Origin of the sequence: Streptococcus sp. 'caviae', assembly GCF_001937065.1 — a bacterium.
Taxonomy (GTDB): domain Bacteria; phylum Bacillota; class Bacilli; order Lactobacillales; family Streptococcaceae; genus Streptococcus.
On record NZ_MOWR01000003.1, the window covers coordinates 171,977 to 229,647 of the forward strand.

The 57,671-nt window shown below is 42.3% G+C and carries 54 protein-coding genes (1 of these 54 cut by a window edge); 47 read left to right on the forward strand and 7 right to left on the reverse strand.

All coding sequences use genetic code 11. The features are described from left to right. Window positions 1-26 carry the final stretch of an acyl-CoA dehydrogenase family protein gene (locus tag BMI76_RS04505; RefSeq protein ID WP_075346404.1) on the forward strand. It extends 1,039 nt beyond the left edge of the window, so the window shows 26 of its 1,065 coding nt (coding positions 1,040-1,065); its start codon lies beyond the left edge, outside the window; it ends in the stop codon at window positions 24-26. 58 nt (window positions 27-84) lie between these two features. On the opposite strand, the gene BMI76_RS04510 is transcribed toward BMI76_RS04505, so the two are convergent. After that, window positions 85-969 carry a polysaccharide deacetylase family protein gene (locus BMI76_RS04510; protein WP_075346405.1) on the reverse strand — a complete coding sequence of 295 codons (885 nt, stop codon included), beginning with the start codon at window positions 967-969 and terminating at the stop codon, window positions 85-87. 105 nt (window positions 970-1,074) lie between these two features. Between BMI76_RS04510 and BMI76_RS04515 the strand changes: the two genes are divergently transcribed. The 16 genes from BMI76_RS04515 to BMI76_RS04590 all read left to right on the forward strand — a co-directional run bounded on the left by BMI76_RS04515 (window position 1,075) and on the right by BMI76_RS04590 (window position 17,797). Next, window positions 1,075-2,361, forward strand: a complete 1,287-nt coding sequence (locus tag BMI76_RS04515) for a homoserine dehydrogenase (protein WP_075346406.1) — start codon at window positions 1,075-1,077, stop codon at window positions 2,359-2,361. Between the two features lies 1 nt (window position 2,362). Further along, window positions 2,363-3,229: a homoserine kinase gene (gene thrB / locus BMI76_RS04520; RefSeq protein ID WP_075346407.1), complete on the forward strand. Its 867-nt coding sequence runs from the start codon at window positions 2,363-2,365 to the stop codon at window positions 3,227-3,229. Further along, window positions 3,216-4,100, forward strand: a complete 885-nt coding sequence (rarD, locus tag BMI76_RS04525; protein ID WP_075346408.1) for an EamA family transporter RarD — start codon at window positions 3,216-3,218, stop codon at window positions 4,098-4,100. The genes thrB and rarD overlap by 14 nt, the downstream gene beginning before the upstream one ends. A gap of 82 nt (window positions 4,101-4,182) precedes the next feature. Beyond that, on the forward strand, window positions 4,183-5,460 hold the full coding sequence (locus BMI76_RS04530; protein WP_075346409.1) for a folylpolyglutamate synthase/dihydrofolate synthase family protein: 1,278 nt from the start codon (window positions 4,183-4,185) through the stop codon (window positions 5,458-5,460). Window positions 5,461-5,479: 19 nt separating this feature from the next. Further along, window positions 5,480-6,040, forward strand: coding sequence for a GTP cyclohydrolase I FolE (folE, locus tag BMI76_RS04535; protein ID WP_075346410.1), 561 nt, complete (start codon window positions 5,480-5,482; stop codon window positions 6,038-6,040). Between the two features lie 9 nt (window positions 6,041-6,049). Continuing rightward, entirely contained in the window at window positions 6,050-6,850 is an 801-nt protein-coding gene (gene folP, locus BMI76_RS04540) for a dihydropteroate synthase (RefSeq protein WP_075346411.1), read from the forward strand. A 6-nt stretch (window positions 6,851-6,856) separates the two neighbouring features. Then, complete coding sequence (gene folB / locus BMI76_RS04545; RefSeq protein ID WP_075346412.1) at window positions 6,857-7,219, forward strand: dihydroneopterin aldolase; 363 nt, start codon at window positions 6,857-6,859, stop codon at window positions 7,217-7,219. Then, window positions 7,216-7,701 carry a 2-amino-4-hydroxy-6-hydroxymethyldihydropteridine diphosphokinase gene (gene folK, locus BMI76_RS04550; protein ID WP_075346413.1) on the forward strand — a complete coding sequence of 162 codons (486 nt, stop codon included), beginning with the start codon at window positions 7,216-7,218 and terminating at the stop codon, window positions 7,699-7,701. Before folB ends, folK begins: the two co-directional genes overlap by 4 nt. 168 nt (window positions 7,702-7,869) lie before the next feature. Further along, window positions 7,870-8,787: a UDP-N-acetylmuramate dehydrogenase gene (murB, locus tag BMI76_RS04555; protein WP_075346414.1), complete on the forward strand. Its 918-nt coding sequence runs from the start codon at window positions 7,870-7,872 to the stop codon at window positions 8,785-8,787. Between the two features lie 3 nt (window positions 8,788-8,790). Then, window positions 8,791-9,945, forward strand: a complete 1,155-nt coding sequence (locus BMI76_RS04560; protein ID WP_075346415.1) for an ABC transporter ATP-binding protein — start codon at window positions 8,791-8,793, stop codon at window positions 9,943-9,945. Further along, window positions 9,929-10,723 (forward strand): ABC transporter permease, encoded by a 795-nt coding sequence (locus BMI76_RS04565; RefSeq protein ID WP_075346416.1) that lies wholly within the window; start codon window positions 9,929-9,931, stop codon window positions 10,721-10,723. The genes BMI76_RS04560 and BMI76_RS04565 overlap by 17 nt, the downstream gene beginning before the upstream one ends. Next, window positions 10,720-11,496 carry an ABC transporter permease gene (locus tag BMI76_RS04570; protein WP_027976137.1) on the forward strand — a complete coding sequence of 259 codons (777 nt, stop codon included), beginning with the start codon at window positions 10,720-10,722 and terminating at the stop codon, window positions 11,494-11,496. Before BMI76_RS04565 ends, BMI76_RS04570 begins: the two co-directional genes overlap by 4 nt. Beyond that, the gene (locus BMI76_RS04575) at window positions 11,489-12,562 is read left to right on the forward strand and encodes an ABC transporter substrate-binding protein (RefSeq protein ID WP_075346417.1); all 1,074 of its coding nucleotides are present in this window, start codon (window positions 11,489-11,491) and stop codon (window positions 12,560-12,562) included. The genes BMI76_RS04570 and BMI76_RS04575 overlap by 8 nt, the downstream gene beginning before the upstream one ends. Window positions 12,563-12,797: 235 nt before the next feature. After that, window positions 12,798-13,634: a BglG family transcription antiterminator LicT gene (gene licT / locus BMI76_RS04580; RefSeq protein ID WP_075346418.1), complete on the forward strand. Its 837-nt coding sequence runs from the start codon at window positions 12,798-12,800 to the stop codon at window positions 13,632-13,634. Between the two features lie 441 nt (window positions 13,635-14,075). Next, the gene (locus tag BMI76_RS04585) at window positions 14,076-16,010 is read left to right on the forward strand and encodes a beta-glucoside-specific PTS transporter subunit IIABC (RefSeq protein ID WP_075346419.1); all 1,935 of its coding nucleotides are present in this window, start codon (window positions 14,076-14,078) and stop codon (window positions 16,008-16,010) included. 335 nt (window positions 16,011-16,345) lie between these two features. Beyond that, complete coding sequence (locus tag BMI76_RS04590; RefSeq protein WP_257615243.1) at window positions 16,346-17,797, forward strand: prolyl oligopeptidase family serine peptidase; 1,452 nt, start codon at window positions 16,346-16,348, stop codon at window positions 17,795-17,797. Window positions 17,798-17,910: 113 nt separating this feature from the next. Here the strand turns inward: BMI76_RS04590 and BMI76_RS04595 are convergent, their stop codons facing one another. Beyond that, the gene (locus tag BMI76_RS04595) at window positions 17,911-18,804 is read right to left on the reverse strand and encodes an AraC family transcriptional regulator (RefSeq protein WP_075346421.1); all 894 of its coding nucleotides are present in this window, start codon (window positions 18,802-18,804) and stop codon (window positions 17,911-17,913) included. 194 nt (window positions 18,805-18,998) lie between these two features. Here BMI76_RS04595 and BMI76_RS04600 point away from each other — a divergent pair, with 194 nt between their 5' ends. Both BMI76_RS04600 and BMI76_RS04605 read left to right on the forward strand, forming a co-directional pair. Beyond that, a complete protein-coding gene (locus BMI76_RS04600; protein ID WP_075346422.1) occupies window positions 18,999-19,460 on the forward strand; it encodes a CHAP domain-containing protein in 462 nt (153 codons plus the stop codon). Between the two features lie 240 nt (window positions 19,461-19,700). Continuing rightward, window positions 19,701-21,137, forward strand: a complete 1,437-nt coding sequence (locus tag BMI76_RS04605) for a glycoside hydrolase family 1 protein (RefSeq protein ID WP_075346423.1) — start codon at window positions 19,701-19,703, stop codon at window positions 21,135-21,137. A gap of 70 nt (window positions 21,138-21,207) precedes the next feature. Here BMI76_RS04605 and BMI76_RS04610 read toward each other — a convergent pair whose 3' ends face one another. Then, a complete protein-coding gene (locus BMI76_RS04610; protein ID WP_075346424.1) occupies window positions 21,208-21,717 on the reverse strand; it encodes a helix-turn-helix transcriptional regulator in 510 nt (169 codons plus the stop codon). A 390-nt stretch (window positions 21,718-22,107) separates the two neighbouring features. Between BMI76_RS04610 and BMI76_RS04615 the strand changes: the two genes are divergently transcribed. From BMI76_RS04615 to BMI76_RS04705, 19 genes are all read left to right on the forward strand, one after another. Beyond that, window positions 22,108-23,517 carry a collagen binding domain-containing protein gene (locus BMI76_RS04615; protein ID WP_075346425.1) on the forward strand — a complete coding sequence of 470 codons (1,410 nt, stop codon included), beginning with the start codon at window positions 22,108-22,110 and terminating at the stop codon, window positions 23,515-23,517. Between the two features lie 207 nt (window positions 23,518-23,724). Then, a complete protein-coding gene (gene cls / locus BMI76_RS04620; RefSeq protein WP_075346426.1) occupies window positions 23,725-25,260 on the forward strand; it encodes a cardiolipin synthase in 1,536 nt (511 codons plus the stop codon). Between the two features lie 83 nt (window positions 25,261-25,343). Continuing rightward, window positions 25,344-25,505, forward strand: coding sequence for an aspartate-semialdehyde dehydrogenase (locus BMI76_RS04625; RefSeq protein WP_075346427.1), 162 nt, complete (start codon window positions 25,344-25,346; stop codon window positions 25,503-25,505). A gap of 27 nt (window positions 25,506-25,532) precedes the next feature. Next, a complete protein-coding gene (locus BMI76_RS04630) occupies window positions 25,533-26,609 on the forward strand; it encodes an aspartate-semialdehyde dehydrogenase (protein ID WP_075346428.1) in 1,077 nt (358 codons plus the stop codon). 40 nt (window positions 26,610-26,649) lie between these two features. Then, complete coding sequence (dapA, locus tag BMI76_RS04635) at window positions 26,650-27,531, forward strand: 4-hydroxy-tetrahydrodipicolinate synthase (protein ID WP_075346429.1); 882 nt, start codon at window positions 26,650-26,652, stop codon at window positions 27,529-27,531. Window positions 27,532-27,776: 245 nt separating this feature from the next. Next, entirely contained in the window at window positions 27,777-28,115 is a 339-nt protein-coding gene (locus BMI76_RS04640; protein WP_075346430.1) for an ATP cone domain-containing protein, read from the forward strand. A gap of 204 nt (window positions 28,116-28,319) precedes the next feature. Continuing rightward, complete coding sequence (locus tag BMI76_RS04645) at window positions 28,320-29,285, forward strand: hypothetical protein (RefSeq protein WP_075346431.1); 966 nt, start codon at window positions 28,320-28,322, stop codon at window positions 29,283-29,285. 165 nt (window positions 29,286-29,450) lie between these two features. Further along, window positions 29,451-29,897: an OsmC family protein gene (locus tag BMI76_RS04650; protein ID WP_075346432.1), complete on the forward strand. Its 447-nt coding sequence runs from the start codon at window positions 29,451-29,453 to the stop codon at window positions 29,895-29,897. 178 nt (window positions 29,898-30,075) lie between these two features. Beyond that, window positions 30,076-30,927: a ribosome biogenesis GTPase YlqF gene (gene ylqF, locus BMI76_RS04655; RefSeq protein ID WP_075346433.1), complete on the forward strand. Its 852-nt coding sequence runs from the start codon at window positions 30,076-30,078 to the stop codon at window positions 30,925-30,927. Then, window positions 30,914-31,681, forward strand: coding sequence for a ribonuclease HII (locus BMI76_RS04660; protein ID WP_075346434.1), 768 nt, complete (start codon window positions 30,914-30,916; stop codon window positions 31,679-31,681). The genes ylqF and BMI76_RS04660 overlap by 14 nt, the downstream gene beginning before the upstream one ends. Window positions 31,682-31,732: 51 nt before the next feature. After that, the gene (locus BMI76_RS04665; RefSeq protein WP_075346435.1) at window positions 31,733-32,281 is read left to right on the forward strand and encodes a sugar O-acetyltransferase; all 549 of its coding nucleotides are present in this window, start codon (window positions 31,733-31,735) and stop codon (window positions 32,279-32,281) included. Between the two features lie 276 nt (window positions 32,282-32,557). Further along, window positions 32,558-33,406, forward strand: a complete 849-nt coding sequence (dprA, locus tag BMI76_RS04670; RefSeq protein ID WP_075346436.1) for a DNA-processing protein DprA — start codon at window positions 32,558-32,560, stop codon at window positions 33,404-33,406. A gap of 89 nt (window positions 33,407-33,495) precedes the next feature. Then, window positions 33,496-35,613, forward strand: a complete 2,118-nt coding sequence (gene topA, locus BMI76_RS04675; RefSeq protein ID WP_075346437.1) for a type I DNA topoisomerase — start codon at window positions 33,496-33,498, stop codon at window positions 35,611-35,613. 218 nt (window positions 35,614-35,831) lie between these two features. Continuing rightward, window positions 35,832-37,166: a methylenetetrahydrofolate--tRNA-(uracil(54)-C(5))-methyltransferase (FADH(2)-oxidizing) TrmFO gene (gene trmFO, locus BMI76_RS04680; RefSeq protein ID WP_075346438.1), complete on the forward strand. Its 1,335-nt coding sequence runs from the start codon at window positions 35,832-35,834 to the stop codon at window positions 37,164-37,166. Between the two features lie 185 nt (window positions 37,167-37,351). Further along, complete coding sequence (locus BMI76_RS04685) at window positions 37,352-41,596, forward strand: glycoside hydrolase family 70 protein (RefSeq protein WP_075346439.1); 4,245 nt, start codon at window positions 37,352-37,354, stop codon at window positions 41,594-41,596. A gap of 176 nt (window positions 41,597-41,772) precedes the next feature. After that, window positions 41,773-42,525, forward strand: coding sequence for an ABC transporter ATP-binding protein (locus tag BMI76_RS04690; protein WP_075346440.1), 753 nt, complete (start codon window positions 41,773-41,775; stop codon window positions 42,523-42,525). 1 nt (window position 42,526) lies between these two features. Beyond that, complete coding sequence (locus BMI76_RS04695; protein WP_075346441.1) at window positions 42,527-44,530, forward strand: ABC transporter permease; 2,004 nt, start codon at window positions 42,527-42,529, stop codon at window positions 44,528-44,530. A 43-nt stretch (window positions 44,531-44,573) separates the two neighbouring features. After that, window positions 44,574-45,248 (forward strand): response regulator transcription factor, encoded by a 675-nt coding sequence (locus tag BMI76_RS04700; RefSeq protein ID WP_075346442.1) that lies wholly within the window; start codon window positions 44,574-44,576, stop codon window positions 45,246-45,248. Further along, window positions 45,245-46,195 (forward strand): HAMP domain-containing sensor histidine kinase, encoded by a 951-nt coding sequence (locus BMI76_RS04705; protein ID WP_075346443.1) that lies wholly within the window; start codon window positions 45,245-45,247, stop codon window positions 46,193-46,195. The genes BMI76_RS04700 and BMI76_RS04705 overlap by 4 nt, the downstream gene beginning before the upstream one ends. A gap of 137 nt (window positions 46,196-46,332) precedes the next feature. Here the strand turns inward: BMI76_RS04705 and citC are convergent, their stop codons facing one another. After that, window positions 46,333-47,379: a [citrate (pro-3S)-lyase] ligase gene (gene citC, locus BMI76_RS04710; RefSeq protein ID WP_075346444.1), complete on the reverse strand. Its 1,047-nt coding sequence runs from the start codon at window positions 47,377-47,379 to the stop codon at window positions 46,333-46,335. A 220-nt stretch (window positions 47,380-47,599) separates the two neighbouring features. Between citC and BMI76_RS04715 the strand changes: the two genes are divergently transcribed. After that, on the forward strand, window positions 47,600-48,688 hold the full coding sequence (locus BMI76_RS04715; protein WP_075346445.1) for an AbrB family transcriptional regulator: 1,089 nt from the start codon (window positions 47,600-47,602) through the stop codon (window positions 48,686-48,688). Window positions 48,689-48,796: 108 nt separating this feature from the next. Here the strand turns inward: BMI76_RS04715 and citG are convergent, their stop codons facing one another. From citG to BMI76_RS04730, 3 genes are all read right to left on the reverse strand, one after another. Then, the gene (gene citG / locus BMI76_RS04720; RefSeq protein ID WP_075346446.1) at window positions 48,797-49,687 is read right to left on the reverse strand and encodes a triphosphoribosyl-dephospho-CoA synthase CitG; all 891 of its coding nucleotides are present in this window, start codon (window positions 49,685-49,687) and stop codon (window positions 48,797-48,799) included. Then, on the reverse strand, window positions 49,674-50,375 hold the full coding sequence (locus tag BMI76_RS04725) for a GntR family transcriptional regulator (RefSeq protein WP_075346447.1): 702 nt from the start codon (window positions 50,373-50,375) through the stop codon (window positions 49,674-49,676). The genes citG and BMI76_RS04725 overlap by 14 nt, the downstream gene beginning before the upstream one ends. A 152-nt stretch (window positions 50,376-50,527) precedes the next feature. After that, the gene (locus tag BMI76_RS04730) at window positions 50,528-51,931 is read right to left on the reverse strand and encodes a CitMHS family transporter (protein ID WP_075346448.1); all 1,404 of its coding nucleotides are present in this window, start codon (window positions 51,929-51,931) and stop codon (window positions 50,528-50,530) included. Window positions 51,932-52,213: 282 nt separating this feature from the next. Here BMI76_RS04730 and BMI76_RS04735 point away from each other — a divergent pair, with 282 nt between their 5' ends. The 8 genes from BMI76_RS04735 (at window position 52,214) to citX (ending at window position 57,623) form a co-directional block, all read left to right on the forward strand. Beyond that, window positions 52,214-52,543: a hypothetical protein gene (locus BMI76_RS04735; protein WP_075346449.1), complete on the forward strand. Its 330-nt coding sequence runs from the start codon at window positions 52,214-52,216 to the stop codon at window positions 52,541-52,543. Between the two features lie 18 nt (window positions 52,544-52,561). After that, entirely contained in the window at window positions 52,562-52,963 is a 402-nt protein-coding gene (locus BMI76_RS04740) for an acetyl-CoA carboxylase biotin carboxyl carrier protein subunit (RefSeq protein ID WP_075346450.1), read from the forward strand. Window positions 52,964-52,993: 30 nt separating this feature from the next. After that, on the forward strand, window positions 52,994-54,115 hold the full coding sequence (locus BMI76_RS04745) for a sodium ion-translocating decarboxylase subunit beta (RefSeq protein ID WP_075346451.1): 1,122 nt from the start codon (window positions 52,994-52,996) through the stop codon (window positions 54,113-54,115). 28 nt (window positions 54,116-54,143) lie between these two features. Beyond that, on the forward strand, window positions 54,144-54,272 hold the full coding sequence (locus BMI76_RS10875; protein ID WP_257615240.1) for an OadG-related small transporter subunit: 129 nt from the start codon (window positions 54,144-54,146) through the stop codon (window positions 54,270-54,272). Window positions 54,273-54,364: 92 nt separating this feature from the next. Next, window positions 54,365-54,673 (forward strand): citrate lyase acyl carrier protein, encoded by a 309-nt coding sequence (gene citD, locus BMI76_RS04750; RefSeq protein ID WP_075346452.1) that lies wholly within the window; start codon window positions 54,365-54,367, stop codon window positions 54,671-54,673. Further along, window positions 54,661-55,548, forward strand: a complete 888-nt coding sequence (gene citE, locus BMI76_RS04755; RefSeq protein WP_075346453.1) for a citrate (pro-3S)-lyase subunit beta — start codon at window positions 54,661-54,663, stop codon at window positions 55,546-55,548. Before citD ends, citE begins: the two co-directional genes overlap by 13 nt. Window position 55,549: 1 nt before the next feature. Then, complete coding sequence (gene citF, locus BMI76_RS04760) at window positions 55,550-57,085, forward strand: citrate lyase subunit alpha (RefSeq protein ID WP_075346454.1); 1,536 nt, start codon at window positions 55,550-55,552, stop codon at window positions 57,083-57,085. A gap of 4 nt (window positions 57,086-57,089) precedes the next feature. Continuing rightward, window positions 57,090-57,623, forward strand: coding sequence for a citrate lyase holo-[acyl-carrier protein] synthase (gene citX / locus BMI76_RS04765; protein WP_180372829.1), 534 nt, complete (start codon window positions 57,090-57,092; stop codon window positions 57,621-57,623). The last annotated feature ends 48 nt before the right edge of the window (window positions 57,624-57,671 follow it).

Genomic DNA, 57,671 nt, shown 5'->3' on the forward strand with positions numbered 1-57,671 from the left:
TGCGGCATATTCTGGCAACTGTCTAATCAGACAAAGGAACAAGGCCGAAACAAATGTGTCTCGGCCTTGTTTTCTTGTAAAAAATTATGGAAGAGCAGGAGAAATAGTATTCATCAGAATATCAGCGCTGGTATCAGGCAGAATTCTGACGCGGTTCAAGGACAGAAGACCATTTTCAGCGCTTGCCAGGCCTTCGTTGGTTGTGACACCCAGCTTGTATTGATTGTTGGCCAGACTAAGCGTCGTATCATTATAACGTCCTGCCGGATAGGCGATAGCTGTAGTTGTTTGATTGAGCTGCCTATCTAGGTACTCTTTTGACTGTGACAGTTCCTTGGCCTGTGTTTCCTGATCCAATGTCGATAAATCCGGGTGATTGACCGTATGCGACTGAAAAGACATGCCGTTTGCTTTCATTTCCTTCATTTGTTTAACGGTCAGGTTGCCGGCTCTGCCTTCATCGGTAAAGGCGGTAATGACATTGTTGGTTGCCTTAGCCTGATATTTCTTTAAAATAGGATAGGCGATAGTATAAAAATCAATCAGACTGTCATCAAAGGTCAGCCAGATAACTTTTTTAGCAGGCAGAGCATTTTGGCTGAGAGCCCGATAAGCTTCTTCGGGTGTCAAAAAATAATAGCCTTCTTCGCTTAAACGCTTGATATGGCTTTCGAAAACAGCGGGTGAAACAATGAGATTGGCGTTGGCTGCTTCATCAGGTGCCATATCATGAATGGCATGATACATCAAAATAGGCAGCTGCACAGGCTCGTTCTGTTTGGTCCACTTGACTTTTTGGACTGCTTGTTGAACTTTGTCTTGACTGACAGTGGTCACAGAATTGGCCGTTTTAGTGTTCGTTTTGCTGTTTTGCCGCAGGAGTGCTGTCAGGAGGCCCCCAACAGCTGCAAGGCAGGCAAGAAGCAATATTATATTGATAATGGTCAGCTTTTTATTTCTCTTAATCATAAATTATCCTTTCAGCTAATTATAGCATAAGGAAAGGATAATTAGCTGTAAATTCTGCTGAAAATTTGATATAATGAAAAAAATGTTTTTTGCAAGGAGAAAGAAATGTCTATAAAAATTGGTTTGCTTGGTTTCGGTACAGTGGCAAGCGGTATTCCGTTTTTGTTAAAGGAAAATAATGAAAAAATTACGGCTGCCTCAAGAGACCGTTTGGAAATTGCTAAGGTTCTGGTCAAGGACGATGAGGAAAAAAACCGTCTTTTGGCCCAGGGCAATGACTTTAACTTTGTGACTAATGTTGATGACATTTTATCCGACGAGACGATTGACATTGTTGTTGAGCTGATGGGGCGTATCGAACCTGCCAAAACCTTTATTACAAAGGCGCTTGAAGCTGGTAAAAATGTTGTTTCCGCTAATAAGGATCTGATTGCTACGCACGGCAGGGAGCTGATTAAACTGGCTCAAGATAAAGGAGTTGCTTTTTATTATGAAGCGGCTGTTGCCGGCGGAATTCCAATTTTGCGAACCTTGGCTAACTCATTGACTTCTGATAAGGTAACACGTATTTTAGGTGTGCTTAACGGAACGTCTAATTTTATGATGACTAAGATGGTTGATGAGGGATGGACTTACGAAGCAGCTTTAGCAGAAGCACAGGCACTGGGTTATGCGGAAAGCGATCCGACCAATGATGTGGAAGGGATTGACGCAGCTTACAAGGCTGTCATTTTGAGCCAGTTCGGTTTTGGAATGACCATTGATTTTGACCAAGTAGCCCATCAAGGTATCTCAAGCATTACGCCAGATGATGTCAGTGTCGCTCAGCAGCTGGGCTATGTCATTAAACTGGTGGGTTCTGTCGAAGAGACTGAGTCAGGCATCTTTGCTGAAGTTTCACCAACCTTCCTGCCCAAAGCTCACCCGCTTGCCAGTGTTAATGATGTCATGAATGCTGTCTTTGTTGAATCTATCGGCATTGGAGAGTCTATGTATTACGGACCGGGTGCCGGCCAGAAACCAACGGCAACCTCTGTAACGGCAGATATTATTCGCATTGCCCGCCGAATTAAAGACGGGAACGTCGGCAAGCCTTTTAATGAATTTGTCCGCGATACTCGGATTGCCCATCCGGATGATGTTAAGAGCCACTATTATTTCGCTGTCAACACAGCAGATGAAAAAGGGAAAATGCTGCGCCTAGCTGAAATCTTTAATTCAGAAGACATTTCTTTTGAGCAGGTTCTGCAGCAAAAAGCTAATGGTGAAACAGCGCGTGTTGTGATTATCACGCACTCTCTGAGCAAGACACAGTTAGCCAATGTTACTGAAAAGCTGAAGGCTGTTGCCGACTTTGAATTAGTAAATACCTTCAAGGTGTTAGGGGAATAGAATGAGAATTACAGTACCTGCAACATCGGCCAATGTCGGACCGGGTTTTGACTCTGTTGGTGTTGCCCTTTCCAAATATCTTTCTATTGAGGTCTTAGAAGCAGCTGATGCCTGGGAGATTAGTCATGATTTGGACAATATTCCAAGCGATGACAGCAATTTGCTGATTGTGACAGCCTTAAAGGTTGCTCCTGATCTTAAACCGCATCGCCTGCGAATGACCAGTGATATCCCCCTTGCAAGAGGCTTAGGCTCATCGAGTTCTGTTATTGTTGCCGGGATTGAGCTGGCCAATCAATTGGCAGATTTACAGCTGACAGCCGGTGAAAAGCTCAATATTGCCACCGCCATCGAAGGCCATCCTGATAATGTGGCGCCGGCTATTTTTGGCAATCTTGTCGTATCCAGCTATGTTGATGGAAAAGTTAATTATATTGCCGGCAGCTTTCCTAAATGTTCTTTTGTGACCTTTATTCCTAATTATGAGCTGAAGACCAGTGACAGCCGCGGTGTTCTGCCTGATCAGCTGAATTATAAGGAAGCCGTTGCAGCCAGTTCCATTGCCAATGTAGCTGTTGCAGGGCTTTTGACCGGTGATTTAAAGACTGCCGGGAAAGCCATTGAAGGCGATCTTTTCCACGAACGTTTCCGCCAGTCGCTTGTTAAAGAATTCTCAGCCATTAAAGCCATTGGTGAACAAAACGGAGCCTATGCGACTTACCTTTCCGGAGCCGGTCCGACTGTTATTGTTTTGGCCGATCAGGACAATGAGGAAGCAATCAAAGCAGCCATTGATCGTCTTTGCTTGGATGGGACGAGCTGTATTTTATCTGTTGACACTGAAGGAGTAAGGATTGAAAGAGACTAGACAGGGACTGTTACTCGGTTTAGGAGCATATGTGTTATGGGGAGTTATCTCCCTTTTTTGGAAACAATTATCAGGAGTTAACGCCTATGCGATTTTTTCCTACCGCATCCTTTGGACCCTAGTAACCATGCTGCTTTATATGTTTTTATCAAAGCGTCAGAGCATTTATAAAAAACAGCTAAGTGAGCTATTGGCAGATAAACAGGCAGGAAGGAACATGATCTTAGCCAGTTTTTTAATTGCCATCAACTGGCTTTCTTATATTTATGCGGTTACTAACCAGCAGGCTACTCAGGCCAGTCTGGGCTATTATGTTATGCCTTTGGTATCCGTGCTTTTGTCGCTGATCTTTTTGCGGGAGCGGCTGGACAGGTGGACCGTATTTTCTGTATTGTTGGCTGCCTTTGGAGTTGTTATTCTTATACTTAATACGGGAAAAGTTCCTTTGATAACGTTTCTGCTGGCCTTTTCTTTTGCTTTTTATGGCTTGATTAAGAAAAACGTCAAGCTTTCCAGTGATGTAGCCATGCTGGTAGAAGCTGCTGTTATAGCACCTTTAGCCTTAGTCTATCTCTTCTTTTTCAGTAATGAAAGCCTGTTTGACTACAGTCTTTGGGAAAATATTCTGCTGATGGCTTCTGGATTTATAACGGCTGTTCCGCTCTTGCTGTTTGCTGAAGGAGTCAAAAAGGCCCCTCTCAATTTAATTGGCTTTATTCAGTACATCAATCCGACTATGCAGCTGTTGATTGCGGTTTTGATTTTTGGCGAAGCCATTACTCTTGGGGAGCTGCGCGGCTTTATTTTCATTTGGCTGGCGGTTTTCGTTTTTATTATGGGACAAATCTTAGCGCTAAGAAAAGGAAGATAAGAATCGGCAAAAGCCAGTTTTTCATAAATGGTAAAAAGGAGGCGGCCGGTTTTTCATTTCTGGCCAATAAATTGGAGAAGCAATGAACTATCAAGAAGCCTTGGCTTGGATAAATGACAATTTAAAATTTGGGATCAAACCAGGTATTGAGCGGATGGCCTGGATGCTGGAAAAATTAGGCAATCCGCAGAAAAATATTTGTGGCATCCATGTTGTCGGAACTAACGGAAAAGGGTCAACCGTCAACTACCTGCAAAACATTTTTAGCCAAGCAGGCTATAATGTCGGTACCTTTACCTCTCCTTATATTATTGATTTCAGGGAACGCATTTCTGTCAACGGCCAAATGATCAGCAAAGAAGAACTGGTTGGTCTGGTTCAGCTAATCAAGCCTGTGGTTGAACGTCTGCCGCTTGAAACAGACCTGGAAGCAGCAACAGAATTTGAAATCATCACACTGCTGATGTTCGTTTATTTCGGGCAGGTTCATCCGGTTGATGTGGCGATTATTGAAGCAGGAATGGGAGGTCTGACCGATTCAACCAATGTCTTTGAGGCACAGGCGGTCATCTGCACCTCTATCGGTCTGGACCACCAGGCTGTCTTGGGAAATACCCACGCTGAGATTGCCGGGCAGAAGGCCGGCGTTCTAAAAGACAAGGTGCCCTTTATTTTTGCGGAAAAGCGCAGTGATGTGAAGGCTGTTTTTTATCAAAAGGTTAAGGAAACGCACAGCCCTCTTTATCAATTGGGAGAAGATTTTAAGATTTGGGATAAGGGAGCTGTTTTTGATTTTAGCTATGGCAGTGATACCATTTCTGATATCCGTCTTGTGATGAAAGGACGGCACCAAAGATCCAACGCTGCTTTGGCTGTTATGGCCAGTCTTTTGCTGCAAAAAGAGTTTCCAAAAGTGACAACAACCGTCATTAAGAGTGCCTTGGCAGACAGCCGCTGGGCAGGTCGAACGGAATTTATCAGAGAAAATCTCATGATTGACGGTGCCCACAACAATGAAAGTGTGACTGTATTAACTGATCTTTTAAAGGAGCAGTATGCTGACAAAAACATTCATGTACTTTTTGCTGCTATTGCCGGCAAACCAGTTGAAACGATGCTTGAGCGGCTGAGTCAATTAGCAGATGTGACAGTGACGTCTTTTTCTTACCCCAGGGCGCTTGCTTTGGAAGAGTATCCTTGCCAATATGAACAGGTGCCTGATTTTTCAGTCTGGCTGAAAAGGCTTGAAAAAGCTAAGAAAGAGGACCTCTATGTCATCACAGGGTCGCTTTATTTTATTTCACAGGTCAGAAAAGAACTTTTGAAAAATAAAGAAATAAGCTATAATAAAATGTATTAAAAAAAGAGTGAGAAGGTAAATGTCAGACCAAAAGAAAATTGAAGAGGCTGTTTATCAGCTTTTAGAAGCACTGGGCGAAAATCCTGAACGCGAAGGGCTTTTAGACACACCAAAGCGTGTTGCCAGAATGTATCAGGAAATGTTTTCCGGCTTAAATGAAGATCCTAAGGATCAATTTACAGCCGTTTTTTCTGAAGAACACGACGAAGTCGTTTTAGTTAAAGATATCCCCTTTTATTCCATGTGTGAACACCATCTGGTTCCTTTTTACGGAACAGCCCATGTCGCCTATATGCCCAGCGGCGGTCGGGTAACAGGGCTCAGTAAGCTGGCACGAGCAGTAGAAGTAGCCAGCAGGCGGCCGCAGCTGCAGGAGCGTTTGACAGCCCAAGTAGCTGATGCACTTGAAGAAGCTCTAAATCCCAAGGGTGTCTTTGTTATGATTGAGGCCGAGCACATGTGCATGACCATGCGAGGTATTAAAAAGCCCGGCAGCAAAACAGTAACCAGCGCAGCCAGAGGCCTTTGCCGTTCTGACAAAGAAGTTCGGCGGGAAATTATTTCGATGATTCACAATTAAGGAGTTAATATGAAAATTGGCAAGCATGAATTGGCGGATCAGGCGGTCATTATGGGGATTCTCAATGTGACCCCGGATTCTTTTTCTGACGGAGGTCAGTATGTTTCTGTCGACCAAGCTCTCAAGCAAACTGAAGAAATGCTGGCGGCAGGTGCTCAAATTATTGACGTCGGCGGGGAATCCACCCGCCCCGGAGCTGAATTTGTTTCCGCCGAGGATGAAATAAAACGGACTGTGCCGGTTATCAAAGCGATCAAAGAGCGGTTTGACTGTCTCGTCAGCATTGATACCTACAAGACAGAAACAGCCCAGGCGGCACTTGAAGCAGGTACTGACATTTTAAACGATGTCTGGTCAGGGCTCTATGACGGCCGCATGTTTGAATTGGCAGCGCAGAAAGATGTTCCAATCATTCTCATGCACAATCAAAAAGATGAAGTCTACGGTGATATTACTCAGGATGTCTGTCATTTTTTGCTGGAACGTGCAGAATCAGCCCAAAAAGCCGGTGTCAAAAAAGAAAATATTTGGCTGGATCCCGGTTTTGGCTTTGCTAAAAACGTTGAGCAAAATCTGGAGCTTTTGAAAGGTTTGAAGCAAGTCACCCATCTTGGTTACCCTGTTTTGTTTGGTATCTCCAGAAAACGTGTCGTGGACAGTATGCTTGGCGGCGGTACAAAACCGCAGGAACGCGACATGGCAACAGCGGCTCTGTCTGCTTACGCTATTGATAAGGGCTGCCAGATTGTCAGAGTTCACAATGTACCGGCCAATAAGGATATTGTCAAGGTCACAAGCCAGTTGATGTGAGGTTTTATGGATAAGATTATGCTAAAGGGCTGCCGTTTTTACGCTTATCACGGCGCTTTTTCTGAGGAACAGACATTGGGCCAGATCTTTGTCGTCGATGCTGAATTAGCTGTGGATTTAAAGGCTGCATCAGAAACAGATAATCTGGAAGATACGGTTCACTACGGCAAAATTTTTGAGGTCATCAAAGATCGCGTCGAAAACAGCCGTTATGCTCTAATTGAAAAGCTGGCAGGCGCTGTCTGTCAGGATATTTTTGAGCACTTTCCGGCCATCTTGGCTGTTACAATCCGAATCACCAAGGAAAATCCGCCCATTGCCGGTCACTATGACGCTGTTGGCGTGGAATTAAAGCGAGAACGCCCATGACAGCTGTTTATTTGGGTTTAGGCAGCAATATTGAAAATAGGGAAGCTTATTTGGAGAAAGCCTTGGCCAGTCTGGCTGAACTGCCTCATACCCGACTGATTAACCAATCTGTCATATATGAAACGGCAGCCTGGGGCAAGACTGATCAGGCTGATTTTTTAAATGTAGTTTGTCAGCTGGAAACTGATTTGTCACCGCAGGAGCTGCTGCAAAGCTGTCAGAACATTGAAAAGCAATTGGGCCGCATTCGCCATGAGCACTGGGGTCCAAGAACAATTGACATCGACATTCTCTTTTATGGTCATGAGATTATTGACAAAGAAGAGCTGCAAGTGCCTCATCCCTATCTTCAGGACCGTGCTTTTGTGCTGGTACCGCTGAATGACATTGCCGGCAGCTTGATCCATCCGCTGCTAAAGCAATCGATTGCCGATTTACTGCAACGAGTGGATAAGTCGGGAGTGAAACCTCTCAAAAACTGATTCTTTGCTGTCAGATTTTTCTCTTCACATTTAGTTCTGCTAAAGAGAGTGGATAATGATGACTTAAAAATCATGTCTTCTGTCGTCAAAGTAAATAAAATTTGATATAATAAAATCGGTTTGATTACCGATTTTTTTAGTATTGAACAGTATAGAATTGAGATTACCATGTTAAAAGAAATAAAAACAAGCTTAGAAGGTATTGATATCCGTTTTAACGAACCTCTGAAAAAATACACCTATACCAAGGTTGGCGGCCCGGCTGATTTTCTTGCCTTTCCGCGCAATCGCTATGAACTGGCAAGAATCGTTAAGTTTGCCAACAAGCACAATCTGCCCTGGATGGTTTTAGGCAATGCCAGCAACTTGATTGTCCGTGACGGCGGAATCCGGGGATTTGTCATTATGTTTGACAAGCTCAATAGTGTTACGGTTGACGGCTATGTTATCGAAGCGGAAGCCGGCTCTAATTTAATTGAAACAACCAAGGTTGCTCAATACCACAGTCTGACAGGTTTTGAGTTTGCCTGCGGTATTCCGGGCAGTGTCGGAGGAGCCGTCTTTATGAATGCGGGGGCTTACGGAGGCGAGATTTCTCATATTTTAATTTCTGCGCAGGTTTTGACTAGAGATGGGGAAATCAAGACGGTTGAAGCACGTGATATGCGTTTTGGCTACCGCAGATCGGCCTTTCAGGACAATAAAGAAGTTGTGATTTCAGCCAAATTTTCTCTCAAACCTGGCGACTACACCGTTATCAGTCAGGAAATGCGGCGTCTCAATCACCTGCGAGCCCTGAAACAGCCCTTGGAACACCCGTCCTGCGGCTCTGTTTTCAAGCGCCCTATGGGACATTTTGCAGGCCAGCTCATCATGGAAGCTCATCTCATGGGACATCGGATTGGCGGTGTGGAAGTCAGCAAGAAACATGCCGGATTCATGGTTAATATTGACAATGGAACCGCTAAAAATTATGAAGATTTAATTGCGGATGTCATCCGCAGAGTTAAAGAACATTCTGGGGTCACTTTGGAACCGGAAGTTCGCATTATCGGTGAAAAAGAGATACAAGCGGAGGACGCGTAAGCATTGACTAATCCAATCATTGCCTTTAAAAATGTTTCGAAAGTCTTTGAGGACAATGGTACTGTTGTTTTAAAAGATATTAATTTTGAACTGGAAGAAGGAAAGTTTTATACGCTTCTTGGGGCCTCAGGTTCAGGAAAATCAACCATCCTAAATCTTATCGCAGGCTTATTGGAAGTCAGCAGCGGTGATATTTTTCTTGACGGCAAAAGAATCAATGACCTGCCTATCAACAAGCGTGATGTTCATACGGTTTTCCAGTCCTATGCCCTCTTTCCTCATATGACTGTTTTTGAAAATGTTGCTTTTCCGCTCAAACTGCAAAAAATAGCTAAAAAAGAAATTGAGAGCCGGGTAGCAGAAGTGCTGAAAATGGTCCGTTTGGCCGGCTTTGAGAAACGTGCAATTCAAAAATTATCAGGCGGCCAGAGGCAGCGCGTGGCTATCGCCCGTGCCATTATCAATCAGCCCAAGGTTGTTTTGCTGGATGAGCCGCTGTCAGCGCTGGATCTAAAACTGCGGACCGAAATGCAGTATGAACTGCGGGAATTGCAGCAACGGCTGGGAATCACCTTTGTTTTTGTTACTCATGATCAGGAAGAAGCTCTGGCTATGAGCGATTGGATCTTTGTCATGAATGACGGTGAAATTGTCCAGTCCGGTACTCCGGTTGATATTTACGATGAGCCCATCAATCATTTTGTAGCAACATTTATTGGTGAATCCAATATTTTGCCGGCAACCATGATTGAAGATTACTTGGTAGAATTCAACGGCCGGCAGTTTGAAGCAGTTGATGGCGGTATGCGTCCCAACGAACCTGTCGAGGTGGTTATCCGGCCGGAAGATCTGCAAATCACGCTGCCTGAGGAAGGCAAGCTGCAGGTTAAAGTAGACACGCAGCTTTTTCGCGGTGTCCACTATGAAATCATTGCCTATGATGAGCTTGGCAATGAGTGGATGATTCATTCGACCCGCAAGGCTATTGAAGGTGAGATCATCGGACTGGACTTCAGGCCTGAAGACATTCATATTATGCGCCTCAATGAGACTGAAGAAGAGTTTGATGCCCGCCTTGAAGAATACGCGGAAACCCAAGAGCACGAAGATGGCCTGATCAATGCTATAGAGGAGGAGCGCCATGAAGAAAAAGTTTAATGCCTTTTCTCTCCCCTATCTTCTTTGGATAGGCCTTTTTGTTTTAGCACCGGTTGCTCTTATTCTGTATAAATCTTTTTTTGACATTGAAGGACACCTGACACTGGGGAACTACCAAACTTTTTTTGCCAGCTGGACTTATCTGCGAATGAGTCTCAATTCTATTTTATATGCTGCTATTATCACACTGGTGACACTGCTGATTGCCTATCCGGCTGCCTTGATTCTGACGCGGCTCAAGCAAAAACAGCTCTGGCTGATGTTGGTTATTTTGCCGACTTGGGTCAATCTCCTGCTTAAAGCCTATGCCTTTATGGGCATCTTTGGCCGTCAGGGCGGTGTCAACAGCTTTCTGCAATTTATGGGTCTTGCGCCCAAGCAGATTCTTTTTACGGATTTTTCCTTTATTTTTGTGGCTTCTTATATTGAAATTCCCTTTATGATTCTGCCGATTTTCAATGCGCTGGATGATATTGATTCCAATTTGATCCATGCCAGCCGCGATTTAGGAGCAACCGATTGGCAAACCTTTGTCAAGGTCGTTTTTCCTCTGTCTCTAAACGGGGTCAGAAGCGGTGTTCAGTCTGTTTTTATTCCCAGTCTCAGCTTGTTTATGCTGACGCGGCTGATTGGCGGCAATCGTGTGATTACACTGGGGACGGCTATTGAACAGCATTTTTTGACAACGCAGAACTGGGGAATGGGTTCAACCATTGGAGTGGTTTTAATTCTAACCATGCTTCTTATCATGTGGGCGACAAAGGAGAGAAATAAATGAAAAAAATAGCTAATCTTTATTTAATCCTTGTCTTTTTAATCCTTTATATCCCTATTTTTTACCTGATCTTTTATTCCTTCAATCAGGCGGGAGACATGAATCACTTCACCGGTTTTACTCTGGAGCATTATGAGAGCATGTTTGGTGACAAACGGCTGATGCTGATTTTAGCCGAAACCTTTCTTGTTGCTTTTTTAAGTTCTTTATTGGCAACGATTATCGGAACTTTTGGCGCCATCTTTATTTATCAAACAAAAAGAAAGGCTCAAAATGCTATCCTGTCTGTCAACAATGTTCTTATGGTGGCTCCTGATGTTATGATTGGCGCTTCTTTTCTGATCCTTTTTACTTTTATTGGTTTTAAATTAGGCATGCTTTCGGTGCTTCTCAGCCACATTGCCTTTTCCATTCCTATCGTTGTTCTTATGGTGCTGCCGCGATTGAAAGAAATGAACGATGATATGGTCAATGCTGCCTATGATTTGGGTGCCAGTCATTTTCAGATGTTAAAAGAAGTCATGCTGCCTTATCTGACGCCTAGTATCATTGCCGGCTATTTCATGGCTTTTACCTATTCTTTGGATGATTTTGCCGTTACCTTTTTTGTCACCGGAAATGGCTTTTCGACTCTTTCAGTGGAAATTTATTCTCGAGCCCGTCAAGGGATTTCTTTAGAAATCAACGCTCTGTCTGCTGTCGTTTTTCTGTTCAGCATTCTGCTTGTGATCGGCTATTACTTTATTTCTCAGGATAAGGAGGAAAGACATGCATAAACTTTACTCTTTTATGGGGGGTGTCTTGGCTATTGTTCTCGTTTTGGCCGGTCTGGTTTTTTACATGAGCAGGCAGGCAAGCGGCAGCGGCAAGTCTGATAAGCTGGTTATCTATAATTGGGGTGACTACATTGATCCTGAGCTTTTGACAAAATTCACCAAGGAAACCGGCATCCAGATTCAATATGAGACCTTTGATTCCAATGAAGCCATGTACACTAAAATCAAGCAGGGCGGTACAACCTATGATATCGCTGTTCCCAGCGATTACATGATTAGTAAGATGAGAGCTGAACGGCTTTTGGTCAAACTTGATCAATCGCAAATCAAAGGCTGGAATAATCTTGACCGGCAATTTCTTGGAAAAAGCTTCGATCCGTCAAATGCCTATTCGATCCCTTATTTCTGGGGAACAGTGGGAATTGTTTACAACAGCAAGATGCTGACTGAGGCGCCCAAGCACTGGAGTGACCTTTGGAATAAAGACTATGCCAACAGTATCATGCTGGTTGACGGTGCCCGCGAGGTCATCGGATTTGGTCTGAACAGTCTTGGCTACAGTTTAAACACTAAAAATTCCGCAGAGCTAAAAAAAGCTGAAAACAGGCTGAACCAATTAACACCCAACATCAAGGCTATTGTCGGCGATGAAATGAAAGGGTATTTAATCAGGGGTGATGCCGCTTTGGGAGTGACTTTTTCCGGTGAAGCCAGCGAAATGCTGGATGCTAATGAGGATTTACGCTATCTTGTTCCCAGTGAAGGGTCAAATCTTTGGTTTGATAATCTGGTGATTCCTAAAACGGTAAAACACAAAAAAGAAGCCTATGCATTTATTAATTTCATGCTAAAACCGCAAAATGCTGCTCAAAACGCCAGCTATATCGGCTATGCGACACCAAATGCCAAGGCCAAAGAGCTGCTGCCGGCTGATATCAAAAACAATAAGGCTTTTTACCCCGATGCTAAAACGGTCAGCCGTTTGGAAGTCTATGATAATCTCGGTAAAAAATGGCTGGGTGTCTATAATGATCTCTATCTGCAGTTTAAAATGTACCGTAAGTAGTTAGAAGCAGGAAAAAGTTCAAACATTTTAAGTTTTGGCTTGTTTTTACAGGCATTCTACTGTCAGCTGTTTCCCGCTTGTCCTCAAGGTCAGCTGCTGCATTAAGAGTTTATTCTAGATATAAAGAACGGATGAGTTTTTGCTTAGGCTCATGAGACGGAAGTCTTTACTTTTTGTCATTTGATTTGATATGATATAAAAGAGTGCTCGTTTATGAAGGGCTGAGGAAAATATTATGAAAATTGATAAAGTATTTAATAATAATGTTGTTCAGGTTCTGGGTGATAAGGATGAAGAGATTATTGTGATGGGAAAAGGGCTGGGCTTTCAAAAAAAGCCTGGCGATGAAGTCGATCAAGCATTAATCGAAAAACGCTTTATCTTGCAAGATACGGATATGGCAGGTGAATTATCACGTGTCTATGTCGATCTTGACAGCGATGAGATCAAGCTGGTTCTTGACATTATCCATCACGGACAGGACGTTTTAGAGCAAACCTTTGATATTTCACTGTATATTGCTTTGGCTGATCACCTGCACTATACGATTGAGCGGACAAAAGAAGGCCTGAGCCTGCAAAATCCGCTGTCTTGGGAAGTCAGAAAGTTTTACCCCCGAGAATTCCAGCTGGGCAGAGAGGCCATCAAGTATATCAAGGACAAACTGGGTGTAGAGCTGGCTGATGATGAAGCAGCTTCGATTGCTCTGCATTTTATTAATGCGCAAAAAGACGGCGGTTTGCTGGAGAAAAATCGCTTAATTTCCAAGATTGTTATCGATATTTTGGAAATTGTCCGCCTGCATTTTGGTCAAATCACAGATGAAGAATCTGTCAGTTATAATCGCTTTGTCACCCATGTTCAGTATTTTGCTCAGCGTGTTGCAAACGGTCTTGTTCAGGGAAAAAATGATGCTTTCCTTTATGAGCAGGTTAAGGACAACTACCCGCAGGCTTTTGCCTGTACCGAAAAAATTAAATCCTATGTTGTGTCCGGCTATGATTTTCCCATGAGCAGGGATGAGCAGGTTTATCTCACCATTCATATCCAGCGCCTAGAAGCCAGCCAGTAGGGCTGGGTTTTTAAAATATTTTTGTAAAAGCGCTTGCAAAATGAAATTGATATGTTATAATAATACTCATAAAGGATTGTTACTGATTAAGCAGGCAAAACCTAGATAAATACGAATTGATTGCAAAGAGTGTGTGTCTTTGTTCAGTCATTTGGTATTTGTTTAGGTTTTTTTGCGTGTGAGATGGTAATCATTCTAAAAATAACTGAGCACGCCTACGACTCTTTGGAAAAAGATAACCATTTCCTAGATGCAAACATCTTCGTCATGGTTCCTATTTTCCTATGAGTCGCTTAACGGCTTAGCATCTTATTTAACTGAGCACGCCTACGACTCTTTGGAAAAAGATAACCATTTCCTAGATGCAAACATCTTCGTCATGGTTCCTATTTTCCTATGAGTCGCTTATAACGGCTTAGCATCTTATGAAAGGAGCCTAAAATGGCTAAAGATTATACTGAATTGGCAAATGATATTGTCAAGCATGTCGGCGGCAAGGATAACATTGTCAAATTAGTTCACTGTATCACCCGTTTGCGTTTTACTCTCAAAGATGAAAGTAAGGCCGACGAAGAGTACCTCAAACAGCGAGAAGGTATTGTAACTGTGGTGAAAGCAGGAGGACAGTTCCAAGTCGTCATCGGAAATCATGTTCCCGATGTTTACGCTGCTGTCCTGAAAGTCAGCGGAATCACCGGCGAAGGCAGCGTTGATATTGATGAGGGAGATGTGCCAAAGGGCAATCTGTTTGACCGCTTTATCGCTTTGGTATCCGGACTTTTCCAACCTATGCTTGGTGCCCTTTCGGCAGCAGGTATGATTAAGGGACTGGTTGCTATTTTAGCAGCAGTAGGAGTTCCTGAAACATATGGCGCTTACGTTGTTCTTAACGCAGCAGGTGATGGTTTCTTCCAATTCTTGCCGCTCATCTTGGCATTGACCGCAGCCAAACGGTTCAAGATGGAACAATTTACTGCTCTGGCTATCGGTTTTGCCATGGTCTATCCTAATATAGCTGCCAGTTTGACTGCCAAAGAACCGCTTTATACTTTGTTCTCTGGAACCTTAATTGAATCACCTATTTATTCAACTTTCTTCGGTATTCCGATTATTTTCCCGGCTTCCAGCTATCTGCAGACAGTCTTACCGATCATTGTTGCCGTTTGGGCAGGTTCCAAGATTGAAGGATTCTTTAAGAAGATTATTCCGGATGTTGTTAAGGTCTTTGTCGTTCCTTTCTTTACCATCTTGATTACTGTTCCTTTGTCTTTCCTTCTTATCGGTCCTGTTATGAGCTGGGCTTCTGATCTTGTTGGTGCTATCTTCACAGGTATTTACAGCCTCAGCCCAATTATCTACGGTATTGCTTTGGGTGCTATGTGGCAAATACTGGTTATGTTTGGACTTCACTGGGGACTTGTTCCATTGGCTATTTTGGAGCTGCAAAAAGGTCCCGGTTTTATCCTTGTTGCAACCGTAGCTATCTGTTTTGCACAAGCAGGTGCTTTGCTTAACATCATGATGCGCACTAAAGAAAATAAAGTCAGACAGTTATCTATCCCAGCCTTTATTTCTGCTCTCTTTGGGGTAACTGAACCCGCTATCTATGGTATTACCCTGCCAATGCGTCTGCCATTTATCATGACTTGTATTTCCGGCGCTATTTCCGGTGCTTACCTGTCACTCTTCAATGTTAAAATGCAGGTTATGGGCGGATTGGGACTCTTTGCCATTCCATCATTTATCAACCCTAAAGATTCAATGACCCTCATTCACTTCTTGATTGCGATTGTCATGAACTTTGTTCTTGGTTTTGTTTTGACACAGTTTGTTAAAATCCCTTATCTTTACGGTCAGCCTGGGTCTGAAAGTGCAGGCAGCAGTTCAGAAGAAGAAACTGTTCAGGAATTAAAAGAAATCAAGCAAGAAATCATTGCCAGTCCTCTGATTGGTAAAGTTGTCAAACTGGAAGATGTCCCTGACGAAGTGTTTGCTTCCGGAGCTATGGGCAAGGGTATTGCTATCGATCCGGCTGACGGTGTCGTCGTTGCACCTGCCAAAGGAGAAGTAACATTGGTCTTTCCGACTAAGCATGCGATTGGTCTGAAGACTGAAAATGGTGCTGAAATTTTGATCCATATCGGTATGGATACTGTCTCACTTGCCGGCAAAGGCTTTAAAGGTTTTGTTGAAGTTGGTGATAAGGTGGAAGCTGGTCAGACCCTGCTTGAGTTTGATGTGAATACAATCAAAGCAGCAGGCTTGCCGGTTATCACGCCAGTCATTGTCACAAACTCAGACCAATATGAAGACGTTTTGACCACACAGGAACGAACGATCGAAGCAGGCGATTATCTCCTGACAGCTGTCAAATAACACTCCATAATTATAAGATCGGAAAAAACATTCCGGTCTTATTTTTATTTGCTAAAGACAGGCTGACAAATTCAGCTGCTGTTTTTGCGAATTAGCAGTAAATGATATTAAAATACGAAAGAATAATATTATCCTACTGAAAATAACCGAAGCGCTTGAAAGCGCAGTTTTGCTCTGCTAAGATGAAATCAGAGATTTTTGAGAAAGGAGGAGATTTTTATGCTTGGATGAAGAGTAGTACAAAACAAAATGAAAGCGTTTTAATTGTGTGAGGGATTATTATGAAAAAAGAAGTGAAAAAATTACTTGTTTTGGGAGCCTTGAGCTTTGCTGTTATGTCAGCAGATCGTGCTTTGGCATCTGATTCAGACAATCAGATTAATGATCTTAAAATCATTGTTAAGGGCTATGAGTTTGGCCCTGCAGTCCCTAAATTGCTTGTGAAGTTAGATCAAAAAGTTTCAAAGGTATCGTCTAAGGGGCTCAAGGTTCAGACTGCAGGTGTCAAACGCCAGGTTGAGAAGGTCTATTTGTCTGATAAAGCCGGCAATAAGAGCAAGGCTAAAGAGAGCCGCTATTTAACGATTCAAATGCCTGTCACCTATGACGTTGATGATGCTGATAAAAATGCATCGCCCTTTGTCTATAATATGGAAGTGTTTCACAATCAGTGGGTTAAGTCCTACCCTGTATCTATCAAGGGTTTGACTGTCAGCCAAAAGAAAAAATCCGCTCGTTTAGCTATTAGCAGCGATGCTGTCAACAAGCGGATTTCTCCGGACTCAGATGTTTTTAAGAATCGAGGAGAGTTTTCGAAAAATTATACTAATCCCTTAACCAAAAAGGACGAAAAGATCAGCCTAAAATATGCGGCTTATGAGCCCAAAAACTTGAAATCAGATCAGAAAAATCCTCTAATTATCTGGCTGCACGGTCAGGGAGAAGGCGGAACAGATCAAGATGTTACGCTGCTCGGCAATGAAGTGACAGCTCTTGCTAAAAAGAAAGTCCAAAATCATTTTACAGCAGGAAGCCAAACAGGAGCTTACGTTTTAACGGTACAAACGCCGACTTATTGGATGGATGAAGGGGACGGCACTAATGGTTCGGGCTCTGGGGTATCACGTTATACCCAAGCGCTGATGGACGCCATCAAGCAATATGTAGCTGATAATGAAGATGTAGATACTGATCGTATCTATTTGGCCGGCTGCTCTAACGGAGGCTACATGACGATCAATATGGCCCTGCACTATCCTCATTATTTTGCTGCCCTGGTTCCTCAGGCAGCAGCCTATTCTTACTATGAACATGAAAGAAATGCTGACGGAACTTATAAAATGGTAGAAGACAAGAGCAGTATTTCTGGTAAATCAGCTGTTCGTACAGATAAGGTTTGGTTTGACAGTCAAAAAGTGAAAACATTAAAGAACATCCCTATTTGGTTTGTTCATTCAGCAGCAGATAAGGTTGTCAACCCTAAAAACTACTCCCTGCCGATTTACAAGTCTCTGATTGACAGCGGCGCTAAGAACAAATGGTTCTCATATTATAAAAACGTACAAGGCCTTGATATGAAAGATACTGTCTATAACGGCCATTGGTCTTGGACATACTTCTTTAACGATCAAGTATCAGGCGTTCAAAAACCATCAGCTATCAAAAAAGCCTCAAAATTATCAGGATTCAAGGCCAGCAATAAGACCAAAGGCGGCTCTGCCACCGTCAAACTAGGCAAGAAATCCTACACCAATGTTTTTGACTGGCTGAATGATCAAAAGAAATAAAAGCAGTGTTATAAACAAGTACCATAAAAACGAACAAGTCAGTTTATTGGGATTCTCCCAAGCAGCTTGTTCGTTTTTAGCTATACTATTGCGGCCGAATGGTTTTGCCAAGTTTAGCTGGATTTCTTCGTGGTTTTCCGGTATTGACTGGGGGTCAGCTGATAATACCGCTTAAACTGACGGTTAAAATTCGATAGGTTATTGAAGCCGACTTCTGTTGCAATTTCAAGAATCGGTTTGATTGAATTGACAAGCAGATCGCAGGCTTTGCTGAGCCGAAATTGGATAATAAACTCGGTACATGATGTTCCCGTATGCTGTTTGAACACCGTCATAAAATGAGTTTTGCTGTAGCCAAAGAGCTTTGCCAGCATTTCGATAGACAGTTCTTCCTGATAATGCTGATGAATGTAGTCGATCAATTCGCGGATTTTTTCATTTTTTCGGTACATATCATCTGAATGTTTGCGCAGAACATACTGATGAAAATAGAGCAAGTAGATGAGTTCCTGCAGCTTAGCCTTTAACAGCAGCTCAAAGTGCCGTCCCTGTCTGTGATAAATATCAAAAATAGCAAACAGACAGTTTTTGATAGCCTTATAACCGGACATGCCGGGTTTGATACAAGGAACCAGTTTGAAACTGGAATGCTGCAGAGGCTGCAGATAACGAAGACTTATCTGATCTAAAAGCGAGTAGCCAACCATATCTAAATGAAAAAGCAAAGTCTCAGCCTTTTGCGCTTCGCTGCCGATAGGATGAATGGAGTGCATTCCATTTGGCCTTACGAGGATAATATCACCAGCCTGGCTGTTAAAATAATCATAATCAATGTGATACTGAGCCGTTCCCTCATAAATATAAGAAATCTCTAACTCAGGATGCCAGTGAAAAAGTGTGTCCGGAAACCCATTAGAAATAGCCGTTTCAAAAACTTTATAAGGCAGGAGCTGATTTTCGAAATCTGTTGTCTGTTTAAAGTTTTCGTCTGTTAAAAAGTCTTTCATTCTTACTCTTCCCAAATCGTAGGATAGTATTATTATAGCATATAATAAGCGATAGGAGATTAAAAAGAGAAAGTTGTTTTCACAAAATGTCTTTGATAAGAAATATTTTGTAATAAAAAAGAAATAAAATATTGACTTTTGTAATATTTGCAGATATAATTTTATATACGGGCTATCGCAACTAATATATTACAATGGGGACAGTGAAAGTGGACAAAAAGGATATTATTTTAACCGGTTTTTACAATGCGAGACTAAATAGTCAGCAGGAAGAACAGCTCATCTATAACTTACCAAATGAACAAACAGTCAAAATCAGCAGTGAAGGCAATACCTGTACTGAAGGTGAAGCAGCTTGGTATATTTATAACCGATGCGCTCAGCTAGGCAAGACTGTCAGCTCACACTGGAGTGCAGCAAGTGACTGGTGTGAGAAGGCACAGCAAGAAGGATATTCCGTCGGAAAGTCAGCTAAGGTTGGAGCGATTGCCTGTTTTTTAACAGATGATGCAGACGGAAATACAAAGGGTCATCTGGCCTTTGTAGAATATCTTAACAGCGATGGGAGTTTTGTAGTCAGCGAGATGCCTGAACCTAAAATTCTAAATTGGCGCTGTATAAGTCCTCAGGCGCAAGTTACTTTTATTTATCTTTAAACAAGCAAATTTTACAGCACAGCAGGCAAGCAAAAGTGCTGAACAAACTTTTTGGCACAGAGTCAGACAGTAAAATATCTAATAACAAGAAAAGAGAGCAGAAATCCACGAGGGTTTAGCCGTTTTTCTTGTTCTTTTTAATATCAAAGCATAGTATCAGTATTTCCAAAGATAGTGTCAGCGTTATCCTGTCTAAAAGTCGTATAATAGTATTATTAAAACGTGAAAGGAAACTTAACTATGGCTTACATATTTCCAGATGATTTTTTATGGGGCGGCGCAACAGCCGCTAATCAATTCGAAGGGGCTTATAACCAAGATGGCAAGGGCCTGTCAGTACAAGATGTGACACCTAAAGGCGGCGTTGCTCAGCCTGGTTCCTCAGCTCCTTTAATTACAGATGAGCCGACAGAGGACAATCTGAAATTAATAGGAATTGATTTTTACAATCGTTATAAGGAAGACATTGCGCTTTTTGCAGAAATGGGCTTTAAGGTTTTTCGGTTGTCAATTGCCTGGACGCGCATTTTTCCAAACGGTGACGATCAAGAGCCTAACGAAGCTGGACTCGCCTTTTATGACAAGGTCTTTGATGAATTGGCAAAATATGATATTGAACCTTTGGTGACACTGTCCCATTACGAAACACCTCTAAACTTGGCTCGTAAATACAATGGCTGGGCCAACCGTGACTTGATTGGTTTTTATGAACGTTATGTCCGTACCGTATTTACACGTTATAAGAATAAGGTCAAGTACTGGCTGACCTTTAATGAGGTGAATTCAGTTCTCCATGCCCCTTTTATGTCAGGCGGTATTATGACAGACCCTGAAAAATTAAGCAAGCAGGATCTTTATCAGGCGGTTCATCATGAGCTTGTGGCATCGGCACTTGCAACCAAAGTTGGCCATGAAATAAATCCAGATTTTCAAATTGGCTGTATGGTACTTGCCATGCCTGCCTATCCAATGACAGCTAATCCGCTTGACCAATTAGCTGTTCGGGAATTTGAAAACCAAAATTACTTATTCAGTGACTTGCATGCACGCGGGAAATATCCAAATTATATCAAGCGTTATTTTAAGGAAAACAATATTGAGATTCAGTTTGCTGATGGCGACAAAGAATTGATGCTGGAGAATACAGTTGACTTTATTTCATTTTCTTACTATATGAGTGTCGCAGCAGCGCACAATCCTGAAGCCTATGAAAGCGGCCGCGGCAATATCATGGGTGGTATTTCAAACCCTTATTTGGAGGCTTCGGAATGGGGCTGGCAGATTGATCCGATTGGCCTGCGGTTAGTACTCAACGACTTTTACGACCGCTACCAGCTGCCGCTCTTTATTGTTGAAAACGGTCTGGGCGCCAAGGATGTTCTTGTTCAAGGTCCGGATGGACCTACAGTTGAAGATGATTATCGTATTGATTATCTGCAAAAGCATTTGGTGCAGGTAGGAGAAGCGCTGCAAGACGGCGTGGAATTGCTTGGATATACCACTTGGGGACCAATTGACTTAGTTTCTGCTTCTACAGCAGAGTTGAGCAAGCGCTATGGCTTCATCTATGTAGACCGCAATGATGATGGTTCAGGGAGCTTGGAACGCTATAAGAAAAAATCATTTGACTGGTACAAGAAAGTCATCGCAACAAACGGAGCAAGTCTTTACGATTAAAGCAGCTGTGAAATCATAAAAATGCTGGAATTTTCTTCCAGCATTTTTTGGTGCCTAAACAGTACTGAGGTTACTGTCTAGTAATGTCGTTAAAAAATGAAAAAGTTTTATAGACAGTAGAAGAAGTGCCTAAAATTGAGCTTGTCAAAGGAAGCAGGGCGAAAACGGCCATTGCTCTTCTTTCCATCTCTGTCTGCTCATCATCCTTCGGCTGAGAAAGATAAGCTGCCTTAGATGCAGCACCAAGCTGGGCAATTTTTAAATCCCTGCTTATTCTATCTTTAGTCTCTGATTCCGCACCATGTTCTTGGCTGAAGAGATGGTTCATTGCTTCTCGTAAGATAGGATTCTCGCTGCTAATAATTTCATTATCTATGACCGAACGAATGGCAAGATACTGAGTCGGATTAATTTGATTTGTTTTTCCATCAGAAGTTTCAAGATTACTAATGGTTTGTTTTGTAACTCCAATCCGTCTTGCTAAATCTTCAGCAGTCCAATTGGCTATGTTTCGAAGCGATGAAAGATTAGCCTGCAATCGCTTGATGTTTTGATTTGAATGTGACACTCTTTTTGGCATAGAAAAACCACCTATTATCAATTATTTTATACTTTATTATATAAATTATTATAAAGAATGTCAATTATATATAGATATAAAATAATTTACTAAAATATAATATTTTATATCTATATATTAAAAAACTGCAAAGGGCTGTTTCTCATGAAAGGCCGGCTAAAAATGAGAAAAGAATTTTCTAAAATGAGAAGATGAGAAATTTAAAAAGTAGATGTATCAATGTGTTTTTGAAGTTTTTTAAACAAAAGATTAGAATTTTTTAAAAATAACAAATTAATGACATTTGGAGTTTTTGTGTTAAAAACAATGTTTTTTTATGTTAAAATACGTGATGTAGATATAATATTTTGAAATATTCTACAAAATCTTTAAGGAGAAATTCTTTTTATTATGAAAATGAAATGGAAACTTTTAGGCTTGGTTTCAATTCTTACTGTTTTAGTAGGAGCTTTTTGGATGACAAAAACGGCAAAAGCTGATCAAGTTACCAATTATGCCAATACGTCTTCTATTACTAAGTCAGACGGAACACCGCTTTCTGCTGATTCATCTATTCGCTATTGGGAACCTTTGGCGGTTAGTAACAGCATTACCTTTCCGGATGAAGTGAGTATCAAAGCTGGTGACACACTGACTTTAAAACTCCCCGAACAATTGCGCTTTACAACAGCACTGACATTTGATGTTTTGCATTCTAGCGGTCAGTTAGCGGGTAAGGCAGTTACTGATCCAGTAACGCAAGAGGTGACTGTAACTTTTACAGATATTTTTGAAAAACTGCCTCTCGATAAGGAAATGTCACTCAATTTCAACGTACAGGTCAATCACGATAATATAACATCTCCTGGAACGCTCAACTTCACGTACAACGGGGTGGCTTATACGACTACGGTTGAAGAAAAAGAAATTGTGCCAGTCAGTCCGGCTGTATATAAGACAGGTTATCAGGATCCTAATGATCCAAGTATCATTCATTGGCAAGTACTGATTAATAGTAAGCAGGCAGCGATTGATAATCTCACTTTGACTGATGTTGTTGGTGAAGGTCAGGAAATTGTCAAAGATTCTTTGCTGGCAGCACGCTTGCAATATATCGAAGGTGATGATGTTGACAGTTTAGATGAAGCTGCTTCAAGGCCTTATGCAGAAGATTTTTCTAAAAATCTCTCTTATCAAACAAACAATACCGGCTCAGCGGTTGGATTTACATACACCTTTGGCAGTACGACTAATAACGCTATCTTCATTTCTTATAATACACGTTTGACTAAATCACAGTCTGTTGGTAATGACATGACCAACACCATTGCCATTTCCGGGAATAATGTAAACTATTCGGATACAGTCGGCTACGCTCGCATTGAGTCTGCCTACGGTAAAGCCAGCTCAAGACAAAGAAGAGAGTTGCAAACGACGACAACTGTTGCTGAAACAACAACTTCAGGATCACCTACTACAACGACTGAAGCTACAACAGAAAGCACTACAGCTGCAGAGACAACTACAACAACAGAAAACAGCACGACTACTGAAGGAGCCACAACGACAACCGGCAATACTTCGACCACAACAGAAGCAGGAACAACAACTTCCAAAGAGACAACAAGCGGTCAAACAACTGCGACAACGGTAGGAGGTCCTTTAACGACAAATGCAACGACAACTGCTAAAGAAACAGTTAAGCGGAAAGTGAGACTGGTCTTGCCATCTACTGGTGAACAAGCTGGTCTTTGGCTGACTGCCATTGGACTCGTCATTGTAATAGTAGCAGGTGTTTATTTCTATAGAACACGCCGTTAATCAAAATGTTAAAACTAATGATACAAATAGAGGTTGGAACTAGTGGTTCCTTCCTCTTTTTTTGGTAAATAGTCAGACTTTTGGTTTGGTTACAAATATTTTTTGCGGGAATTGCTTTTTTAAGAGGGGGCATTTTATGGTATAATAGGTTTAATAATCATCCAAGGAGGTTATGTTATCAGTAGTAACAGTACAGCCAAAAGGTTATTGAAAAAGAGCCGGAAGGGTCTTTTAAGGGGAGTTTTTAGCCGGGCAACAGTTATTATTATCTTATTTCTTATTCAAATTTTGCTGCTGCTGTCTACCTTTCTGTGGTTCAATCACTATAGACTGCACTTACAAATTTTGGAAATCATTTTAATGACAGGAGCGGTGCTTTATCTGGTTAACAGTCAGATGGACACGCTTTCTATCATTACCTGGCTGTTGGTTATTCTGCCTTTTCCGCTTTTAGGAACACTTTTTTTGATTTATACTAAGCAGGATTGGGGCTATCGAGAGCTGAAAACACTTATGAAAAAGTCAACTCAGGCGATAAAGCCTTATTTTCAGCATGATCAAAAAATTTTGAACAGGTTAAAAGAGAGCCATGCCAGAACCTATAATTTGGCTCAGTATCTTCATAGAAGCGGCGGTTTTCCTGTCTATGAGAACACTAAGGTCACCTATTTCCCCGACGGACAGTCTAAATTTGAAGAGATGAAAAAACAGCTGTTAAAAGCTGAAAAATTTATCTTTTTAGAATATTTTATTATCGCCGAAGGTCTGATGTGGGGAGAGATTCTGTCGATCTTAGAACAAAAAGCCAAGGAAGGTGTAGAGGTTCGTGTCATGTATGATGGCATGCTGGAGCTGTCTACCCTGTCTTTTGATTATGCCAAAAGGCTGAAGAAAATCGGAATCAACGCCAAGGTCTTTTCTCCGATTTCTCCTTTTGTGTCTACCTATTATAACTACCGTGATCACCGCAAAATCTTGGTTATTGATAATAAGGTTGCCTTTAATGGCGGAATAAATCTTGCCGATGAATACATCAATCATATTGAGCGTTTTGGTTATTGGAAAGACACAGCAGTTATGCTGGAGGGAGAAGGAGTGGCCTCCTTTACCTTGATGTTCTTGCAGATGTGGTCCACGACTAATAAGGATTACTATTTTGAACCTTATGTGAGAAATTCCTATAAGGCAGCTGCAAACGGTTATGTTATTCCCTACAGCGATTCACCGCTCGATCATGAAAAAGTGGGAGAAAATGTTTATATCGACATCCTTAACCAAGCCAGAGACTATGTTCATATCATGACACCGTATCTTATTTTAGACAGTGAACTGGAGCATGCCCTAAAATTTGCTGCTGAACGCGGGGTGGATGTTAAGATTATTATGCCGGGTATTCCTGATAAAAAGGTTCCCTATGCTTTGGCTAAACGCTATTTTCCTGCTCTTCTTGATGCAGGTGTTAAGATTTATGAATTTACACCTGGCTTTGTCCATGCCAAAGTCTTTGTAGCTGACGGCATCAAAGCAGTGGTCGGAACAATCAACCTTGACTATCGTAGTCTCTACCACCATTTTGAGTGTGCCACATACATGTATCAGACTGACTGTATCGCTGATGTAGAAAAGGATTTTCAGGAGACGCTTAAACAATCCAGACGAGTAACCCGATCAACTCTTAGAAAAGAGAAAATTTCTACCAAAGTAATCGGTGTGGTTGTTAAGCTGGTAGCTCCGCTTCTGTAACACTTGGCAAATCACTATTCTTGTGTTACAATAGCTTTATGCGATGAGTCGATTGTGGCTATGCCACACGCGCTAAGGAGATCATAACGCAGGAGCGGATCTTGGCAAGTTGTGTGAACCTGCTTGCCACGCTTTTTACAAAGTGCCTTTTCCCTTGTTTTAACAAGGGATTTTTTATTTTAAATTCATCCTTTACAGGGTTTTATTTTCAGCTAAAAAGTAGTATAATTAAACCTATTAAATGAATAATAATAAAGAGGTAAATTGAGACTATGGGATACACAGTTGCTGTCGTTGGTGCTACAGGTGCCGTTGGAACTCGCATGATTCAACAATTGGAGCAGTCTACGCTCCCGATTGACAAAGTACGTCTTTTGTCATCATCACGGTCTGCAGGTAAGGTTTTGCAGTATAAGGGACAAGATATTACGGTTGAGCTGACCACTGAAGAATCATTTGACGGCGTTGATATTGCACTTTTTTCAGCCGGCGGTTCGGTTTCGGCTAAATTTGCTCCTTATGCTGTTAAGGCCGGTGCGGTAGTTGTTGATAATACATCTCATTTCCGTCAAAATCCTGATGTTCCTTTGATTGTGCCCGAGGTCAATGCTCAGGCAATGGATGAACACAATGGAATTATTGCCTGCCCCAACTGTTCAACAATCCAGATGATGGTGGCTTTGGAGCCTATCCGTCAAAAATGGGGGCTTGAACGGGTGATTGTGTCAACTTATCAGGCTGTGTCAGGAGCGGGCCAATCTGCTATCAATGAAACTGTCCGGGAAATCAAAGAAGTTGTCAATGATGGCGTTGAACCTAAGGATCTTCATGCAGATATTTTGCCGTCCGGCGGGGACAAAAAGCACTATCCAATCGCTTTTAACGCTCTGGCGCAAATCGATGTATTTACTGACAATGACTACACTTACGAAGAAATGAAGATGACCAATGAAACCAAGAAAATCATGGAAGATGACTCCATTGCTGTTTCAGCAACCTGTGTCCGTATTCCTGTTCTTTTCTCGCACTCTGAGTCTGTCTATATTGAAACAAAAGAAACAGCGCCGATTGAAGAAGTTAAAGCGGCCATCGCTGCCTTTCCTGGTGCAGTTCTCGAAGATGATACCGAGCATCAAGTCTATCCTCAGGCGGTTAATGCTGTCGGCAAACGTGAAACTTTTGTCGGCCGTATCCGTAAAGATTTAGATGTCGAAAAAGGCATCCACATGTGGGTTGTTTCAGACAACCTGCTCAAAGGTGCAGCCTGGAATTCAGTTCAGATTGCTGAAAGTCTTCATGAACGAGGTTTGGTACGTCCTACTAAAGAATTAAAATTTGAACTCAAATAAAGCCGCAGGCTAATCGTAAAACAGATGAAAGGGAGAGGTTATGTCAATTACAGATTTTAAAGACGCCAAAATTATTACAGCACTGGTCACACCCTTTAACGAAGATGGCTCCATCAATTTTGCAGCTCTTCCAAAACTTATTGAGCATCTGCTTGCTCACCATACTCAAGGTCTTCTTCTGGCAGGAACAACGGCTGAAAGTCCGACCCTTACTCACGATGAAGAATTAGAGCTGTTTGAGGCTGTGCAAAAGATTGTTAAGGGGCGGGTTCCTCTGATTGCCGGTGTCGGAACTAACGATACGCGTGACTCTGTTAACTTTGCCAAAGAAGTCGCAGAATTTGGTGGCTTTGCAGCTGGTTTAGCTATTGTTCCTTACTATAACAAGCCAACTCAAGAAGGGCTGTATCAGCATTTTACAGCTATTGCTGATGCCAGCGATCTTCCGATTATTATCTATAATATTCCGGGACGCGTGGTCACCAAGCTTGAAGCAGATACTATGCTGCGTCTGGCTAAACATCCCAATATCATCGGAGTGAAGGAATGTACCGATCTTGATACTATTGCCTACTTAGTTGAGAATAAGCCAGATGATTTCCTAGTTTATACCGGTGAAGACGGCGAAGCTTTTCATGCTCTCAATCTGGGGGCAGACGGTGTCATCAGTGTCGCTTCGCATACCAATGGGGATGAACTGTTTGATATGGTGGAAGCTATTGGAAACAGCGATATTAAAAAAGCAGCCCAGATTCAGCGTCAGTTCCTGCCAAAAGTGAGCGCTCTTTTCTCAGTTGCCAGTCCGGCTCCCGTAAAAGCGGTACTCAATCATCAAGGCTTTGAAGCAGGACCCCTGCGCTTGCCTCTGGTAGCTTGTACAGATGAAGAAGCCAAGCGTATTATTGAAATCGTTGAAAAATAGGAAGGATAAGGGTAGAGCATATTGCTTTGCCTTTGTTTTTTTGAATACGACGGTTTTTCCTATCGGCTGCTGTGCCAATTAAGGCTGTGAAAGTCAGCACACTTTCTTATCTTGATTCTTGATGGCATTATGGCTATTTTTCAAAGAATTGATTGTTTAGGTTAAAAGACTTGACAATTATTCGAACAATTTAGATAATAAGATAAACGTTAAAAGCGCTGAATGAATTTTAGAAAGAGGTTTCTATGCAAGTTATCAAACGCAGCGGTCAGGTCGTTGACTTTGATCCTGATAAAATTTATCAAGCTATCCTTGGAGCGGCTCAAACTGTTTACGTATTAGACGATGCTCTGCGTCAGGACTTGGCACAGGTAACAAAAAAAGTCGTTGTTGATTTAGAAGAAGCACAGACTGAACGCCCGACAATCAGCATGATTCAATCTTTGGTGGAACATCGTTTGCTGGATGCCGGTTACATCAATATTGCTGAGCACTATATTTCTTACCGTCTTCAGCGCGATCTGGAGCGAAACGGCTATGGCGATCATATCAATGTGCACTTACATTTTGAACAGCTTAAATGATGGTGCAAAGTACACAGCTTGATTTTTCAAATGATGAGAGACTGGGGCAAAAATCAGTATTCTTTAGGGGATTGATTTTTGTTCCAGTTTTTTTACAAGTATATGATTTAATTTACATTTAAAATTCAGTTACAGGCCTTTGCTGGACGACTGTCTATGCTATAATAAAAGAAAACGCAAAGTAGCATTAGGAGGTCGGGCTTTATGTTAAAGGAAAAACGAAATAAGGGCTTTGTCTTATATCTGGTTTTAGGACTTTGTTTTATCATTGGTGCTTTAGGTACTTTCGTGCTGGTTTCTCAAGGAAATAAAAAAGCTCCGGATGTTATTTATAAGGGAGAATCAACCAGCGCTTCCTCCGGGGACAAGGTATCCCTTAGGGTATACGATATTTACTCAAAACCCCTAGCGACTATTAAAGGCCGCAAGACGGTTATCTGGCTGGTCAGCTATGATAAGGGCTATGTGGGTTTGGAGTCTAAAGAAGATGACAAAGATGTCGCCAAGCTGTTAAATGCAGGCGATTCGCTGAAAGACCAGCCTAAACGCATTACCGTCAAGTACTATAATACACGTACGGGCGGCAAGAGCCGCATCAGAAACTACTCAGGTGCCATGACCGGTGTTTTAAGAACAGCTCCGGCTATCAGTAAGTATTTTTCCTTCTATACCTATGTTTCCTTGCAGGATGTCAAATCTGACCGAACAAGCCTGCCGATTGTCTGCGGAATTTTAGGACTTATTGGGGGCATTCTGATTGCTGCCGCTTTCTTCACGCGCCATAAAGTTAATCAAGCTTATGATGAATTGTATGCTGCCTACCCCGAATTGAACGGTAATCTGGATCTCCTTTTATCAGACGCGCTTTACCATGATGACAATCTTAAAATCGCAGTCTATAAAAACCATTTAGTCAGCTATTTCCGTGGCTTCTGTGTGGTTGATTTACAGCAGGTTGTTCAGCTGTATCACCGTATTATTAAAACAAAACGCTACTTTATCACGGTTAATCGGCAGTCTTTCCTTGTTGCGGTGAAGGCTGATAAGAAGAAGGTGAACATGTTCATTCGTAACCGCGGCAAGAAGACTGATGAAGAACTCCAGCCCTTCTTTGCTGCCGTGCAGGAGCATTTTCCTAACATCAAAATCGGCTATGACAAGCTTTTCTAAGAAAGTTGGTGAATCAATCTGCCCAATCAGCTGTAAGCACGAGCTTGCGGCTGATTTTTTTGAATACGAAAGTGCAGCTTCTGAATAATTGCTAATTGTTATTGAAAGCGCTATAATTTAGGTAGGCAAGCACATCAATTTTAAAAATGTCTGGAGGGCAAAGCTATGTTAGAAACATTTAAAATTACAGCTAAAAAAACAACAACCGGCTTACAGGTAGAGGCTGATGCGCGTGGTTTCAAATTTATTTTAGATGAACCGGAAGAACTGGGAGGAACAAACACAGGAATGAATCCTGTCGAAGCTTTATTGTGTGCGTTTGCTGCTTGCCAATCCATTGTCTGTGCATCGTTTGCTGAATCGCAGGATTTTAGCTATGATGAATTTTGGATAGAAGTTGAAGGCGATCTCGATCCCGATGGTTTTATGGGATTGTCTGAGGCTCGCAATGGTTTTCAAGAAATTCGTTACTCAACACATTTTGTAACAAATGAACCTCAGGATAAGATCGATGCTTTTTCCGATTTTATGGATCAGCACTGTCCGGTAAGCGATAACTTGCAAAACGGCGTCAAAGTTGTCCGAACAGCTGCAGTCAAAGAAAGCAAATAAACGACAGTGGCTACAATGAATAAAGACAGACTTGTTTACCTTGTTTTCAATGTAAATGGGCCTGTCTTTTTATATGAGGTAAAAACATAATTTTCTGCCATTTTCAGCAACCTCTGCGAAGATAAATGATATAATAGAACGTGATTATAATGTCTCAGTATGAAAGGAATTTACATATATGCCTACTATTCAATGGTTTCCGGGTCACATGTCCAAGGCACGCCGTCAAGTGCAGGAAAATATAAAACATGTTGATTTCGTCACGATTTTAGTGGATGCCCGTTTGCCTTTTTCCAGTCAAAATCCTATGCTGACCAAAATTGTGGGTGACAAGCCCAGACTGATGATTCTAAATAAAGCAGATTTGGCGGATGGTAACCGTACCAAGGAATGGCAAGCCTACTTTGAAAGTCAGGGCATTACAGCTCTGGCCCTTAACTCTAAAGAACAGAGTGCCGTAAAAAAAGTGGGAGAAGCAGCCAAGAAATTGATGGCGTCTAAGCTCTCCAAATTGCGTGAGCGCGGCATTCAAAAAGAAACTCTCAGGACAATGATTATCGGTATTCCCAATGCCGGGAAATCAACTCTGATGAATCGCCTGGCTGGTAAAAAAGTAGCAGCAGTCGGCAATAAACCGGGAGTTACCAAAGGTCAGCAATGGCTTAAATCTAACAAAGATTTGGAAATTTTAGATACTCCCGGCATTCTCTGGCCGAAATTCGAAGACGAGACTGTAGGGTTTAAATTGGCTTTGACAGGGGCGATTAAGGACAATCTTCTGCCCATGGATGAGGTCACTATTTTTGGACTCAATTATTTTAAAGAGAACTATCCTGAACGCCTGAAAGAGCGTTTTAAGGGAATGGATTTAAGCGAAGAAGCGCCTGAGATTATTATGTCTTTGACACAAAAGCTGGGATTCCGAGATGATTACGATCGCTTTTATTCTCTTTTTGTCAAGGAAGTTCGTGATGGTAAATTGGGCAGGTATACATTAGACAAGGTCAGTGATTTAGATGGCGACAATTAAAGAAATCAAAGAGCGGTTAGCTGGCATTGACAGTTTGGATGATGCATTTTTTAAGGCTCTGCTGACAGATCAGCGCTCGGGTGTTCAACAAGCAATAAAACAGCGGCAAAAGCAGATTCAAGCTGAAAGGGCAGAAGATGAGCGCTTGGAGCGCATGCTGTCCTATGAAAAGATGCTTTATGAGCAAGGCTATCAGGCTATAGCCGGAATTGATGAAGTTGGCAGAGGACCTCTGGCTGGTCCTGTTGTTGCAGCAGCTGTTATTTTACCGCCTAACTGTAAGATAAGAGGTCTTAACGACAGTAAAAAAATTCCAAAGTCGAAGCATGAGGCTATATACAATGATATTGTAAAAAACGCTCTTGCTATAGGTCTCGGCACTAAATCAAACGATGTGATCGATCAAATTAATATCTATGAAGCAACCAAATTGGCCATGCTGGAAGCTTTGGGGAAGCTGTCTGTCCAGCCTCAGCACCTGTTGATAGATGCTATGGCGCTTGAGATTGGCATTCCTCAGACCTCGCTCATTAAAGGAGACGCCAAATCGCTGTCTATTGCGGCTGCCTCTATTGTTGCAAAGGTTACGCGCGATCGTATGATGGCAGCCTATGATCGGGAATTCCCAGGCTATGGCTTTGTTCAAAATGCCGGCTACGGTACCAAAGAGCATTTAAAAGGACTGCAGGAAAGAGGAATAACACCAATACATCGGCAGAGTTTTGAGCCGATTAAGAGCATGGCAGGCCAATAACAGTTATTTTTTAAGAAAAAGTGCCTTTTTGGAGAGGGCAGGGGTGACAGTATGACAACAGAAATGGAAAAAATGCTAGCCGGCCAGCTGTATGATGCAGGCGATGCTGAATTAAAAGGACTGCGGTTAAGAGCGCGTGAGAAGATGGCTGTTTTTAATCATGAGTTTGACCGCGGCAGGCGCCAAGAGCTGCTAAAAAATTGGTTGGGCACAACTGGTAACCATATCATAATCGAACCGCAGTTCTCCTGTGATTACGGCTGCAATATCCATGTTGGGGAAAATTTTTACGCTAATTTTAACTGCACCTTTCTTGATGTCTGTGAAATTCGCGTCGGAGATAATGCCATGATTGGCCCCAACACTCAGCTGCTGACGCCGCTGCATCCGCTGGATGCCCAAGAACGCATTTCCGGTCTGGAATACGGTGCTCCGATTATCATTGGCGATAACGTATGGATAGGCGGCGGAGCCATTGTTTTACCGGGTGTCAGCTTAGGCCATAATGTCGTTGTTGGAGCAGGAAGTGTTGTGACAAAATCCTTTGGGGACAATGTTTTGATTGCCGGCAATCCTGCAAGGATTATTAAAGAATTATAAACGGAAAAGTTTGGGATAAACGTCTCAAACTTTTTCAATCTATGCAGTCCCAACTGGTTGCCGCAGTAGATGGGATCAATACTTATCTGGCCACTTCTTGATTTTCAGGAGTTCATCTTAAACAGCCGCTGGAGTGTTTAAGGACTAGGCAAGTGATAGCCTCAACAGTTTGGAGAAGTGTTGGAAATGGAACAGCAAAATCGAAATAGCCATTTTATGATAGTTTTAATTTTTATCCCGCTCTCTTTTCGAATAGTTTAAATAGCGAGGTATAAAATGGATAATTTTCAACTATTTAAACTAAAAAAAGCAGGACTGACCAACCTTAATGTTTTACACATTCTTGCTTATCAGAAAAAGAAGGGGAAATCCTTATCTTTGCGTGATATGGCCGTTGTTTCCAAATGCAGGGATCCTTTGATTTTTATAGAGAATTATAAAAATCTGAACAGCAAAGAACTGCGTCCTGCCTTTAATCGGTTCCCGTCCTTATCTATACTGGATAAGGACTACCCTTTAGAGCTTAAAAATATTTACAACCCGCCTGCCCTTTTATTTTATCAGGGAGATCTGGAACTCATGAGCAGACCCAAGTTAGCTGTGGTCGGTTCGCGAAATGTCAGCAAAACCGGTGTAGACTCCGTCAAAAAAATTATTCAGGAGTTGGAAAACCGCTTTGTTATTGTCAGCGGTCTGGCACGCGGTGTTGATACTGCTGCGCATTTGGCCAGTCTAAAAAATGGCGGAGCTACCATTGCAGTTATCGGCTGCGGACTCGATGTCTATTATCCCAAGGAGAACCGTCAGCTGCAAAACTACATCGCAAAAAATCATCTCCTCTTATCAGAGTATGAGCCTAGCAGTCAGCCGCTCAAGTACCATTTCCCGGAGCGCAACCGCATCATTGCCGGGCTTTCCCGAGGAGTTGTCGTAGCAGAGGCGAAAACCCGTTCAGGCAGTCTGATTACCTGCGAACGCGCATTGGAAGAAGGGCGAGATGTTTTTGCTGTTCCCGGAAATATTTTAGACGGGCAGTCAGACGGCTGTCATCATCTTATTCAAGAAGGAGCCAAATGCATTACATCAGGCATGGACGTGCTAAATGAATATCAGCTGAGAAAATAAGTTTTCCTATAGGAAAAGTTTGTTCTTGACAGTATTCTAAAAATGATATATTATTCTAGAAGTTTATAACTTATAGGAAGTACAGAATATTGACAAGTAAAACGACGGTAAAAACCAAAAAAACAAGCAAAAAACGGGCAACACCTAAGAAAAATTTAGTCATCGTTGAGTCTCCTGCCAAGGCAAAGACGATTGAAAAGTACCTTGGACGTTCTTACAAGGTTGTTGCTTCGGTGGGACATATTCGTGATTTGAAAAAATCGAGTATGTCTATTGACTTTGATAATAACTATGAACCCCAGTATATCAATATTCGCGGGAAAGGTCCCTTGATTAATTCTTTGAAAAAAGAAGCCAAAAATGCCAAACAAGTTTTTCTGGCCAGTGACCCGGACCGTGAAGGTGAAGCTATTTCTTGGCATTTGGCTCACATTTTAGACCTTGATCCTAAGGGGAAAAATCGTGTTGTTTTTAACGAAATCACCAAGGATGCTGTCAAAAATGCTTTTGTTGAACCGCGTCAGATTGATATGAATCTGGTTGATGCTCAGCAGGCGCGCCGTGTTTTAGACAGAATCGTCGGCTATTCTATTTCACCTATTTTATGGAAAAAGGTTAAAAAAGGTCTGTCAGCAGGGCGTGTCCAATCTGTTGCCCTTAAGCTTATTATTGACCGCGAAAATGAGATTAAGGCCTTCAAACCAGAGGAATATTGGAGTATTGACGGTTTCTTTAAAAAAGGCAGTAAAAAATTTCAGGCGAGTTTTTATGGGCTTGACGGTAAAAAAGTCAAACTTAAAACTAATGCGGACGTCAAGGAAGTGCTGGCTCGTATTCAGGGGGATGAATTTCTTGTCAGCAAGGTAGAAAAAAAGGAACGCAAGCGCAATGCACCGCTCCCCTACACTACTTCATCACTGCAGCAGGATGCAGCCAACAAGATTAACTTTAGAACCCGCAAGACAATGATGGTGGCCCAGCAGCTCTATGAAGGAATCAGACTGGGATCCAGCGGTCAGCAAGGTCTGATTACCTATATGCGTACCGATTCAACCAGAATCAGTCCAGTTGCGCAAAATGACGCTGCAAACTTTATTTCAGAGCGTTTTGGAGATAAGTATGCCAAGCACGGCAACCGCGTCAGAAATGCTTCTGGAGCCCAGGATGCTCATGAGGCTATCAGACCCTCTAATGTTAATCAGACACCTGAATCTATTGCTAAGTATCTGGACAAGGATCAGCTGAAACTTTACACGCTTATCTGGAATCGATTTGTTGCCAGTCAAATGACAGCAGCAGTCTTTGATACCATGAAAGTCAATCTTGAACAAAATGGTGTCCGTTTTACAGCCAACGGCAGTCAAGTAAAATTTGATGGTTATCTGGCTGTTTACAATGATTCTGATAAAAATAAAATGCTACCTGATATGGCAGAAGGGGACGCTGTTAAAAAAGTATCTACCAATCCTGAGCAGCATTTCACTCAGCCGCCTGCCCGTTATTCTGAAGCGACGCTTATCAAAACGCTGGAGGAAAATGGTGTTGGCCGTCCCTCTACCTATGCGCCTACGCTTGAAACGATCCAAAAACGGTATTATGTCAAACTTGCGGCCAAGCGTTTTGAACCGACTGAACTTGGTGAGATTGTCAATGGTTTAATTCTCGAATTTTTCCCAGATATTGTGGATGTTAAATTTACAGCCGAGATGGAAGGAAAACTCGACCAGGTAGAAGAAGGTCAGGAGCAGTGGCAGCAGGTCATTGACAGTTTTTACAAGCCTTTTGAAAAAGAGCTTGCCAAGGCCGAAACAGAAATTGAAAAAGTCCAAATCAAGGATGAGCCAGCAGGCTTTGACTGTGATGTCTGCGGACATCCGATGGTTATTAAATTAGGACGCTATGGCAAATTTTACGCCTGCAGCAATTTTCCCGAATGTCGCAATACAAAGGCGATTACCAAAGAAATCGGCGTTACCTGTCCGCTTTGCCAAAAGGGTCAGGTGATTGAGCGCAAAACAAAGCGCAACCGTATTTTTTATGGCTGCGACCGCTACCCTGAATGTGACTTTACCTCGTGGGATAAGCCGGTCGGCCGTTCCTGTCCTAAATCAGGCGATTTCTTGGTTGAGAAAAAAGTTCGCGGCGGCGGCAAACAGGTTATTTGCAGCAGCGAAACTTGTGATTATAAAGAAGAAATTGTTAAATAGCTCAAAAAGTTTGCGTAACAAAAGTTATGTAAACTTTTTTCTATCTATCGCTTTTTTACTGTGATAGCTGATAAGAAACAGCCTTTCAAATATGATATAATAAAAGATATTCTGTTAGAAAGATTTGAGGGAAAAGAAACGGCTGCAGCCTCTACAGACTAAGATATCTATGACTGTAAGGGCAGCTCCCGTTCTTCTTCCCAAGAGGTATTGGTGTTATGTCTCAATCTTATATCAACGTTATCGGTGCAGGACTCGCGGGAAGCGAAGCTGCCTATCAGATTGCCAAGCGCGGTGTGCCTGTCAAGCTTTATGAAATGCGCGGTGTTAAATCAACTCCGCAGCATAAGACGGATAAATTTGCAGAACTTGTTTGTTCCAACTCGCTTCGAGGGGATTCCCTGACCAATGCGGTAGGCTTGCTGAAAGAAGAAATGCGGCGGCTGGATTCTGTCATTATGCGGGCAGCGGAAAGCACCCGTGTGCCTGCCGGCGGTGCCTTAGCGGTTGATCGTGATGGTTTTTCACAGAAAGTCACCGATGAAGTAATGAAGCATCCGCTTGTTGAAGTGATACGTCATGAAATCACAGAAATTCCCGAGGATGCCCTTACAGTTATCGCAACCGGTCCTTTAACAAGCGATGCTTTGGCTGAGAAAATTCATGCGCTCAACGGCGGAGATGGTTTTTATTTTTATGATGCAGCAGCGCCCATTGTTGATAAAAATTCTATTGACATGGAAAAAGTTTATCTTAAGTCACGCTATGATAAAGGTGAGGCCGCTTATCTCAACTGTCCGATGACCAAGAAAGAATTTATGGCTTTTTATGAGGCCTTAATAACAGCAGAAGAGGCCCCGCTCAATGCTTTTGAAAAGGAAAAGTATTTTGAGGGCTGCATGCCTATTGAAGTCATGGCTAAGCGAGGCACTAAAACCATGCTCTACGGTCCTATGAAGCCAGTTGGGTTGGAATACCCAGATGACTATAGAGGGCCTCGTGATGGCGATTATAAAACACCTTATGCGGTTGTACAGCTCCGTCAGGACAATGCAGCTGGAAGTCTTTACAATATCGTGGGCTTCCAGACACATCTTAAATGGGGAGAACAAAAACGTGTCTTTCAAATGATTCCTGGGCTTGAAAAGGCAGAGTTTGTGCGCTATGGTGTCATGCACCGCAATTCTTACATGGACTCTCCCAATCTGTTAGAACCTACTTTTGCAGCACGTCAAAATCCAAATCTTTTCTTTGCCGGTCAGATGACAGGTGTTGAAGGCTATGTGGAATCTGCCGCGTCAGGACTTGTCGCGGGCATTAATGCCGTTCGCCGTTTGAAGGGAGAAGAAGCGGTAATCTTTCCTCAGACGACTGCTATCGGTGCTTTGCCGCATTATATCACCCATACAGACAGCAAGCATTTTCAGCCGATGAATATTAATTTTGGCATTATTAAAGAATTAGAAGGTCCGCGTATTCGCGATAAGAAAGAACGCTATGAGAAAATCGCTCAGCGATCGCTTGAAATTTTAACTGATTTCATGAATATCTAGTTTGAAAAAGCTGGGGCTGGTTAGTCTCAGCCTTTTTGTATGAACTTGATTCTCTGAAAAATGATGAAAATCTTTGAAAAACGTTTACATCTTTAATATAAAATTATGCGCATTGTTTTTTGATTAGAAAAATGTTACAATAATGACGTTTTGTGAAAAAAACATCTTAATTTGGGAGGTTCCTAATGGACAAGAAAGTGCATTATAAATTGCGCAAAGTTAAAAAAAGATGGGTAACCGTTTCGGTTGCATCTGCTATGATGACCTTGGCTGCGCTGTCAGGCGGAATGGTTAAGGCAGAATCGGCTGAATCCGGTGTCCCTTCTAAGGATTCCAATGCTGGTATTGTGACGGCTGCAGAAGAACCAGCTGTAACATCTGCTGATGATGCTACAGCTAATCAAGAGGTTACCAGTTCAGCTGAAACAGCGGCTGATGACAGCCTTACTATTTCCTCTGAAAATCAAACTCAGGCGGTAAACGCAACAACTCAGGCACAAACAAGTGCTCAAAAAGAACAAAGCTGGACCGCAGTAGAGACCAATCCTGCTGCAAGTGCAAGCAATACTGGCAGCCGCTCGGAGCAAGAAGCAGTTAACTCTGATGATCTTAGCCTGCTTGAAGGTATGGCTAACGTCAAGAAGGTTAATGGTAACTATTACTATTATAATGCCGATGGCTCTGTCCAAAAAAACTACACAGTAGTTGTCAATGGAAAAACCTTGTATTTCGACGAGACCGGTGCCTATACAGATACCTCAAGTGTCAAAGTGACTGCAGAATCTTCTTCAGCAGCCACAGAAAATTCTTTTGCCAAATACAATCAGGTGTACAGTACTGATGCTGAGAACTTTGAGCAAATTGATAATTATTTGACTGCGGAATCTTGGTATCGTCCTAAGTACATCTTAAAAGACGGTAAGACATGGGTTGAGTCGACAAAAGATGACTTTCGTCCGCTTCTGATGACATGGTGGCCGGATAAAGAAGTTCAGCGCCAGTATGTTAATTATATGAGCAGCCAGCTTGGACTGGATCAGACTTACAGTACATCAGCCAGTCAGGCCGAATTGAACTTGGCGGCACAGACCGTGCAGGCTAAAATTGAAGAAAAAATTTCGATCACTCAAAATACAAATTGGCTGCGCTCAACAATCTCTGCTTTTGTTAAAACACAGTCAGCCTGGAACAGCGACAGTGAAAAACCGTTTGATGATCACTTGCAAAACGGTGCCTTGCTTTATGATAATGAAAGCAGCCTAACACCTTATGCTGATTCGGATTACCGTATTCTCAACCGCACACCGACTAATCAAACTGGTCAAAAAGATCCGCGCTACACAGCAGATACAAGTATCGGCGGCTATGAGTTCCTGCTTGCTAATGACGTTGATAATTCTAATCCGGTTGTTCAGGCAGAGCAATTAAACTGGTTGCATTTCTTGATGAACTTTGGATCGATCTACGCTAACGATCCTGATGCCAACTTTGACTCTATCCGTGTTGATGCCGTTGATAATGTTGATGCTGACCTGCTTCAAATTGCCGGCGATTACTTAAAATATGTCAAAGGCATTAATAAGAACGACAAGACTGCCAATGATCACCTGTCTATCTTAGAAGCCTGGAGTGATAACGATACGCCTTATCTGCATGATGACGGCGATAACATGATCAATATGGACAATAAGCTTCGCTTATCTTTCATCTGGTCACTGGCAAGACCTTTATCTGTGCGTTCAGGTCTTGAACCGCTGATAACAAACAGCTTAGTTGACCGTACCAATGACAGCGCTGAAACAGCTGAAATTCCGTCGTACTCATTTGTACGTGCGCATGACAGTGAAGTGCAGGATTTGATTCGTGACATCATCAAGGCTGAAATCAATCCCGATTCGTTTGGTTACTCATTTACAGAAGAAGAGATTGAAAAAGCCTTCAAGATTTATAACGATGATCTGAAAGCAACCAATAAAAAATACACCCATTACAACACAGCTCTTTCTTACGCCCTGATTTTGACCAATAAATCCAGTGTTCCGCGTATCTACTACGGAGATATGTTTACTGATGACGGTCAATACATGGCTAACAAGACCATTAACTTTGATGCTATTGAAAGTCTCCTGAAAGCCCGTATTAAATACGTCTCAGGCGGTCAAAGCATGAAAGTACATTACCTTGCAAACACTGACCGTACAAAATGGGATCAATCGGTCTTGACTTCTGTTCGTTACGGTAAAGGTGCGATGACGGCTGATGAAACAGGCGATCAATTAACGCGTCAGTCCGGTATTGTTGTTATTGAAGCTAATCAGCCAAGTCTTCGTCTCAATGAGGATGAACGCTTGGTAATCAACATGGGTGCAGCTCATAAAAACCAAGCTTACCGTCCTTTGATCTTGACAACTGACAGCGGTGTGGCAACTTATAATAGTGATCAAGAAGCAGCAGCGCTTGTTCGTTACACTAATGAAAACGGAGAATTAATCTTTACTGCCAGTGATATCAAAGGTTATGCTAATCCTCAGGTATCCGGTTATTTAGCTGTCTGGGTGCCGGTAGGAGCCAGTGAAGATCAAGACATCCGCGTAGCAGCCAGCGAAACAGCAGCAACTGACGGCAAGTCAATCCATCAAAATGCAGCTCTTGATTCACGCGTCATGTTTGAAGGATTCTCAAACTTCCAAGCCTTTGCCACAACAAGAGAAGAATATACCAATGTTGTCATTGCGAAAAATGTAGATAAATTTGCTGAATGGGGAATCACTGACTTTGAGATGGCACCGCAATACGTATCATCTACAGACGGCAGCTTCCTCGACTCCGTTATCCAAAACGGTTACGCTTTTACAGACCGCTATGATTTAGGTATTTCAAAGGCTAATAAATACGGTACTGCTGATGACCTTGTCAATGCTATTAAAGCTCTTCACAGCAAGGGAATCAAGGTGATGGCTGACTGGGTTCCGGATCAAATGTATGCCTTCCCTGAAAAAGAAGTTGTTTCAGTGACACGTGTGGACAAATACGGCAATCCTGTTGAAGGATCGCCAATCAAAGAAAGTCTTTATGTGGTAGACAGCAAGAGTTCAGGAAATGACCAGCAGGCTAAATACGGCGGTGAATTCTTAGAGGAACTTCAAGCCAACTATCCTGAATTATTTGCCAGAAAACAAATTTCGACAGGTCTTCCGATGGATCCGTCTGTGAAAATCAAGCAATGGTCTGCTAAGTATTTCAACGGAACCAACATTCTCGGACGCGGTGCCGGCTATGTCTTGAAAGATCAAGCCACCAACACCTACTTTAACCTTTCTAAAGATAGTTTCTTCCTGCCAAAACAATTGCTGAATCAAGAAAGTCAAAGCGGTTTTGTTTATGATGGCAAAGGTTACATCTATTATTCAACCAGCGGCAATCAGGCTAAAAACACCTTTATCAGCGAAGGCGATAAGTGGTATTACTTTGATGCTGACGGCTACATGGTGACCGGTGTTCAGGTTATTGACGGCGATAATTATTACTTCCTGCCAAACGGTGTGCAATTAAGGGATGCTATCTATGACAATGGCAGTCAGGTCCTGTCTTATTACGGCAATGACGGCAAACGTTATGAAAACGGCTATCATCTCTTTGGTCAGCAATGGCGCTATTTTAAAGATGGAGTCATGGCAGTTGGACTGACTGAGGTTAATGGTGCTGTTCAATATTACGATGCTTCCGGCTTCCAAGTTAAAGGTGCGTTTGTCACAACCGAAGACGGTAAAGTAAGATACTTTGATAAAGATTCTGGTGATCAAGTTACTAATCGCTTTGTCAGCAATGCTCAGGGTCAATGGTTCTACTTTGACGCCAATGGTGTCGCTGTAACAGGTGCCAAAACCATTAACGGCCAACGCCTCTACTTCAAGGCTAACGGTGTTCAGGCCAAGGGTGAATTTATCACCGACCGCTACGGACGACTCAGCTACTATGATGCAGATTCAGGTGAACAAATCCGCAACCGTTTTGTTCGCAATGCTCAAGGCCAATGGTTCTACTTTGACGCTAATGGTGTCGCTGTAACAGGTGCCAAAACCATTAACGGCCAACGCCTCTATTTCAAGGCTAACGGTGTTCAGGCCAAAGGTGAATTTATCACTGACCGCTACGGACGTCTCAGCTACTATGATGCGGATTCGGGTGAACAAATTCGCAACCGTTATGTGAGAACTTCCAATGGCAACCTTTATTATTTCGATAATAATGGTTACGCTGTAACCGGCTGGAATAATATTCACGGCCGCAGACTTTATTTTGACGGCAGCTATCAATACCGTCATGGAGGTCATTCACGGCATAGCAGCGCTTTCCGCTATCAGTATCGAATCAACCGCAGCTACAGTCCCTTAGGGCATCTCTTTGGTTTCTTCCGTCCTTTCTTTTAAGAAAGGAGCAGAAGCGTTAAGAACTTGTTTTATCAGACAGGTCCGTTAAACTTACAATTCTGTAAGATTAAGACATCCAAGTGTAAGTCTTGGGTGTCTTTTTTGCTATAGAATAAAGGTACCTAAAGGAAGTGACCTTCCAAATGAATTAAGGTATAATGAAAAAAGGAGATTGTATGTTTTTAGAAATTAATCATTTAGAAAAAATCTTCCGCACGCGCTTTTCCAAAGAAGAAACACGCGCCTTGCAGGATGTTGATTTTAAGGTTGATAATGGTGAATTTATTGCCATCATGGGAGAATCCGGTTCAGGCAAGACGACCTTGCTGAATATCCTAGCAACCTTGGAAAAGCCGACAAACGGAACGGTTATCTTAAACGGCAAGGACATCACTAAAATTAAGGAAGGCGAATTAGCCAGTTTTCGTCTGAAAAATTTAGGTTTTGTTTTCCAAGAGTTTAATCTGCTGGATACGCTTTCTGTCAAAGATAATATATTTTTACCGCTTGTTCTGGATCGTAAGAGCTACAAGGAAATGGAGCAGCGCCTGCAGCGTATTGCTGCTAAGCTGAGAATTCAGGATTTATTGGAAAAACGGCCCTTTGAGCTTTCCGGCGGGCAAAAGCAGCGTGTCGCTATCGCCCGAAGCTTAATCACGAATCCTCAGATTCTTTTGGCAGACGAGCCTACAGCAGCCCTTGATTACCGCAATTCGGAAGACTTGCTGAATTTATTTGAGGCCATTAATGCTGACAGTCAAACCATTCTCATGGTTACTCACTCAGCTAACGCAGCCAGCCATGCTAAACGTGTTCTTTTTATCAAAGACGGCCGAATTTTTCACCAAATTTATAAGGGCAACAAAGACAATCAGGAATTCAGCAAGGATATCTCACTGACCATGTCAGCTCTTCTAGGAGGTGAGTAAAATGTTCTATGTCAAATTAGCTCTCAATAATATCAAGCAGTCCTACAAATATTTTGCTCCTTTCTTTCTGGTCAGCGTCACAACCTTTTTATTCAGCGGCATTACACTGCTCATTTTACTGAGTCCGGCCGCTAAAAGCATGGGGACTGGTACGACTGCCTTAGGATTGGCTAACACTGTTCTGAGTATTTTTGCTGCCATCATGTGTCTTTACAGTTACAATTTCCTGTTAAAGCAGCGCAATCAGGAATTTGGGCTTTATAACATTCTGGGCATGAACAAAAAGCAGATTATCTGGCTGTCTTCCATAGAACTAACTATCATTTATCTGGTAACTATGGTTCTGGGAGTTATTTTAAGTTTGGTCTTTGCTAACTTTTTTAACCTGATCTTTATTAACTTAGTGCATTATGATCAGCTGAATTTTTCTGTTAATCCAAAGGCTTTTACGATAAATATTCTCTTATTTGCAGCTATCTTTGTTTTGCTTGAAGTTGTCAGTGCCATTAGAATCTACCGTTCATCGGCACTCAACCTGTTCAGCAATCAAAGCCAAGGAGAGCGCGAGCCTAAGGGCAATATTATTTTAGCTTTTATTGGTATCTTAGCCCTTGGCTATGGTTACTATTTATCAGTTTCTTCAGTAAATCTGAGTGCTCTTACAGGAATTGTGCGTTTTTTCAAAGCTATCTTAGCGGTTATTTTGGGAACCTATTTATTTTATATCAGTTTCATCACATGGTATTTGAAATTTCGCCGAAAAAGCAAACGCTATTTTTACAAACCTGAGCATTTTGTCACCACCTCACAGATGATTTTCCGCATGAAACAAAATGCTGTCGGGCTGGCTAACATTACCTTGCTTGCGATCATGGCTTTTGTGACGGTGTTTTCAACAGCTGCCCTTTATACCAGCAACGAAAACCTTGTTCAAATGAGTTATCCTAAGAACACTATGATTGACTTCTATAAAGTTACTAACCGCAAGGAAGTACAGGATCTGGTTAAAACAAAAGCTGTAGAACCTCTTAAAAAAGCAGATAAAAATTTTCATAAGTCCTTTGATCAGTACCAGTCAGTAAGTTTTGCCGTTCCTTACGGTCGGCTTAAAACCTTAAAGGTCAAACCTTCTTTTATTTCTAAGAATCCCTATGAACATATGGATAAGGTCGGTGTTGTAGAAGTTGTCACTCAGGATGATTTCAGAAAAGTGGGCAATAAGGTCAAGCAGCTTGCTGCAGATGAGGTCGCTTTTTATGATTACAACCTGAATAAATCCTTTCAGTTTGATACCGTTAATTGGCTCGGTCAGCATTATAAAAAGGCTGCCTCTGTTAAAAGCATCAAAAACATGAAGATTGCAAATATCGGTATTCCAGCGGGGCTTCTCATCGTTTCTGATGATAGTGTCATGGCTGCCATGACTGAAATTTACAATAAATCAGCTGTTTCGCCATCCAATTATTCCTACTCTGCTTATGCCAACCTGTCTAAAAAGGAGCAGCAGGTCTTAATGGATATTTCAAGGAAAAACGGCGGTGCCCTCATCAATCAAAAAAAAGGCTTGTTTGCTGATCTTTCAACTGCCCAGAGTTATCGTGAGGAAGTCTTGAAACTGTCCGGCGGCTTTCTTTTTACAGGATTCTTGCTGGGGATAGCCTTTTTGCTAGGAGCCGCTTTGATTATTTACTATAAGCAGCTGTCTGAAGGGACTCAGGACAAACGTTCCTATACCATTCTGCAAGAAGTCGGTATGAGTCTAAAACAAGTTAAACAGACCATTAATTCACAGATTATCCTGGTCTTCTTTATGCCTTTGGCTATTGCCATCATGCACTTTATCTTTGCATTGCCGATTTTGAAACAGCTCCTTCTCATATTTGGTGTGCAGGGTGACCGGCTTATCTATACAGTCAGTGCTTTGACGATTTCTGGCATACTAGTCATTTACTTTATCATTTACAAAATTACCAGCAGAACTTATTACAAATTAATCGAAAGATAAGACAAGTGGCGATTTTTCGCCGCTTTTTTGGTAGAATAAAATTATGAAAAAGCAAGGAAAAGTTTATATAGTTGAAGATGATGCTACCATCGTCAGCTTGTTAAAAAATCATTTGGGACAGCAGTACCATGTCAAAAGTGTCGATAATTTCAGGGCTATTTTGCAGGAAATCGCTGAGTTTAAACCGGATTTAGTGCTTATGGATATTACCCTGCCTTATTTTAACGGTTTTTATTGGACCACTGAAATCAGAAAACAGCTGCTGACCATGCCGATTATTTTCATTTCCAGCGCCGATGAAGAAATGAATGCCGTAATGGCTATGAATATGGGAGGCGATGATTTTTTGAGCAAGCCTTTTTCGCTTCCTATCCTCGATGCTAAAATCGCTGCATTTTTGCGCCGGGCTAATGAATTTACCAAACAGAGCCATCAAATTGGGGACTTCGAGCTGACTCTGGACGGGGTATTTTCCAATACGGAAATGCAGCAAAAAATTCAGCTGACGCCAACCGAAACCAAGATTCTCTCCTTGCTGATTGACCATAAAGGCGAAGTGGTTACAAAAGAATCTCTTCTCAATCAGCTGTGGGAAGGTGAGGAATTCATTGACCAAAACACGCTCAGTGTCAACATGACCAGACTGCGCAAAAAGGTGCAGACCCTGAATTTTGATAAAATTCATACAGTCAGAGGAGTGGGGTACTTGATCAAATGATTAGAGCTTATTTTAAAGAATACAGTAACTGGTATATGATGTACGTGCTGCTTAGCTTGACTTTTTTGCTGACCTTTTACCTCTATCACCTGCCGTTCTCCTACTTTATCAGCAGCCTTATTTTTAATGGGACAATTTTAGTGCTCATCAGCCTGTACTGGTACTGGAAATTTTATCAAAAAATAAAGAGCCTGCATCATTTTATGACGGTCAGAGAGCTGAAAAATTTGAATTTTTTACAGGCACCCAGCGATCTGGCCTATAAGGCAGCGCTTGAGAAAGTATTGGAAGAACAGCTTGATGACAGACTTTACTATAAAGCGCGTGAGGAAAGCTTGCAGCAGCTCATAAAAATGTGGTCGCATCAAATGAAAGTGCCGATTTCTGCCATTTCTTTAATGGCGCAAACCAATCATCTGAAACAAGGGGATGTTCAAAGTCAGCTTTTAAGGCTGGAAAATGATTTAGCCCGGCTTTTAAACTATGTTAAATTCAGTCAGAATCAGAGCGATTTTCGTTTTGAAAAATGTCAGGTTCGTGAGATATTGGTTGATTTGATCAAGAAAAATCAGGTTTTCTTTTTGCAAAAAGAAATTTCGGTAAGCATTCAGGGTGACTGGGAGCTCAAATCAGATAAGAAGTGGCTGAGCTTTGTCTTTTCACAAATTTTGGATAATGCCATCAAGTACAATAAAAAGGGCGGTCACATCACTATTTTGATTCAGGAAAATCAGGTACTTATTGAAGATACAGGAATGGGAATTTTAAAGGAAGATATTCCCAGACTTTTTGAAGAAGGTTTTACAGGCTACAATGGACATGAACATCAAAAAGCGACGGGCTTAGGCCTTTATATGGCCAAAAAAATATTAAACAGCCTTGAGCTGGAAATTGCCGTTGACAGTCAGATTGACCAAGGAACGCAAGTCTGCATCACCAGAAAATGAAATCTGCTCAAGCATTTTTGAGGTTCTTTAAAAAATTAAAAAGAATTTTAGGAAGTTTTCCGTAATCATAAAAAGAGACCAAAAGGCTGACAGTCTTTGTTAAGAATGTGGCCTTTTAGTCTCTTTGTTTATGTTAACTAGTAGTGGATGACATTAGCTTCTTTTTGGATTTTGCGAATAAGCGGCTGAGCTTCAGGACTCAAAAAATAATTTAGACTTGTCGGAGGCAAAAGCTCTTTTAAAATGTCCAGATTTCCTTCTTTGAGAGCCTGCCGGACAGTCGAAGCACTGATTGGGCCGCTTTTATAGGCCTTGCGGGGGATAACCAAACACTCAATTCCCTGTTTGGGCAGCTCCTCAAGCATAATCTTATTGTAAATACCGGTTACCAGACTTGTCGGCTCCTCTCCAACATAGCGCTTTTGAATGCCCAAATGCTGAGCGATACGCGTAAAAATAGCCAAATCAATGCGCGCCTGACTTTCAATAACAGCTGCCTGATCTTTTTGGAAGTAGCTTGGAAATGTTGATTTGCTGATGATATAAGGACCGGTTTCATGGTAGCAAATATTGGCTAGATGAGCAGTTCCTTCCAAAATAAGCCTTTTTCGAATGTCAAAAGGAATCAGACTGCTGTCTTCACTGACCATAAAAAGGTGCAGAACATCATTATCGGCAGCTGCTTTTTCAACTAGATACTGATGTCCCAAGGTGAAAGGATTGGCATTAATCACCAAGGCAGCAGCAGTAGGAGCTTTACGTTCGGGCAGCTGGAGAGTTTTGAGATAGTTATCAAAGCCATCTTTCTTATTTTCCATGAAAACAATTTGATTATCAGCCCTGGCAATCTCGTAAAAGCCTAAATCACCAAAAAATCTGGCCGTACAGGGTTTAGTATAGAGAAAAATATGGGTATTGCCGCGTTCGAATTGAACATTGATGAGATGGGTGACAATTTCATTGAGCAATCCTTCTCCTTGATAACGGCTGCCGACACTTAGACAGCGAAGGGTATTGCCAAAACAGCTACCTGTGGCGATAACATTGAGATCGTCATCAAACATGGCACAGGTATAGTCCAGATTGGCATCCCGGTGAATGCCTTCTTTTTCCAGCAGGACATCAATCTTTTGCAGGCTGTTTTTATCGGAAGGGTAAATTTTTGAAATCGGATAGGTTGGCATGGCTTACTCCTTTATCAAATAGCGATCATCTGTAAGCGTAGAAGATGACTAAATTAAAGCACTGACATTTCTTATATTTTAGCACTAACCAGATCTTTTTTAAATATAAACAGTCATTTTAAACACTTTTAAAACCTAAAATGACTTTATAAACCGTTTTAAATGTGTCATAATAAAGGGGAAGTTGTCATGTTGATTATTAAGATAAGAAGGAAAAATTATGATTTTACAAATTGCTTTTACGCTTTTAGTAGGCCTTCTGGGCGGAATAACCGCTAAAAAACTCCAGGTTCCGGCACCGTTTATGATTGGCAGTATGGTTGCTGTGGCTATTTTTTCAATCATTACCGGACAAATGAAGATGGAAGCATCCATAAAAATCTTTGCTCAGATTGTCAGCGGCGCCTATATCGGTCAGCAAGTTTCAAAAAAAGATCTTCTCAATCTTCCCAAACTGGCCGTATCCATCGCCTCTTTGATGATACTGTTTACCATCAACATGATACTGATAGGCTTTGTGTTTATCCTATGTTTTAAAATGGATGCCGTGACAGCCTTTTTATCCTGCCTGCCCGGCGGGATTGTTGATGTGTCTCTCATGAGTATTGACATGGGAGCGCAGTCAGATATTGTTGCCACCTTACAGTCTGCCAGACTGGTGGGGATTCTAATCATTCTGCCCATGTGGGTTGCCTTTATCACTAAACGCTTTGCCCCTGAAGATCAAAAACAGGAGCCGGTTCTTTCTGCCTCTGATCTGGTAAAAGATGATACAGCTGAAGAAGAGCCTGACAATAAGCGGTCTTTAAAAGAGGAGTGGCTCAATAATGCCTTTATTTTAGCGGTTGCCAGTATAGGCGGTTTGATTGGGATGTGGCTGGATATTCCGGTCGGTGCCTTAATCTTCTCTCTGATTTTTTCCAGCATTTTAAAGATTACTAAAAACACCGTCCAGCTGACAAAGGCTATCCGCTATATAGCTCAGGTTTGTGCTGGTTCGCTTATCGGAATTAATTTCACGCAAAAAAGCCTGATAGAATTAGTCCATTTAATTATACCGATTATTTTACTGCTAACAAGCTATCTCATCATTAATGCTTTCTTTGGTTTTGTCATGTATAAGAGAGGTATTTTAGATTTGCAGTCTGCTCTTTTCGCTTCATCACCGGCCGGCGCAACAGATATTTCGCTGCTTGCTGGAGAATTAGGCGGTGATATGCCTAAAATTGCAGGGATCCAAATCAGCCGTACCCTGTACACTGTTATTGTTATGCCTATTTTAGTCAGGTTTATTGTCCATTTGCTCTAAGCATTCAAATAAAAGATGATTAAAAATGCAAGATGCTGAGGTTTTCGCCTCAGCATGTTTGTTGTGGTTTACAAAGGATAAAGACAGCCTGCCGTAGAGCACGACACATCAAAGAAGATTTTCTAAAAAAGCGAAGTAGAAGGTCAAAGACAGCAAGTCGGCAGAGCCTCCAGGACTTAAGTGCCGCTCAATCAGCTTTTGGTTGTAAACAGTCATTTGGTTAGGCAAATCTGCAGAAGGAGTCGTTTCTAAGAGGGACTTAGACTCCTCTTTGACCGTTTTCCATGCTGCGATCCCGCCGCGGTGAATCAGATTGCCGTCCTCAACAAAGGTCATCAGGTAAAGCAATAGCTGCAGCTGTACCGTATGATGATCTTTTCCCTTTGCCAGCTCCTGCCTTAAAAACGGCAGGGCTTTTTGGGTAAGCGAAGCATAGCCGCCGGCAGCTTCGCCGCGAGGGCCTTTAATACCATGCTCGAGGAAGAGCCGCTCGCCATGGGTTAGCTCAGATTTCTTTTCTAAATGGCTTAAATCCTCTTCTACCAGCTCTTTGGTCATATCGGCAGCTAGGGTACAGACAGCCTGAGTGTCGGCAGAACTGAAACAGGTCTTTTCCTGCAGCAGATGAGGATGCTTGGCTAAATAAGCACCCGTAGCACCGAGCAGCAGGGCTAAGGAAAAATTAACTCCCTTGTGGGTATTGATGCCGTGAGTTGCAGCAAACATGGCTGATTCAGCTTTAAGTCCCAAAAGTCGAAGACGGTGAAAGAGCTCGTGGGGAGCTTCGTTATGATAGGTCCAGCCTGTCTGAATGTAAAGTCGAAAAAAAGGTTCAAGTGCCATAATGCTGTCTGTGAAAGTATAAAAATCCATATCATCATGGGCACCTGTATCATAGCGGTCGACCAATCCAGGTTTAGGGGACAGTGCCAGTTCATACAAGAGAGCCTTGACAGCCAGACTGCTAACATGTTCAAGCTTTTCGTTAATGGTGTCCATCTTGGCGGCTTTCCATTTGCTGCAGAATAAATTCCAGAGAAGAGTTCAGGTGTTCGTGTGTAATCAAAGTGATTTGTTCAACGTCTCTGTTGCGCATACCGCGATAGATAATCCAGTGCTCTTTTAAAGCACGTTTACGTCTCTCTACAGAGCCAATGGAGATTTCCCTGAAATACCTCAGATAGGTCTGCAGTTCGGTCACAATTTCTCTCAGGCGCAGCATCTGACTTTTACGGTAAATGAGGTCGTTAAACTGGTTAAAGTTATCCAAGATTGTTTCGATATCGCCATCATCAATAAACCCTTCACAGTCAGTCAGAATCTTTTTCATCTCTGCGAAGTCTTCCTCGTTCATCAGATACATGGCCTTGGTTGCAGCCAGAGTATCCAGAGCCTTGCGGATGTCAAAAATCTCGATAGCATCTTTTAAGGAAATGCCGCGAACAATGATACCGCGTTTAGGAATATGCTCAACCAATTTTTCTTCCTGCAGAACTCCCAGAGCATAGCGGATCGGTGTTCGGCTGATATTGAGAGCTGTTGCCAGCTCTTTTTCATTAATGCGAGAGCCGGCAGGAATCTCGCTTAGGATAATCGTTTTTCGCAAGGCCTCATAAAAAGCGATTTTCAAAGGAACATTCTGTGATAAATCTAAATTTTTTTTCACAGCATTTACAACTGAATTCATGAATTCTCCCCGTTTTTTAGTCTTAATTTTATTATACCGAAAATACTTAACTTTTTCCAAGATATTTAGAAAAAGGACTTGAGCAAATGCTCCAAGTCCTTAAGAAAATCAGTTACTGCAAATAAGCTGCGATTTTTTCTTGTTTGCAGTTTTTATTGCGGAATGTAGAATGGCAGACGTCCGATAAGCAGGATCGTTACAATAAAGATGACGAACACTACAAGCGCATATTTAGCGGATTCTCTTTGCCATTCGCCCATATCCAAACCTGTCAAACGAAGCAGCAGGTAGATAAAGGCAACCAGCGGACTCAATAAGTGGAAAGCTTGTCCCATCAGGGAAGCCAAGGCCATGGCCATATTATCAAATCCGTATTTAGCACCAGCTTCGGCCAAGACTGGCATGATACCGTAGTAGAAGCCGTCGTTTGAGAGGAAGAAGGTACCCGGTGCAGAGATAAGAGCAATAACCACACCCCAGAAGCCGGCCAGCTGTTTTGGAATAATTGTTGTAAAGCTTTGAGCCAGAGCACCAGCCATACCAGAACCTTGGAAAAGTCCCATGAAGATACCGGCAGCAAATACCAAGATAACAACTTGCACAGCATCGCCGCCGTTTTCACCGATCCGTTTTGATTGATCTTTCAGTTTAGGATAGTTGACCATCAAGGCGATACAGGTACCGACCGCAAAGAGGAAGAGCGATGGCATTTCGATAGCTGGGATGAAGGATCCGGCAACCAGCCAGGCGATTAGGATAATGGTCAAAATACCGTTGAATACAAAGTTTTGAGGACGGCGAATTGCCATTGTGTCAGGATCGTTAGTTTCGATCAGGGCTGAAATTTCAGCTTCAGATAACTCAGTGACACCTAAGCGTTTGCGTTCTTTTTTACCCATGCTTCTAGCAACGAAGAAGATGACATAAAGCAGTGACAATATCATACCAGGTGCCAGATAACCTAAAATTTCAGAACCGACATTTAAAACGGACATGGCACGAGCTGTAGGTCCGCCCCAAGGAAGCAGGTTCATGATAGTGTTTTGCAGGATAATCAAGACACCGAGGTTCATGATCCTCATGTTCAGCTTTTTGTAGATAGGAAGAAAGGCTGAACAGCAAATAAGAGTGGTTGTTGTACCATCACCGTTAAGGGAAACAGCAGCTGCAACGACAGCAGTGGCCATCAAAACTTTCATTGGATCGCCCTTAGCAAAGCGAATCATTTTTTCCGTAATAGGATCAAAGAGACCGGCATCCAGCATCAGTGAGAAATACAAGATGGCAAACAGGAGCATAATCCCTGTGTTAGCCGTATTACTGATCCCATATAAGATCATGGGGCCAATAGCTGTCAGATTGTTTGCTATTTTATCGTCCCCCAGGAATTCGACAAAACTTTGGTCAGCTTTAAAGTCTGCGACTCCTGTCAGAATAACAATAATAGTAGCTACCAGAGGTACTATTACCAATGCCGTGAAAGGCGACATTTTCTTCTTCATGACGACATACATGAAGACGATAATCATAGCATAAGCTAAAATTGTTAATAACATAAGTTATCTCTCCTTTTTAATCTTTCTTATTTAATTCCAATAAAAAACACAGAATTCAAATAAGAAGCAAGATTTTTTTGTACAAGACTAGTATAAGTGAAAGCGCTTAAAAAAGGAATAGTCTTTCCTAAGAAGAACACAAAAAAAACATTTTGAAAGGGCTTTAAAAAAGAACACAAAAAAGCCATGAAAATTCCTAAATCCAGTATATAATAGGCTTAGAAGCATTGTTTCGGCAAGAATTATTTGCCCTCTGCACAGATAAATAGAAAGGAGAAACAGATGGGTCTTTTTACGCGATTGTTCAATAAATCACAGGAACCTGTTGAAAAAGTTAATGATAATAATTTTGAAAATAATTTGAATTCTTTTCAGGCTGAATGGGAACCTATTCCTGCTTTTATCCCGGCCGATAAATCTGATTATCAGCTGGTCAGTGTTATTGCGACAGCCATTGCAGCCGGTGATTATCCTGACAGTCAGTTTGTTGTTAAAAAGATTTTACAGCGCAATCCCGAAGCCTTAAAAGTTTCAGTGATTGCAGCCAGTATCGCAGCTGGGGAGTCTTCGGACAGCCAGTTAGCTGTTAAAAATATTTATCAAAAGAAATAAAAAAGGAGGCATTTATTAATGTTACGTAAATTTAAAATCTCAGTGGACGGCAAGGAGTACCTGGTCGAAATGGAAGAAATCGGCGGAACACCGGCACCAGCAGCAGCTCCGGCAGCGCCTGCGGCTCCGGCACCTGTTCAGGAAGTGCCAGCAGAAGCACCGGCTCAGCCTAGTCCGGCACCAGCTCCGGCGGCTGCACCTGCCAGCGCTGATGCTATGGCGGCTCCAATGCCCGGAACCATTCTGAAGATTCTTGTCAATGTGGGTGATACAGTTGCTGAAAATCAGCCATTGATGATTTTGGAAGCCATGAAGATGGAAAATGAAATTGTAGCCGGTTCAGCCGGTACCGTTTCAGCTATCCATGTGACACAGGGTCAGGTTGTCAATGCTGGCGATGGCTTAATCACAATCGCTTAACACAAATTATAATTAGAAGGAAGTGAGTTTGTGGAAACTTTAATTTCAGGAATTACATCCATTACACTTCCCCAGGTGATTATGATGCTCATTGGAGCTACTCTGATGTATTTGGGGATTAAAAAGGAATACGAGCCAACGCTTTTAGTGCCCATGGGACTTGGAACGCTCTTGGTGAACTTTCCCGGCACAGGGGTTCTGACTCAGGTTGTCAACGGCGTCAAACAAGAAGGGGTCTTCGACATTCTCTTTAAATTCGGGATTAATACAGAACTTTTCCCTCTGCTGATTTTCATCGGAATCGGAGCTATGATTGACTTTGGTCCCCTGCTTCAAAACCCATTCATGCTGCTCTTTGGAGCGGCAGCGCAGTTCGGGATTTTCTTTGTTGTTGTCGTGGCCGTTATGGCTGGATTTGATATCAAAGAAGCGGCTTCAATCGGTATTATCGGTGCAGCAGACGGTCCAACATCCATTTTCGTTGCCAATCAGCTGGCGCCTAACTTGTTAGGCCCGATAACCGTTGCAGCCTACTCATACATGGCCTTGGTTCCAATTATTCAGCCCTTTGCTATTAAATTGGTGACAACAAAGAAAGAACGTCGGATCCGCATGACCTACAAGGCCGAAAATGTTTCAAAACTGACAAAAATTCTCTTTCCGATTGTCATCACGGTTGTTGCCGGCTTTATCGCACCAATTTCCCTGCCTCTGGTTGGCTTCTTGATGTTCGGTAATCTCCTGCGTGAATGCGGCGTTCTGGACAGACTGTCACAGACAGCGCAAAATGAATTGGTTAATATCGTCAGCATCTTGCTGGGCTTGACTATTTCAGTGAAGATGCAGGCTGATTTATTCCTTAATGTGCAAACCCTGCTTATCATCTTGTTCGGCCTGGTTGCTTTCATTATGGACTCTGTCGGCGGTGTTCTCTTTGCTAAAATTTTGAACATCTTCCGCAGGAAAAAAATTAATCCAATGATTGGTGCAGCTGGTATTTCAGCCTTTCCAATGTCCAGCCGGGTTATCCAAAAAATGGCGACAGACGAAGATCCTCAAAACTTTGTTCTGATGTATGCAGTCGGAGCCAATGTTTCAGGACAGATCGCTTCTGTCATTGCCGGCGGTTTGCTGCTGTCATTCTTTAGCTAACAGCCCCAGTGAAAGGAGAGGTAATAGTATGAATATGGAACATTTGCTTCAAGCCTTTGAATTAATGGGCTTGGGGATGGCTGGTATCTTTATTGTTTTAGGCATTTTGTACATTGCTGCAGAAGTCCTTATCAAATTGTTTCCGGTTGATAAATAACGGTAAAGACTTATCAAGCAATCTAATATTATTGCGACACCCGTGAGAGCTATCTCACCAGCGCCGCATATCAAAATATATGAGGTGAAATTATGGATATCAAACAAACAGCTGTTGCAGGTTCGCTTGAGTCAAGCGATATCATGGTAACAGTAAACCCTAGCGATGCTGAAGGCATTACTATCCAATTGGAAAGCAGTGTTGAAAAGCAATTTGGTCAACAAATTCGTAAAGTTATTGAAGAAACGCTCAAGCATTTAGATGTGAAAGCAGCAGCAGTTGAAGCAGTTGACAAGGGAGCTTTGGACTGTACTATTCAAGCTCGGACAATCGCTGCCGCTCACCGCGCCGCTCAAGTCGAAGCTTACAACTGGAAGGAGATTGACTCATGGAACGTTTAAGAAGAACAATGATGTTTGTCCCTGGTGCTAATGCGGCTATGCTAAGAGACGCTCCTTTATACGGAGCTGATTCGATCATGTTTGACTTGGAAGATTCTGTTTCCCTTAAGGAAAAAGATACTTCCAGAGCTTTGGTTCATTTTGCACTTAAGACTTTCGATTACAGCAAAGTAGAAACGGTTGTTCGCGTCAATAGTTTAGAGAGCTGCGGTGCTCTGGATATTGAAGCGGTTATCCTTGCCGGCGTTGACGTTATTCGCCTGCCAAAAACAGAGACTGCTCAAGACATTGTTGATGTTGAAGCGGTCATCGAAAAGGTTGAACGCGACAATGGCATTGACATCGGCCGGACTAAAATGATGGCGGCTATTGAATCAGCTCAGGGTGTTCTTAATGCTCCCGCAATTGCCAAAGCTTCAGATCGCTTGATTGGTATTGCACTGGGTGCTGAAGACTATGTGACAAACATGAAAACCCGCCGCTATCCTGACGGACAAGAGCTGTTCTTTGCTCGCAGCATGATTCTCCATGCCGCGCGTGCAGCTGGAATTGCAGCGGTTGATACCGTTTATTCAGACGTCAACAACCCAGAAGGCTTCCAAAACGAAGTGCGTTTGATCAAGCAATTAGGATTTGATGGTAAGTCAGTCATCAATCCTCGTCAAATTCCGCTGGTCAATGAAATTTATGCGCCAACGGAAAAAGAAATTCAAAACGCTAAAGAAGTTGTTTGGGCAATTCGTGATGCTGAAGCCAAAGGTTCCGGAGTCATCTCGCTCAAAGGTAAGATGGTTGATAAACCAATCGTTGAACGGGCAGAACGTGTCATTGCTTTAGCAAAAGCTGCTGGATTGCTTACTGAGGAGGATATTTAAGATGGTAAAAAATAAATTAGGTCGCGATATCCCTCAAGAATACGCTGAGCGCTACGGTGTATTCGAAGGAGAACTTGCACATATTAAGGACTACAAGGAATCAAGCCGACACGTTAAGCCGGTAAAACCTTCTGATGACAAACTCTTGTCTTCTATCCATGAGGCTATTGAAAAAACCGGACTTAAAGACGGCATGACTATTTCTTTCCACCATCATTTTCGTGAAGGCGATTATGTGATGAACATGGTGCTGGATGAAATCGCTAAAATGGGTATTAAAAATATTTCTATTGCCCCAAGTTCTATTGCCAATGTCCATGAGCCTTTGATTGACCATATCAAAAACGGCGTGGTTACTAACATTACGTCCAGCGGTCTGCGTGACAAGGTGGGCGCTGCCATTTCAGAAGGGATTATGGAAAATCCTGTTGTTATCCGCTCCCACGGCGGCCGTGCTCGAGCTATTGCAGCAGACGACATCCATATTGATGTTGCCTTTCTGGGTGCTCCAAGCTCTGATGCTTACGGCAATGCTAACGGAACCAAAGGAAAAGCAACCTGCGGCTCACTGGGCTACGCCATGATCGATGCCAAATATGCAGACCAAGTGGTTATCATTACAGATACCTTGGTACCTTATCCCAATACGCCAATCAGCATTCCGCAGACAGATGTAGACTATGTTGTTGTGGTTGATGCCATCGGAGATCCTGAAGGTATTGCCAAAGGGGCAACGCGCTACACTAAAAATCCTAAGGAACTTTTGATTGCCGAATATGCTGCTAAAGTGATTACGAACTCCCCTTACTATAAAGAAGGATTCTCTTTCCAAACAGGTACCGGCGGAGCTTCATTGGCTGTTACACGTTTCATGCGCGAACAGATGATTAAAGACGGTATCAAGGCTAATTTTGCCCTCGGCGGTATTACTAATGCCATGGTAGAATTGCTGGAAGAAGGTCTGGTTGACAAGATCATGGACGTACAGGACTTTGACCATCCGTCAGCTATGTCTATGGATCGCAATGCTGAAAAACACTATGAAATTGATGCTAATATGTACGCATCACCGCTTAGCAAGGGTTCTGTTATCAATCAATTGGATACCTGTGTCCTGTCTGCTTTAGAAGTGGATACAGATTTCAATGTCAACGTTATGACCGGTTCAGACGGTGTTATCCGCGGAGCATCAGGCGGACACTGTGATACAGCCTTTGCTGCCAAGATGAGTTTGGTTATTTCACCATTGGTTCGCGGACGCATTCCTACTTTCGTTGATAAGGTGAATACGGTTATCACACCAGGAACCAGCGTGGATGTGGTCGTTACAGAAGTTGGTATTGCTATCAATCCTAACCGCCCTGACCTGATGGAACACTTTAAAGATTTAAAAGTGCCGCAGTTCACTATCGAAGAGCTGAAAGAAAAAGCCTATGCAGTCGTTGGCAATCCGGAACCTATTCAATACGGTGATAAGGTTGTCGCTCTTATTGAATACCGCGACGGCAGCTTGATTGATGTAGTGCACAATGTCTAAACCGCTGAGCAGTCAAACCGTTTTTGACGGACCGCAAATAGACTTAGAAGATATGATGGCTGCACGAGAAAAGCGCAGTTTCAGACAAAGAGATCTTCTTGAGAAATATAAGGAGCAAAGCTTGCTTTGTCTGACCATGAACATCCCCGGTCCTGTAAAGACATCTCCGGCATTAAATCAAGCTTTTGAAGAGATTGTCACAGACATCAGGCATGAGCTGACTAAAGATACTGTCTTTGATCATCTCTTGATGTCTGATACGGGCTGGGAGTACTATCTGATAAGCAGCCTGCCTCCGGAAACATTAAAAAGAAAAACGATTGATATAGAAACCGCAAAACCTGTCGGACGCCTGATGGACTTAGATGTTCTCTCTCTTAAGGATGGCTATGTTCAGCCAATCAGCCGGCAGGACCTGGGGTTTCCTGCAAGGCAATGCTATATCTGTCATGAGAATGCTAAGGTCTGCGGGCGCTCGCGCAAGCATAGCATTGAAGAAATGCGGTTAGCTATTGTTAATCTGCTCAATCAAAATTAAATACAATTAATCTCGGACCAAAGCAAAATTTATTTTCTCTGTCCGAAA

Coding starts and splice junctions, on each gene's coding strand:
- thrB (WP_075346407.1), top strand. CDS start 2,363: ATGAGAATTACAGTACCTGCAACATCGGCCAATGTCGGACCGGGTTTT.
- BMI76_RS04615 (WP_075346425.1), top strand. CDS start 22,108: ATGAAAATGAAATGGAAACTTTTAGGCTTGGTTTCAATTCTTACTGTT.
- BMI76_RS04575 (WP_075346417.1), top strand. CDS start 11,489: ATGCATAAACTTTACTCTTTTATGGGGGGTGTCTTGGCTATTGTTCTC.
- BMI76_RS04630 (WP_075346428.1), top strand. CDS start 25,533: ATGGGATACACAGTTGCTGTCGTTGGTGCTACAGGTGCCGTTGGAACT.
- licT (WP_075346418.1), top strand. CDS start 12,798: ATGAAAATTGATAAAGTATTTAATAATAATGTTGTTCAGGTTCTGGGT.
- BMI76_RS04665 (WP_075346435.1), top strand. CDS start 31,733: ATGACAACAGAAATGGAAAAAATGCTAGCCGGCCAGCTGTATGATGCA.
- BMI76_RS04565 (WP_075346416.1), top strand. CDS start 9,929: ATGAAGAAAAAGTTTAATGCCTTTTCTCTCCCCTATCTTCTTTGGATA.
- BMI76_RS10875 (WP_257615240.1), top strand. CDS start 54,144: ATGAATATGGAACATTTGCTTCAAGCCTTTGAATTAATGGGCTTGGGG.
- BMI76_RS04515 (WP_075346406.1), top strand. CDS start 1,075: ATGTCTATAAAAATTGGTTTGCTTGGTTTCGGTACAGTGGCAAGCGGT.
- citE (WP_075346453.1), top strand. CDS start 54,661: ATGGAACGTTTAAGAAGAACAATGATGTTTGTCCCTGGTGCTAATGCG.
- BMI76_RS04715 (WP_075346445.1), top strand. CDS start 47,600: ATGATTTTACAAATTGCTTTTACGCTTTTAGTAGGCCTTCTGGGCGGA.
- BMI76_RS04695 (WP_075346441.1), top strand. CDS start 42,527: ATGTTCTATGTCAAATTAGCTCTCAATAATATCAAGCAGTCCTACAAA.
- folE (WP_075346410.1), top strand. CDS start 5,480: ATGTCAGACCAAAAGAAAATTGAAGAGGCTGTTTATCAGCTTTTAGAA.
- BMI76_RS04585 (WP_075346419.1), top strand. CDS start 14,076: ATGGCTAAAGATTATACTGAATTGGCAAATGATATTGTCAAGCATGTC.
- folK (WP_075346413.1), top strand. CDS start 7,216: ATGACAGCTGTTTATTTGGGTTTAGGCAGCAATATTGAAAATAGGGAA.
- BMI76_RS04600 (WP_075346422.1), top strand. CDS start 18,999: ATGGGGACAGTGAAAGTGGACAAAAAGGATATTATTTTAACCGGTTTT.
- BMI76_RS04590 (WP_257615243.1), top strand. CDS start 16,346: ATGTCAGCAGATCGTGCTTTGGCATCTGATTCAGACAATCAGATTAAT.
- BMI76_RS04690 (WP_075346440.1), top strand. CDS start 41,773: ATGTTTTTAGAAATTAATCATTTAGAAAAAATCTTCCGCACGCGCTTT.
- folP (WP_075346411.1), top strand. CDS start 6,050: ATGAAAATTGGCAAGCATGAATTGGCGGATCAGGCGGTCATTATGGGG.
- folB (WP_075346412.1), top strand. CDS start 6,857: ATGGATAAGATTATGCTAAAGGGCTGCCGTTTTTACGCTTATCACGGC.
- BMI76_RS04740 (WP_075346450.1), top strand. CDS start 52,562: ATGTTACGTAAATTTAAAATCTCAGTGGACGGCAAGGAGTACCTGGTC.
- BMI76_RS04725 (WP_075346447.1), bottom strand. CDS start 50,375: ATGAATTCAGTTGTAAATGCTGTGAAAAAAAATTTAGATTTATCACAG.
- BMI76_RS04685 (WP_075346439.1), top strand. CDS start 37,352: ATGGACAAGAAAGTGCATTATAAATTGCGCAAAGTTAAAAAAAGATGG.
- BMI76_RS04510 (WP_075346405.1), bottom strand. CDS start 969: ATGATTAAGAGAAATAAAAAGCTGACCATTATCAATATAATATTGCTT.
- BMI76_RS04730 (WP_075346448.1), bottom strand. CDS start 51,931: ATGTTATTAACAATTTTAGCTTATGCTATGATTATCGTCTTCATGTAT.
- murB (WP_075346414.1), top strand. CDS start 7,870: ATGTTAAAAGAAATAAAAACAAGCTTAGAAGGTATTGATATCCGTTTT.
- BMI76_RS04705 (WP_075346443.1), top strand. CDS start 45,245: ATGATTAGAGCTTATTTTAAAGAATACAGTAACTGGTATATGATGTAC.
- dprA (WP_075346436.1), top strand. CDS start 32,558: ATGGATAATTTTCAACTATTTAAACTAAAAAAAGCAGGACTGACCAAC.
- citD (WP_075346452.1), top strand. CDS start 54,365: ATGGATATCAAACAAACAGCTGTTGCAGGTTCGCTTGAGTCAAGCGAT.
- citF (WP_075346454.1), top strand. CDS start 55,550: ATGGTAAAAAATAAATTAGGTCGCGATATCCCTCAAGAATACGCTGAG.
- BMI76_RS04640 (WP_075346430.1), top strand. CDS start 27,777: ATGCAAGTTATCAAACGCAGCGGTCAGGTCGTTGACTTTGATCCTGAT.
- BMI76_RS04530 (WP_075346409.1), top strand. CDS start 4,183: ATGAACTATCAAGAAGCCTTGGCTTGGATAAATGACAATTTAAAATTT.
- BMI76_RS04700 (WP_075346442.1), top strand. CDS start 44,574: ATGAAAAAGCAAGGAAAAGTTTATATAGTTGAAGATGATGCTACCATC.
- BMI76_RS04595 (WP_075346421.1), bottom strand. CDS start 18,804: ATGAAAGACTTTTTAACAGACGAAAACTTTAAACAGACAACAGATTTC.
- dapA (WP_075346429.1), top strand. CDS start 26,650: ATGTCAATTACAGATTTTAAAGACGCCAAAATTATTACAGCACTGGTC.
- BMI76_RS04645 (WP_075346431.1), top strand. CDS start 28,320: ATGTTAAAGGAAAAACGAAATAAGGGCTTTGTCTTATATCTGGTTTTA.
- citC (WP_075346444.1), bottom strand. CDS start 47,379: ATGCCAACCTATCCGATTTCAAAAATTTACCCTTCCGATAAAAACAGC.
- citG (WP_075346446.1), bottom strand. CDS start 49,687: ATGGACACCATTAACGAAAAGCTTGAACATGTTAGCAGTCTGGCTGTC.
- BMI76_RS04660 (WP_075346434.1), top strand. CDS start 30,914: ATGGCGACAATTAAAGAAATCAAAGAGCGGTTAGCTGGCATTGACAGT.
- BMI76_RS04605 (WP_075346423.1), top strand. CDS start 19,701: ATGGCTTACATATTTCCAGATGATTTTTTATGGGGCGGCGCAACAGCC.
- ylqF (WP_075346433.1), top strand. CDS start 30,076: ATGCCTACTATTCAATGGTTTCCGGGTCACATGTCCAAGGCACGCCGT.
- trmFO (WP_075346438.1), top strand. CDS start 35,832: ATGTCTCAATCTTATATCAACGTTATCGGTGCAGGACTCGCGGGAAGC.
- BMI76_RS04650 (WP_075346432.1), top strand. CDS start 29,451: ATGTTAGAAACATTTAAAATTACAGCTAAAAAAACAACAACCGGCTTA.
- BMI76_RS04610 (WP_075346424.1), bottom strand. CDS start 21,717: ATGCCAAAAAGAGTGTCACATTCAAATCAAAACATCAAGCGATTGCAG.
- BMI76_RS04735 (WP_075346449.1), top strand. CDS start 52,214: ATGGGTCTTTTTACGCGATTGTTCAATAAATCACAGGAACCTGTTGAA.
- BMI76_RS04570 (WP_027976137.1), top strand. CDS start 10,720: ATGAAAAAAATAGCTAATCTTTATTTAATCCTTGTCTTTTTAATCCTT.